Source organism: Streptomyces chisholmiae (genome assembly GCF_031845445.1).
Lineage (GTDB): Bacteria > Actinomycetota > Actinomycetes > Streptomycetales > Streptomycetaceae > Streptomyces > Streptomyces chisholmiae.
The window spans coordinates 396,119-452,693 of the sequence record NZ_JAVREO010000003.1 but is presented as its reverse complement, the minus strand read 5'-3'; the positions used below and the strand labels follow the sequence as shown (position 1 = coordinate 452,693).

Below are 56,575 nucleotides of genomic sequence, written 5' to 3'. Positions count from 1 at the left end.
CGGTTGGCCGAGCTGGCCGAGGGGCTCGGCTACTGGGCCGCCCGGCACCAGCCGCTGCCGGCCGGGATCGAGCCGGTGGCCGCCGAGCCCGCGCCGGCCGCGGCGCTGCGCGCGGTGGCGCCGGTGCCGGACCGCTCGCTCGGCATCAACCACCGGCTGGGGCAGTTGACCACGCTGCCGGACTGGGGGGCGACCCTGCCGCCCGAGCCGGCGGCGGTCCGGGCCCGGCTGGCCGGGCTGGTGCGGGCGGCGGCCGGCCACTACGTGGCGCACGCGCCCGCCGGGCCGGTGATGCTGGTGCACGCGGTGACCGCGCCCAACGCGGTGCTGCGCACGCTGCCGGCGCTCCCCGAGCGGCTGTGGCGGCCGAGCGCGGCGGCGGCGTGGGCGGCGAGCGCCGCCGTGGTCGCCGCGTACGCGCCGGGGGGCGCGGGGGCGGCGCCGGCCGACGATGAGCCGGCCGCGCCGGCGCCCGACGAGGTCTTCGCGCGGGCCGCCGAGCACGGCGACGAGCACGCCATCAAGCTGGCCGACACCGTCGCCGACCTGCTGGCGGCCAGCCCCGACGACCCGCTGCCGGGCCGGGCGGTGCTCCGGGCGGTGACGCTGATCGAGCCCGACTGACCACCGGCCGCCGGCCGCCCGCGACCGGCCGGCTGCCCGCCGCAGGGGGGAGCCGCTGCCGGGCCGGGGCGTCGGGGGCGCGCCGGCCCGGGAGCGGACCACGCGCGGGAGCGGCGCGGCGTCGCCCGGGCCCCGGCCCCGGACGGTTCAGCCGCCCGGCCGGTCGCCCTCCGGTGGCACGCCGCCGGCCGCCGCCGCGCGGGCCGCCATCGCCCGCAGGGTGGCGCGCAGCTCGGGCGGGTCGAGCACGGTGAAGGGGAGGTCCAGGCTGAGGAGGAAGGCGGCGAGTTCGGGGAGGGAGGGACCGCCGGTCTCCAGCGTCCCGTCGTCGTGGAGCAGCCCGGCGGCGGGCGGCAGCAGTTCGGCCAGCCGTGCCAGCGGGGCGTGCAGGCGCACCCGGGCGGGGTGCCGCCAGGCGCGCGAGCCGGCCCCGCGCACCACCTCGGTGACGGCGTCCTCCGGGGGACGACGCGGGGTGAACCGGGGTCCGTTCGGCGTCCGCGGCCGGACCCGGTCGACGCGGAAGGTCCGCCAGTCGGCGCGGGCGGTGTCGAAGGCGAGCAGGTACCAGCGGTGTCCGGTGTGGACCAGCCGGTGTAGTTCGACGGTGCGGGTGTGGTGCGCCCCCTCGTGGTCGCGGTAGTCGAAGCGGAGGCCCTCGTGGTCGCGGATCGCCGCGGCGATGGCGGTCAGGGTGCCGGGGGCGACGGTGGGGCCGCGGCCGGTGACCGAGAGCGTGGCGGTGTCCAGGGCCTCGATCCGGCGGGCGAGCTGGGGCGGCAGCGTCCGCCGGAGCTTGGCGAGCGCGCGCGGTGCCGTCTCCTCGATGCCGGCGACCGTCCCGTTGGCGGCGGCGTGCAGGCTGACCGCCACGGCGACCGCCTCGTCGTCGTCGAGGAGCAGCGGCGGCACGGCCGTGCCGGCGCCGAGCCGGTAGCCGCCGGCCGTGCCGGAGGAGGAGTGGATCCGGTAGCCGAGGGTGCGCAGCCGCTCGATGTCGTTGCGGATGGTCCTGGTGGTCACCGACAGGCGGCCGGCGAGTTCGGGGCCCGACCACTCGGGGCGGGCCTGGAGCAGGGACAGCAGGCGGAGCAGCCGCACCGAGGTTTCCCACATCCCCGAAGTCTCGCAGCCTCGCGGAAAGCCACGTTCCGCGAGGGGTCCTAGCTTTTGACCGGGACGGACCGCGCCGACCGGAGCGCGGCGGACGAGAGGGCGTGCGGGGCATGCTGCGAGGGTTCACCACGATCAGCTACTGGGCGGACGACGTGCCGGCGGCCCGCGCCTGGTACACCGAACTGCTGGGCGTGGAGCCGTACTTCGAGCGTTCGGGGGCGGACGGGCGGCTCGCCTACGTGGAGTTCCGGGTCGGGGCCCGGCAGGACGAGCTGGGCCTCATCGACCGCGGCTACGCGCCGCGGGGCGCGGCGAACGGCCCCGGCGGGGTCGTCATGTACTGGCACGTGGACGACGTGCGGGCGGCCCTGGAGCGGGTGGTGTCCCTGGGCGCCACGCCCTACCAGGAGCTGGTCGAGCGCGAGGCGGGGTTCGTCACCGCGTCGGTGGTCGACCCCTTCGGCAACGTGCTCGGCCTCATGTACAGCCCCCACCACCTCGCGCTGGCGGCGGGGGCCGCGTGAGGGCGCCGCCGGCCGGCGGCGTCGGTCAGCCGGCCGGTGGCGCGTCGGGGGCCGTGGGCTGGGCCGGGTCGAAGGCCCGGTAGGCGCGGTCGTCGAAGAGTACGAACCGCAGCTCGGTGAAGGCCCCGCTGGCCGCCGCCGCGCGGCTGGCGGCGAGCGCGATCCGGGCGGCGTCGGCCAGCGGCCAGCGGTAGACGCCGGTGGAGATCGCGGGCAATGCCACGGTGCGGGCGCCGAGTTCGGCGGCGATCCGGAGCGACTCGCGGTAGCAGGAGGCGAGCAGCGCCGAGCGGTCCTCGGTGGTGGAGTGGACCGGGCCGACCGTGTGGATGACCCAGCGGGCCGGCAGCCGGCCGGCGGTGGTGGCGACGGCCTGGCCGGTGGGCAGCCCGCCGCCGAGGTGGGCGGCGCGCAGCTCGCGGCAGGCGGCGAGGATCTCCGGGCCGCCCCGGCGGTGGATCGCGCCGTCCACTCCCCCGCCGCCCAGCAGGCTGGAGTTGGCGGCGTTGACCACCGCGTCGACGTGCTGTTCGGTGATGTCGCCCCGCACCCGGGTGATGACCGTCATCGCCCCATCATGGCAGTCGGGCGTCCCGCCCGGACCGGCCGTCGTGGGCCGGTCCGGGCGGGACGCCCGTCAGGAGGCCACCGCCAGGGCGGTCCTGCCCGGGAGGCTGCTGGCGACCGCCTCGGCGGGTGCGGCGGGTCGGGACACCGTCCACGCTGAGCCGGATCGAGAACGGCCGACGGCGCCGCAACGCCTCGGGCCACCTTCTTGCCCCTTTGGCAACTGTTCGTGCGATCGGCGCATGACCAGCCCTACGGTGCGGAGATGACCCCAGCGCACCAGCACCCTCCCCAGCAGGGCAAAAGCCCCCACCACCGCGACCACGGCCTGGGCGGCCACCCGGAACACGACGACGCCGGCCAGGCGGAGATCCTCGACCTCGATGCCGAGGTGCTCGCCGAACACCTCGCCTCCCTCACCGCCTGGCTGCCGCTGCGGAACGCCCCGGGCCGGATCGTGGACCTGGGCTGCGGCACGGGGGCGGGCACCTTCGCGCTCCTCGACCGCTTCCCCGAGGCGCGCGTCACCGCCGTCGACACCTCGGCCGGACACCTGCGGCTGCTGCGCGAGAAGGCCCGCGCCCGCGGTGTCGAGGAGCGGGTGCGGACCGTGCGGGCCGACCTCGACACCCACCCCTGGCCCGCGTTGGGCACCCCGGACCTGGTGTGGGCGTCGGCCTCGATGCACCACCTGGCCCACCCCGACCGTGCCCTGGCCGCCGTCCACGAACTGCTCGCGCCCGGCGGCCTGTTCGCCGTCGTCGAGCTCGCGGGCTTCCCCCGCTTCCTGCCGCCGGACGCGCCCGGGGGCCGGCCGGGGCTCGAAGAGCGCGCCCACGCCGCGACGGACCGCTTCCACGCCGAACACGTCCCGCACCGCGGCGCCGACTGGGGCCCGATGCTCACCGCGGCCGGGTTCGCCGTCGAGGGCGAGCGCACCCTCACCGTGCGCGTCGAGGGTGACCGCGACCCGGCGATCGCTCGCTACGCCCACGGCAGCCTGCGGCGGATCCGTGGCGTGGCGGCACCCGCGCTCAGCCCGGAGGACCTCGCCGCACTCGACGCGCTTCTCGACCCCGACGGCCCGCACAGCGTCCTGCGCCGCGCGGACCTCGCCGTACGCACCGAGCGCAGCGTCTGGGCCGCCCGCCGCGCCTGAGGCCGGGCCGCGTCGGCGAGCCGGCGACGGGGCGGCACCGGGGAGAGCGGCCGGCGGTCAGGCGGCGCCGGTCGCCCACCGCAGGCCCCCGAGCAGGTGAGCGCGGAAGGCCGGGTCGGCGAAGGACTCCTCAGTGTGGCCGAGGGCGGTGTAGAAGGAGCGTCCGCCGGCCAGCTCGTGGCACCACACCAGCGGGTGGTCCGCGCCCATCCGGCCGCCCTCGTAGCTGGTCTCGTCGGCGCTGGCCAGCACCCGGACCCGGGGGCGCGGGTTGGTGGTGAAGTCGTACCACTCGTCGGTGAAGTCCCAGCGCGCCGGGAGGTGGGCGGTGGCCGGGTGCTGGTGGTCCTCGACGACGACGACGCCGGGCTGGAGCGCCGGGTGGCCGTCGAAGACCGCGCCGACCACGTGCTCGCCGAACCAGGGCCAGTCGTACTCGGTGGTGGAGGCGCCGTGCACTCCGACGAAGCCGCCGCCGGCGGCGAGGAACTCACGGAGCGTCCGGCGGCCGTCGTCGGTGAGCACCTCGCCGCTGGTGGAGAGGAAGACGACGGCCCGGGCGCCGGGCAGCGCGGCGGCGAGCTCGTCGGGGTCCTCGGTGGCCAGCGCGGTGAAGCCGGCCTCGGCGGCCAGCTCCTGGCAGGCGGCGACGCCGGTCGGGATCGACTCATGCCGGAACCCGGTGGTGCGGCTGTACACGATGATCCGCTCAACACTCATGTCGCCATCGTAGAAGGCGCTTACCACCCGGTCCGCCCGGTGCTCGGGGATCGGGACTGGTCTGCCCGGGAGCGCCATGATCGCCCGTTATCGGGGCACAGGAGTACGAGTGGGCCCTGGTCCGGGGGCTCTTGGCCCGATGCCTCTTCCCTTCGGCACCTGTGGGGCCCATGATCTTGGGCGACCCCCCAGTGAGGAGTACCGATGCCCCGTGAACATGTTGCCCGGGTCTTCCGACAGCAGGCGGGGGCCTGCGGTCGGCTCGGCTCCCCGCTCTACGCCGCGCTGCTGGAGCGGGCCGCACGGGACATCGAGTTGGGCGGGCCGTGTGCCGACACGGTCACCGACTACCACGCGGTGGCCGTGGACGACGCGCTGCCGCTGCGTTTCCTCGGCGGCGCGCACGCGCTGGCGCTGAGCGGGCGGGCGCCGGAGCTGGCCGCGCACCTGCCCAGCGCCGGCGGCGCGCTGACGCCCGACCGGCCGGACGCGGCCTGGCCGGCGCTGCGGGCGGTGATCACCGAGGAGCGGGACTGGATCCGCCGGTGGCTGACCAGGCCGCCGCAGACCAACGAGGTGGGCCGGTCCAACCTGCTGGTCGCGGCGCTGCTGCACACCGTCCCTACGCCGCAGCTGCCGGTGCGGCTCTTCGAACTGGGCTCCAGCGGCGGGCTGAACCTGCGGGCCGAGCAGTTCCGCTACGAGGCGGACCGGTACGCCTGGGGGCCGCTGGACTCGGCGGTGCGGCTGACCGACAGCTGGGCGCCCGAGGTGCCGCGCTGGCTGCGCGCCGGCGCCACCCGGCACCAGGCGCTGCGCGTCGTGGAGCGGCGCGGCTGCGACCCGGCGCCGATCGACCCGCTGTCGGCCGAGGGGTCGCTGGCGCTGCGCGCCTACGTCTGGCCGGACCAGCGGGAGCGGATGGCCCGGCTGGAGGGCGCGCTGCGGATAGCGGCCAAGGTGCCGGCGACGGTGCAGACCGCGGGGGCCGCCGAGTTCCTCTCCACGGTGGACGTGGAGCCGGGCACGCTGACGGTGGTCTGGCACTCGGTGATGCGCCAGTACGTGCCGGCCGACGAGTGGGTGGCGGTGGAGGCCGAGCTGGCCCGGCTCGCGGCCTCGGCGACGCCGGACGCGGGCTTCGCGCACCTGGCGTTCGAGCCGGGGCGGACCGACGACGGCGCGGCGTTCTGGCTGTCGGCCCGGGTGGGCACCGGCCCGGAGCGGCTGCTGGCCAGCGCTCACCCACATGGCCTGCCGGCCGATGGCCGGGTGGCGGCGCGGGGCGCACGATGAGCACATGACACACACGATGGAACGGGACGAGTGGCGGGCCTTCCTGGCCCACGGCACCAGAACCGGCAAGCTGTCCACGGTGCGCGCGAACGGCGGTCCGCATGTCGCGCCGGTGTGGTTCGTGCTGGACGGGGACGACGTGGTGCTGACCACGGGTCGGGAGACGGTGAAGGGGCACAACCTGGCACGGGACGGGCGGGTCGCCTTCTGTGTGGACCTCCAGGAGCCGCCGTTCGCCTTCGTGCTGGTCCAGGGGCGCGCCGAACTCTCGGACGACCCGGACGAGTTGCTCGCCTGGGCGACCCGGATCGGGGCACGCTACATGGGGCAGGAGCGGGGCGCGGAGTTCGGTCAGCGGAACGCCGTGCCGGGTGAGGTGCTGGTGCGGGTCCGGCCGGAGCACGTGGTGGCGCAGGCGGACCTGACCGGCTGACCCGCCGCCCGGCACGTCCACGGGGATCGCCCGACCAGGACCTACGCTCGGGGCATGGCTCCCGCGCGATTCAAGGATCTGGCGCTCGACGCCGTCGATCACCTGGCCCTCGCCGACTGGTGGTGTGCCGCCCTGGGCTACCAGCGCCGGCACCAGGAGGGGAACGGGCACTGGCCGGCGGACTGGCCGGTGCCGATCCACGACCCGCTGGGCGAGGGCCCGCTGATCTGGATCAACCCGGTGCCGGAGGCCAAGGCGGGCAAGAACCGGATGCATCTCGACGTCTGGGGCGACACCGCTGAGCTGCTGGCCCTGGGCGCCACCCTGTTGCGGCGCAGCGGCGGCGCCACCGAGTCCTGGGACGTGCTGGCCGATCCGGAGGGCAACGAGTTCTGCGTCTTCCCGCCGGAGCCGCCGCCGGTGGTGCGTACCTCGGTCCGGTGATCCCCCGCCCCGCCCGGCCGGCCGCCGCCGGGCGCGTGACACCATCGTCCGGCGCGTGGCCGAGCGGGACACGACCGGGAGCAGTGGGAGGCGGGAGCGGTGACAGCGTTGATCGACACCGTGGCATGGGTGCACCTTGAGGACGCGAAGATCCTGGGTGCGCGTTCGAAGGGGAAAGACGTTTTCTATATTCCGGGCGGCAAGCGTGCCCCCGGGGAGAGCGATCTGGAGACCCTGACGCGGGAGGTCCGCGAGGAGCTGACCGTGGAGATCGACCCGGCGACGGCGCGGCACGTGGGCACCTACACGGCGGCGGCGCACGGGCATCCGGCGGGCACCCTGGTCCGGATGGCCTGCTACACCGCCGACTACCGGGGCACCCTGACGGCCAGCAGCGAGATCGAGGAGATCGCCTGGTTGGCGCTGGCCGACCGGGAGCGCACCGCCCCGGTGGACCACGCGGTCTTCGACGACCTGGCGCGCGCGGGCCGGCTGCGCTGAGGCACCCCGCCCCCGGTCGGGCAAAAGACCCTCCCGCGCGGCGGAAATGGGGGGCGGCGGCCCGGCGGGGCCGGTTATCTTCGCCAAGTGGACGATCCTGACGGTTACTTCGGTGCGGCGGTCGCCGCGGGTTATGACGAGGCGTCGGCCGCGGAGTTCCAGCCCGAGACGCTGACCCCGACGGTGGAGCTGCTGGCCGGGCTGGCCGGCGGCGGGCGGGTGCTGGAGCTGGGGGTGGGCACCGGGCGGGTCGCGCTGCCGCTGGTGGCGCGCGGGGTGCCGGTGGCCGGCATCGACCTGTCGCGGGCGATGGTCGCCCGGCTCCGGGCCAAGCCGGGCGGCGCGGCGGTGGACGTCACCATCGGGGACTTCGCGACGGTCCGGGCCGGGAGCGACTTCACCCTCGCCTACCTGGTCTTCAACACGATCATGAACCTGACCACCCAGGAGGCGCAGGTCGACTGCTTCCGCACGGTGGCCGCCCAGCTGGCACCCGGGGGGCGGTTCCTCGTCGAGGTGATGGTTCCCGATCTGCGGCGGCTCCCGCCCGGGCAGACGGCGGTGCCGTTCCGGACCGGGCCGGGGCGGTGGGCGTACGACCACTACGACGTGGCGACCCAGCGGATGAGTTCGAACTACCTGGACGTGGCCGCCGGGCAGTCCGCGTTCCGCTCGATCCCGTTCCGGTACGTGTGGCCGGCGGAGCTGGACCTGATGGCCCGGCTGGCCGGGCTGCGGCTGGCGGACCGCTGGGCGGGCTGGCGGCGGGAGCCGTTCACCCACGAGAGCACCCGGCACGTCTCGGTCTGGGAGAAGCCGGCCTGACCACCGGGCCACGACCGGCCCGGCCCGGGCGCGAGTACCATGAGGGCCGGTTGGCGAAGGGCGGCGAGGTGGCCGGGGCACGGATCGACGGGCGGGTCGAGCGGGGGAACCAGTCCCGCCGGCTGGTGCTCGGGCGGACGATGGAGATCGCCTCGGTGGAGGGGCTCGACGGGCTCTCGATCGGCCGGATCGCCACCGAGCTGGGGCTGAGCAAGAGTGGCGTCTTCGCCCTCTTCGGCTCCAAGGAGGAGTTGCAGCTGGCCACCGTCCGCGCGGCCCGGGCGGTCTTCGTCCAGCGGATCGCGCGGCCGGCCGAGGAGGCGCCGCCCGGGCTGGGCCGGGTGTGGCGGGTCTGCGCCGGCTATCTCTCCTACTCGCGGGAGCGGGTCTTCCCCGGCGGCTGCTTCTTCACCACGGTGGCCGCCGAGTTCAGCTCGCGCACCGGGCCGGTGCGGGACGCGGTGGCGGGGGCCCGGGAGGAGTGGATCGGCTATGTGCGCGGGGTGCTGGCCGGCGCGCAGGCGGCGGGCGAGCTGGCGCCGGACTGCGAAGTACCGCAGCTGGCCTTCGAGTTGGTGGCGCTGTTGGAGATGGCCAACGGAGACTCGGTGCTGCACCGGGACCACGGGGGCTACCGGCGGGCGGCCCGGGCCATCCACGCCCGGCTGACCGCGGCCGCCGGCGCCGGCCCGGTCACCCTGCCCGCGCTGGGCCCGGAGTTCGCCTGACCACGTGCCGGCCCGGGGCGGCGGCCCGCCCTCCCGGGGCGGGCCGGGCGCGGGTCAGTGGGCCGGCTGGGTGGACCGCTGGTCGACGTCGCCGCCGACCAGGGCGAAGGCGGTGACGGCCGCGACCACCTCCGGGTCGGCGAGGATCCGGTTGTGGCCCAGGCCGCGGGTGAGCAGCCCGTCGGCGCGGCCGGCGAAGGTGGCCAGCAGCAGCCGCGCCTGATCCACATTGACCACCCGGTCCTCCTCGTCGTGCACCACCATCAGCGGCAGGGTGAGCCGCTCGGGCCGGTGGGTGGCGGAGAGGGTGCGCAGCGCGTCCGGCACGTCGGGCAGGACACGGCGCTCCAGCCGGCTCCGCAGCGCGCGCCTGGCCCGGGTGCCCAGCCGGAGCAGGGCGCAGAAGTCGTTCAGGACGCGCTCGAACTCGGCGGGCGCCGCGATGGTGACCAGCCGGTCGGCGAGCCGCCGGCCGTCCGCGCCGGCCTCGGCCAGCGTGTAGCTGGCGGCCAGGCCGCCGAGCGAGTGGCCGACGACGGCCTGGAACGGCCCGTGGTCGTGGGCCAACCGCTCGATGACGGCCCGGAGTTCGAGCAGGTCGGTGCCGGTGCCGGCGGATTCGCCGTGGCCCGGCGCGTCGAAGGCGAGCACCGACTCGCCGCGGGCGAGCAGCGCCTCGACCAGCGGGGCGAACCGGGCGGCCCGGAACCGCCAGCCGTGCACCAGCAGCACCGGGCGGGGCCCGGTGCCCCAGCGGTAGACGGCCACCTCGGTGCCGGCCACCGCCAGCCGGCCGGCCGTGGCCTTGGCCATGGTCGACCGCTCGGCCGGCCGCACCGGGAGCCGGCTGGTGGCGCGCCGGAAGACGGCGAACGCGGCGCGCCCGGCGAGGCCGGGGGCGAGGTGCGCGGTGGTGTTGAGTGTCGCGCTGATCAGCGCGGGCCCTGGCCGCATGGTGTGGTCTCCCGAGAACGGTGGTGGGGTCTGCCGGCGATGCTCGACGGCGAGATTTTAGCACGACCGTTCGCACAGTTTTATGGTCGGACCACCGCCCGCCGGTCAGCCGGCGGGCGGTGGTCAGGGGGTCAACTCGGCGGCCGGCGTGCCGTCCTGAGACACCGAACGGTCGGCCCCCGCCCCGTTCCTCCTACCGCGCCGCGCCGGCTCGGCGTGGGAGGAGTCGGCGTGGGAGGAGTCGGCGGGCGCGGTGTCGGGGTGCGTCGACTCCCGGCGCACCAGGGCCGCGTACCGGCCGCCGAGGGCCAGCAGCTCCGCGTGGGTGCCGCGCTCGGCGATCCGGCCGGCGTCCAGCAGCACGATCTGGTCGGCGTCCCTGACGGTGGAGAGCCGGTGCGCGATGGTGATCACCGTGCGGCCGGCGGCCAGCGCGTCGACGGCCCGCTGCACGGCCAGCTCGGTGCGGGTGTCCAGCGCGCTGGTCGCCTCGTCGAGCACCAGCACCGGCGGGTCCCGCAGGATGGTGCGGGCCAGCGCGAGGCGCTGCTTCTCGCCCCCGGAGAAGCGGTAGCCGCGCTCCCCCACCACGGTCTCGTAGCCGTCGGGCAGCGCCGCGATGTGCTCGTGGATCTGCGCGGCGCGGGCGGCGTCCTCCAACTCCCGCTGGGTGGCGTCCGGTTTGGCGAAGCGCAGGTTCTCGGCGATCGAGGCGTGGAAGAGGTAGGTCTCCTGGGAGACCACGCCCACCGAGGCGGCCAGCGAGGCGAAGTCGAGGTCCCGCACGTCCACCCCGTCGACGGTGACCCGGCCCTCGGTCACGTCGTAGAGCCGCGGCACCAGGTACCCCAGGGTGGACTTGCCGGCCCCGGTGGCCCCGACCACCGCCAGCGAGCTGCCGGCCGGGACGGTCAACTCAATCCCGTCCAGGGTGGGTTGGGCAGCCGGGTCGTACCGGAAGGAGACCCGGTCGAAGACCACCTCGCCCCGGGCGCGCCCCAGCCGCACCGGGTCGGGCCGCTCCGTGATGTCCACCGGCAGGTCCAGGTACTCGAAGACGCGCTGGAAGAGGGCGAGCGAGGCCTGGATGTCGACGCCGGTGGAGAGCAGCGAGGTGGCCGGCCGCAGCAGCCCCTGCTGGAGGCCGACGAAGGCGACCAGGGTGCCGATCGACGGCGGGGAGCCGCCCAGCTGCGCGAGCGCGCCGGCCGACCAGTAGAGCAGCGGCGGGATGGCGCCCATGATCATGCCGATGGTGGCCATCCGCCAGCGGCCGGCCATGCTGGCCCGCACCTCCAGCGCGACCAGCTTCTCCGACTCGTCGGCGAACCGCCCGGTGAGCGTCTCGGCCCGGCCCATGGTGCGGCCCAGCAGGATGCCGCTGACCGACAGGGACTCGGTGACCAGCGCCGCCATCTGCGCCATCTGGCGCTGCCGCTGGGCGGTGATCCGCTTCCGCTCGCGGCCCACCCGGCGGGCGATCCAGACGAAGAACGGCAGCAGCGCCACGGAGATCAGGGTCAGCCGCCAGTCCAGCGCCAGCATGGCGACCAGGGTCGCGGTCACCGCGGTGACGTTGGAGACCAGCGAGGTGGCCGTGGAGGTGACGGTGGCCTGCATGCCGCCGATGTCGCCGGCGATCCGGGACTGCACCTCCCCGGTGCGGGTGCGGGTGAAGAAGGCCAGCGGCATCAGCTGGAGCTTGGCGTAGACGGCGGTCCGCAGGTCGTGCATGACGCGCTGGCCGACGGTGGTGGAGATCAGCGTCTGGAGGACCCCGAAGACGCTGCTGACCACGGTCGCGGCGACCATGCCGAGGGCCAGCAGGGTGAGCAGTCCGGTGTCGCGCCCGGGCAGCGCCACGTCGATGATCTCGCGCAGCAGGAACGGGGAGGCGACGGCGACCAGCGAGGAGGCGGCGACCAGCAGGCCCACCACGCCGAGCCGCCCCCGGTAGGGCCGGAAGAGACGGAGGATGCGACGGATCTCGTGCGGCTGCCCCGGCTCGGCGGTGGCCGGCTGGGGAGCGTGGGGTTCGTGGTGGGGCATGGCTCCTTCGGTGGTGCGGCGGGTTTCGGTGGTTCGGTGGGCCAGGGATCGCTTCGGCGGGGTGGCGGATTCCGGTGGTCCGGGTGGTCCGCTGGTGCGGGTGGGTGTGACGACCCTCCAGCGTACGACCGGGCGACGGACCGGCGCGGGGTATGGCGGGGATCGGGCGGCCCGCTGGTCGAAAGGCGGTCTCCGTGTTACCAAGAGCCATGCCCACAAGCGCGCGCTACGACGTGGTGATCGTGGGCGGTGGCCACAACGGGCTGGTCGCCGCCGCCTATCTGGCCCAGGCCGGCCGCCGGGTGGTGGTGCTGGAGCGGCTGGCCGACACCGGCGGCGCCGCCGTCTCCTCGACGCCGTTCCCCGGGGTGGCCGCCCGGCTGTCGCGGTTCGCCTACCTGGTCAGCCTGCTGCCCCAGCACATCGTGCGGGACCTGGGGCTACGGCTGGAGCTGCGGCGGCGGTCCGTCGCCTCCTACACCCCGACCGTGCGCCGGGGCGCGCCGACCGGCCTGCTGGTCGGGGACGGCGAGAGCCGGGTGCGGGAGTCCTTCGCCCGGCTCACCGGGGACGACCGGGAGTACACGGCCTGGCGCGACTTCTACGCCGGCACCACGCGGCTGGCCGGCCGGGTCTTCCCGACGCTGACCGAGCCGCTGCCCAGCCGTGCCGAGCTGCGGGCCAGGGTCGGGGACGACGCCCTGTGGTCGGCGGTCTTCGAGCGTCCGCTGGGCGAGACGATCGAGGCGACCTTCACCGACGACCTGGTCCGCGGCGTGGTCCTCACCGACGCGCTGATCGGCACCTTCGCGGACGCGCACGACCGCTCGCTGCTACAGAACCGCTGCTTCCTCTACCACGTGATCGGGCAGGGCACCGGGGACTGGGACGTGCCGGTGGGCGGCATGGGCGCGGTGACCCGGGCGCTCGCCGACGCGGCGCGGGCGGCCGGCGCCGAGCTCGCCACCGGGCACGAGGTCACCGGCCTGGCGACGGACGGCCGCGCGGCCGAGGTGGCCTACCGGGCCGGCGAGGAGGAGGGGGTGCTGGGCGCCGGGACGGTGCTGGTCAACGCCTCGCCCACGGAGCTGGCCCGGCTGCTGGACGAGCCGGCCCCGACACCGCCCGAGGGCGCGCAGTTCAAGGTGAACATGCTGCTCAAGCGGCTGCCGAGGCTGCGTGACCCGGCGGTCGACCCGCGGGAGGCGTTCGCCGGCACCTTCCATGTGGCGGAGGGCTACGCCGAGTTGACCACCGCCTACCGGGAGGCGGCGGCGGGCCGGCTGCCGGCGGCACCGCCGAGCGAGGTGTACTGCCACTCGCTGACCGATCCGACGATCCTCTCCCCCGAGCTGGCCGCCGCCGGCTACCAGACGCTGACTCTGTTCGGGCTGCACACCCCGGCGCGGCTCTTCGCGGGCGACACGGAGCACCAGCGCCGGACCCGGGAGAAGCTGCTCACGGACACCCTGGCGACGCTGGACCGGCAGCTGGCGGAGCCGATCGCCGACTGCCTGGCGCTGGACGCGGCGGGCCGGCCGTGCCTGGAGGCGAAGACCCCGCTGGACCTGGAGCGTGAGCTGCGGCTGCCCGGCGGTCACATCTTCCACGGCGACCTGGCCTTCCCCTACCGTGACCCGGCGGCCGACCCGGCCGACCCGGCCGCCCGCTGGGGCGTGGCCACCGGCCACCGGAACGTGCTGCTGTGCGGCGCGGGCGCGGTCCGCGGCGGCGGAGTCAGCGGCGTCGGCGGCCACAACGCGGCGATGGCGGTGCTGGGGCGGTAGCGGACGCGGGCTGGTGGGCGCGGCGGGGGCGGACGACCGGGGGGACGGCCGGCCGTCCCCCCGGGACGGTGCCCTGGGCGGCACCGTCCCGGGGGGCCGCTGACCTCCCGGGCGGACGGCGCGTTACTTGACGGCCCCCGCGGTCAGGCCGGCGATGACCTGGCGTTGCAGCACGAGGAACAGCGCGATGGGGACCAGCATGATGATGGTGGCTCCGGCCATCGCCCCGGTGATGTTGAAGCCGAACTGCGACTTGAAGCCCGCCAGGGCCAGTTGGACGTTCTGGTTGTCCTGCGTCGCGATCAGCAGGTTCGCGAAGAAGAACTCGTTCCAGATCTTGACGAACGCCACGACGGACACGGTGGCGACGGCTGGTCGGGCGAGGGGCAGGATGATGCGCCGCAGCGTGGTGAAGTATCCGGCGCCGTCGATGAGGGCGGCCTCCTCGACCTCCGGGGGGAGGGACAGCAGGAAGGAACGCAGCACGATGAAGGAGAACGGGAACTCCAGCGCCGTGTAGAGGATCACCATCCCGATGCGGGAGTCGAACATGCCCAGCTCGCGCACGACGAAGAACACCGGGGTGGCGAGCCCGACCAGGGGGACGGCCAGCGCCAGGGAGAACATGGCGACCAGGAAGTGCTTGCCGAAGAACGAGTAGCGGGCGAGTGGATAGGCGGCCAGGAAAGCCACGGAGACCGCGCCGACCGTGCCGCCGACGGCGTACAGCAGGGTGTTGAACACGTAGGTGTGCAGCCGGATCTCGGTGAACACGTCGAGGTAACCCTGGAGGGTCACCGGTGCGGGGAGGACCCCCTCGCCGGAGTAGATCTGTGGGCCGGTCTTGATGGAGGACAGCATCACCCACGCCGTGGGCAGCAGCGACAGCAGCGTGACCAGGGCGAGGAAGCCGTAGATGAGCACCAGGGCCCGTGGGCGTGGCAGGGTGCGCCGCCGGCCGCTGCGCCGGGGGTGGACGGGCGCCGCCCCGGCGTCGGTCGGGGCCTTGGTGGACGGGGTGGCGGTCACAGGGCTCGCTCTCCGATCCGGAAGACGCGTCGCACCGTGACGATGAGCGTGGCGCCCAGGAGCAGGATCACGGAGCCGACGGCGTTGGCGTATCCCCACTGTCCGTGGAGGTAGGAGCGGTAGGCGTACAGAGCGAGGGTGGTGGTGGCGTCGTTCGGGCCACCGGCGGTCAGGATGTAGACGAGGTCGAACATGCCGATGTCGACCAGGAGCCGCACCAGGATGACGGTGCCGATGATGTTGCGCAGCAGCGGAAGCACGATGAACAGCTGCCGCTGGACCAGGCTCGCGCCGTCCGCCTCGGCGGCCTCCAGCAGCTCGGCGGGGATGGCGGCCACCTCCGCCATGACGGCCACCACGACGAATCCGATGATGAAGACGAAGGTGCCGGCCACGGCCCAGCGCGCGGTCCCGCTGTCGAACAGCCAGTCGCGGGTGCCGCCCGTGACGGGGCCGAGCAGGTTGTTCAGCAGTCCGTAGGACGGGTTGTAGAACATCGAGAAGACCAGCGCGTACGCGGCCCCGGAGATCACGAACGGGATGAAGATCACCGTGCGGAAGACCGTCCAGCCGGGCATCCGCAGGGCGAGGGTCATGCCGACGGCCACGCCGAGCGGCACCTGGATGAGCATGGACGCGGCGCAGTAGAAGAGCGTGTTGCGGACGGACTTCCAGAACACCGGGTCGGAGAGCAGCCGGTCGTAGTTGTCCCAGCCGGTGAACGCGAAGTCCACTCCGTCCCAGCGGGCGAACGTCGTGACGGCCAGCACGCCGAGCGGCACCAGGAAGAACAGGGCGAACAGGACGAGGGCGGGCAGGATCGAGAGGGCGACGGGGCCCCGCATGGCGGGGGGAACGCGGGCCTCGGCGGACCGCTGGAGCGTCCGCCGCCGTTCCTGGCGGGTGGTTCGCACGGCGCTATCCCCCCACCGCGGAGTCCGCGGCCAGGCGGGAGAGGAAGGCGGCCGTGTCGATCTCGCCGTTGACGTAGGCGGGCCACAGGTTCTTCCACGCGGCGTCGATACCGCCCGGTGCGTGGACGCGGGCGTGCGGGTAGGTCAGGGCGACCTCGGGCAGTCGGCCGACCAGGCCCGAGCTGAGCGGTTCGAGCTCCGCCGCCGCCAGGGTGGCCGCGGGAACCGTGACGGGTGGGTTGGAGCCCGTCGACCTGGCCTGTTCGACGACCTCGTCCGTCGAGGACATGAACCGAACGAACGCCTCCACCGCCTCCAGCCTGGTCGGGTCGGCCGTGCCGGACACCCAGCCAGCGCCGGAGACGACGATCAGCCCCTGTTCCGACGCCCCCCACCCCGGGGACGGCACGTACTCCGTGTCCTCGTAGAGTCCGGGCGCGGCCTGGGACGTCCGCAGGTTGGTCTTGACGAACCACGGGCCGTTCGGGATGGCCACGGCGGTGCCGGCCAGGTACTTCGACGCGGCGTTCTGGAAGTCGCCGGAGAAGGCGTCGGCGTTCACATACCCCTCGGTGTGCCAGCTCCGGAGCCGCTCGGTGGCCGCGACGACGGCCGCGTTGGCCGACCAGTCGTCGCTGGTGGCGATCTCGTCGGCGAGGAAGGCGGCGCCCTCCGGGTGGGTGCCGATGAGGTTGGACCACATCAGGATCGTCGCCCAGTCCCCGTCGAGCGCGATCGGCGTGGTCCCCGTCGCCCGCACGTCGGCGGCCATGGACTCGAACTCGTCCCAGGTCGTGGGGAACGCGTCGTGCCCGGCGTGGGCCAGCAGCTCCCTGTTGTAGAAGATCCCCACGGGGTCCTGCTGCTGGGGAATGGCCCAGCGCTGCCCCTCCGGCCCCGACAGGCCGTCGAAGGCGCGTGGCTGGAACGAGGCGGACCACTCCGCGTCCGCGGCGAGCTCTGGGGCGAAGTCGTGGAGCCTGCCGGTGCTCGACAACGACTCGATCTCGGCGCTGTTCAGTTGGAAGACGTCGGGCAGGTCGTTCGCCATGGCGAGGCGCTGGTAGTAGGGAAGCCTGGCCTCCCCCGAGCCGGCGTTCGCGTGTCGCAGCGTCACGACGCGGTACCTGCCGCGGTGCGCCTCGTTGAAGCGCTGCGCGGCCTCGTAGTTGAACTGGAGGAACGGATCGGTCGTGGACTCCTGGCAGGTCGCGCAGGTGATCTCGATCTCCCCGGCCGCGTTGACCGGCGAGCCGCCGTCCTGGGCCGAGCAGGCGGTCAGGGCTCCCGTCAGGATGAGCGGGGTCGTCGCGGCGACGACGGTTCTGATGACACGCAAGGTCGTCACACTCCTTCGTGTGGGTGTCGGTTCGGGGCGCGGCGCCCTCGGCGCGGGTCGGCCCGGGACGGCTGGGCGTGGTCAGTAGCCGGTGATCCGCGGCCAGCTCCGCTCGACGCCCACGGAGTCCAGTTCCTCCTGGAACTCGGCCAGCAGCCCGTCGTCGGCGCGCACCTGGGACGGGGTGACGTCATGGGCCGCGCAGAAGCCGACGAGGTGGCCGTCGACCTCGCCGATGTTCCACTCGACCAGCGGCATCCGGTAGGCGCCGTTGGTGATGTGGGTGGTGCCGATGTTCTTCGCGCCGGCCAGCAGGTTGGTGACCCGTACCGGGATCAGGGCTCCCAACGGCAGTTCGAAGGGGCAGCAGCCGATGTCGATGTAGGAGTCGCCGCCGGTGGAGGGATGCAGGTCGATGCGGTACATGCCCACGCCGACGCTGTCGCGGTGCCGCACGGCGCCGCGCTCGCCGCGGACCGCCAGGGAGATCTCCTGCTCGACGATGGTGTGTTCGGCCACGATCCGGCGCGACTCGCGGATGTACGGCGCCTTGGCCAACCCGTCCGGGGTGTCGCCGAGGAGGTCGCCACGCAGCCGTAGTCCCGGCCAGCCGGTGCCGCCGTCGGGACGCGGAGCGGCGGTCTGGAGCCAGTAGAGCAGGCTCAGCGACAACGCGCGGGCCCGCCTGGTGTGCCACTCGGCCTGCTCGGCCGGGACCTCGAAGACGGGACCGTCCCAGTAGTCCATCTGGGGCCAGTTGACCAGCGTGATGTCCGACGGGTAGGCGCCGGGCAGGAAGTTGGCGGCCGCCGCGACCCGGCGGAACGTCCACAGGTTCCGGTCCATCCGGCCCACCCGCTGGTCCGCGTAGTCCGGGCGGACGAGGGTGTGGTCCTCGCCGGGGTTGGGGAAGAAGGCGTGGTGCGAGGGGGCGAGCGTCTTGGGGTGGGGGGCGGTCAGCGACAGCCGGCCGTCGGGCCAGTCGGTGGCGGTCGAGGTCAGGAAGTAGTCGTAGCTCTCGGGGCGGTCGATCGTGAGGTCCTCGCCCGCCAGGTGATCGAGGGCGAAGCAGACCGAGACCGGCTGCATGTTGAGCGGGTCGGCCAGCTCGGGTGCGTGGGGTTCCCCCGTCGCGTTCCGCGACTCGGCGCCGGTGACGTACTCGACGCCGGCCAGCGGCAGGAGGTCACCGGTCTCGGTCGCGTCGACGAACCAGGTGGCGCGCACCGTCGTCAGGTCGCCGGTGCCCTGTTGGCGCAGGGTGACGGAGCCCAGCGTGTCGGGGTCCTTGGTCTGCACCGAGACCGGCTCGTGCTCCAGCAGGACCCGGATGCGTCCGGCGGCCCGGTGCGGGGCGAGGAGAGCCTCGATCACGGCGAGCGACACCCGAGGTTCGTGGCTCAGGCCGGAGACCTTGGCGGCGCCCGGGTTGAGGTCCGCGGTCCCGCGGGCCGCCTCGGTCAGGGGGTAGTGCTGCCGGTAGTAGGAGCGGATGGCCGCGCGGAACGCGCGGTAGGTGGCCGTGCTGCCGAAGCGTTCAATCCACACGTGCTCGTCCGGCGGGACGCCCTGGGTGGTGAGGACACCGCCGAGCCAGTCGGTCGGTTCGCTCAGGACCACCCGCACGCCCCTGCGTGCCGCGGCGAGTGCCGCCGAGACGCCGCCCAGGCCACCGCCGACGATCAGAAGCTGTGTCTCAATCTCGGTCATGGCCGAATCTCAACACCCGCAACGGCGGCGTAACATGGCCGAGGTGAGCGTTCCTGTGTCTGGGATTGATGCCGCCTCCCGGCGGCTGCGGATCGTGGACGCCGTGATCCGCAGCGTCGTACACACGCCAGGGTCGCGGATCGGGCCGCGCACCCAGGGCGGCGTCCAGCTGATGTTGATCCACGCCGGCGCCATGGTGGTGCGTGTGGACGACGGCGAGCCCCACACCGTCCCCGCCGGGCACATCTGCGTTCTGCTGCCCGGCCACACCGAGGTGATCGACTTCACCGGGGACTCCGAGACCCGGCAGACGCTCGTCCGGGGCCGGCTCGACGAGCTCACCCCCCGGATGCGGGGGTGGCTTGAGCGGGTACGGCCGAGCAGACCGCTGTCCTCCGCCCTGACGTATCTGGCGCGGGAGGGCCTGATCACCGAGCAGACCCGGCTGACCGCCCAGGGCGCGCTGACCGACGCGCTGGCCACGGCGCTGCTGTGGCGGTTCATCGCCGAGTTCGAGAACCTGCCGGCGGCGCTGCCCGCTCCCATCGAGGACGCCCGGCTGTTCATCCATCGCAACGTGCGGTACGACATCGACCTGACCGCCATCGCCGAGGCGGCCGCGGTCAGCCCCGAACACCTGGTGCGCCTGTTCCGCGAGCACATGGACACCACGCCGATGCGCTACCTGTGGGACCGGCGGGTGACCCGCGGCATCGAGCTGCTGACCAGCTCCGGGCTGCCGGTCGGCACGATCGCGGCGAGCTCGGGTTTCAAGACGAGCTTCCATTTCGCCCGCAAGATCAAGCAGGCGACCGGCCAGTCGCCCACCGCGCTGCGCGCGTCCAACTGGGCCCGGCCCGCCCCCGGCCCCGAGGGCGGCCAGGAGAGTGGGGCCCCCGCACCGTTCGGCTAGCCGCTCCGGCACCGGCGCGGCCGGGAGCACGCCTCCCGGCCCGCTGGCCGGGCACCACCTGCACGTGATTGATCCGCGTGGTGGCCAACGACGCGGCAGGTGATGGGCCGGCCGGAAAGGGCGGTCGGGAGGCACACCCAGCGAACGGACCCCGGGCGGGCGGCCTCGTCGGGGTCAGGCCGGGGGTGGTGGGGCGGTGGAGTGCCGGGGGACGAGGTGGGTCGGGAGTACGGCGTGGCGGCCGGTGGCCGCCGGCTCGCGGGCCAGGGCCAACCGCACGGCGGCGCGGCCGAGTTCGGTGTAGGGGACGTGCACGGTGCTGAGTTGGGGCAGCAGGTCGGTGGCGCGGTCGCTGTCGCCGTAGCCGACCAGCGAGATGTCGTCCGGCACGCTCAGCCCGGCGGCGCGCAGCGCGGTCAGCGCGCCGGCGGCGGCCTGGTCGGTGACCGCGAAGACGGCCGAGAAGCCCGTCCCGGCGGGGTCGGCGCGGTCGGCGCGGCGCGTGGCCAGCAGGCGGGCGAGGCGGTCGTGCGCCTCGGCCCGGCCGAGGCCGCCGCCGGCCAGCAGTGCGGGCCGGACCGGCAGGCCGTGGTCGGTCAGCGCGCGGCGGTAGCCGGCGAGGCGGCCGGCCGCGGTGCCGCCGCCCGTGGTCGGGCCGAGGAAGAGCACCTGCCGGTGCCCGCGCGCCAGCAGGTCGCTGACCAGTGCGTACGCGCCGCCCTCGTTGTCGTAGTCGACGACGGTCGCGGAGGTCGCCCCGGTGGGGGCCGGCCGGCCGCAGAGCACCAGCCGGGAGCCGGCGGCGGCCAACGAACCGGCGATGCCGGCCAACTCCGCCTGGTGGGCCGGGCCCTGGTCACCGTCGCCGATCAACACGACCGCGCCGGCGCCCTGTTGGCGCATGGAGCGGAGCACGGCGCGTTCCCGCCGCGGGTCGCCCCCGGTGGTGCCGATCAGGCAGCCACGGCCGTGCTCGGCGGCCTCCTCCTCCACGCCCTGGGCGATCCGGGCGGTGGCCTCGTCGCGCAGGTCGGCCAGGACCAGTGCGACGGTGGGGGTGGCGTGGCCGCGGAGGGCGCGGGCGTGCGCGTTGGCGACGTAGTCCAGCTCGCGGACGGCGCGCAGCACCCGCTGGCGGGTGGGCGGGGCGACCGGGTAGTTGCCGGCCAGCACCCGGGAGACGGTGGCCATCGACACCTCGGCGGCCCGGGCCACCTGGCGCAGCGTGGTGGGTCCCGCCGTGGCCGACGCGGTGGGACCGGCCGCGCGGACCGGGCCGCCGGGCCCCGGGCGGCCTACCGGCGGGACGGATGTGACGGACCTGACGGATGCGTTGGACATGGCCACCCCTCACCCTCCATTGGTCTGGACATGACGAAAATGCGGCAGTAACGTCAGTGTTGGTCTAGACCGCGACACTCCCCCCGAGGAGCGCTCCTCCCCCACGACTTCCGGGAGCGAAGTATGCGAAGGACAATCCTCACCGCCGCGGCCGGCGCCGGGCTGGCCGTGGCGACCGTGTTCGCCACCGGCACCCCGGCGGCGGGCCACGGACACACCACGGCCCCCGCCAGCCGCCAACAGGTCTGCGCCCAGGGCGCGGTCAGCGACTGCGGCGCGATCGTCTGGGAACCGCAGAGCGTCGAGGGCCCCAAGGGGTTCCCGGCCGCGGGCCCGGCGGACGGCACCATCTGCGCCGGCGGCAACGCGCGGTTCGCCGAGCTCGACGACCCACGCGGCGGGAGCTGGCCGGCGACCGACCTGACGGCCGGCCAGAGCGTCACCTTCACCTGGGACTTCACCGTGCAGCACAGCACGGCCGACTTCCAGTACTACATCACCAGGGACGGCTACGACCCCGCCAGCCCGCTGACCCGGGCCGACCTGGAGCCCCAGCCGTTCCTGACCGTGCCGATGGACGGGCGCCAGCCCGCCGAGATCGAGAACCACCAGGGCACCGCGCCCCAGAAGTCCGGACGCCACCTGGTGCTGGCCGTGTGGAACATCGCCGACACCGGCAACGCCTTCTACGCGTGCTCCGACGTGGATTTCTGATCCCTCCCACCAAGCCGAACACCGACCCGAACACCGACCCCGACGCCGATCCGAGCACCGACCCACACCCCGACGGGTGTTGACGCGGGTGCGTGGGGAGGGCCATCCCGCCCCCACGCACCCGCCGTTCACGGGCGGCCCCGGCCGCCGGCCCGCGCCCCCGGGCCGGTCGGCGCGACCGCGGTACCGGTCAGCGCAGCCACGGGAAGTTCCGGACCAGCTGGTTGCGCTCCCACCAGGCACCCAGGCCGTAGACCCGGCCGGCCGAGAAGAGCGCCACCACGATCATCACTCCCGCGTAGACCACGTGCGCGTCCACCAGCGGGTTGGGCGACATGGTGGGGCTGCCGTCGGAGGCGTGCCGGGCCGGCGGGAACTCGCTCAGCCAGAGCATCGCCATCATCAGCGTGCCCGCGACCGCGGTGACCCGCAGCCCGATCCCCAGCACCAGGGACAGGCCCAGCCCGCCCATGCCGGCCATGTACAGCCAGTCGATGACCACCGCGCCGGCCCAGGAGTTGAACGTGGACTCCAGCGGACCCGAGGTGACCGAGGACAGGTAGCCCCGCGCGGGCGAGCCGCCCTGGAGCCAGGCGTTCTCCGACGGGGTGGCGTAGCCCAGCCCGAAGGCCTTGTCGAAGAAGGCCCACAGGAAGATCGCACCGGTGGCGATCCGTAACACCGCGAGCGCCCGGAGCCCCGCGGTCACCTCGCCCAGGCCGCCCGGGGTCTCGTCGACGCCGGCTCTCTTGGGGGGTGCGGAAGGATGCACAGCCATGGGTCATCTCCTTGTGTGGGTAGCCGCGAACGGGGGCTTGCTCACGGCGCAACCACCGCCGTGGGCTCCGTGCCCCAGACCAGTTCGCCGTCCTCGTAGACCGTCAGGTAGGGGGTGCGCGCCGGCGTCTGGGCCAGCTCCTGCTGGGACCAGTCATTGCTCGGGTCCCAGGCCGGCCCGCCGTCGATCCGGAACTGCACCTCGGCCCGGTGCGCCGACTGGCCACCGGGATAGATCTCCCGGCCCGTGCACCGCAGTTCGGCGTAGTAGAGGTCGCCGGCCGCCTGGTGGACGCCGCTCTCGAACACCGGGCACTCGCGGTAGCCGGACGTCAGGGTGATCGCCGCCGGGTCCACGCCCTCGTCGAGGGTGAACCAGTAGCGGATGCTGGCGTCCCGCAGCGACCTGGCGGGGAAGGCCGAGATGTTCCGCAGCGTGGCCTTGATCTCGGTGAAGGTGGCGCCGGTCGCGTTGGGCGAGGCCTCCACGAAGATCTCGTCGTCGTCCGGCTCCTCGACCGGCGGGAAGTCCGCCAGCGGGGTGCCGCCGTGACGAGCCGTCAGGTAGGCCAGCGCGCCGGAGAAGGCCGCGTTGTAGTCGGTGGCCACCTCGTTGGCGACGTAGTCCTGCCGGTCGTCCCGGTAGGCGTCGTTCGGCGCCGACGGGCCGCCGACCAGCGCGCCGTAGAGCACGTGCCGGCTGGCCGCCGGCTGGGTCAGCTGGTCGGTCCAGGAGCCGTGCGCCGTGCGGTGGTGCGGATCGCGCGGCGAGCCCTCGCCGAAGCCCACCACATAGCTGGCCTCCCTGGGGTTGTCCCCCAGCGCGTAGTTGATCTGCCGCTCACCGAACTCCCGGTAACGGTCGGCACGTTCGGGGTCCCGTTCGGCCAGCCAGTCGGCGTAGACGAGCGCGACGAACGAGGTGTTGGCCGCGTAGCGCAGCGAGCCCCAGGTGTCCAGCACCGCCTGCCCACCGGGCGAGTGCGGCACCCGCTGACCGTTCACCCCCACCGTCCAGTAGTCCAACCAGCGGTTGGCGTCCTCGACATAGCGGGGATCGCCGGTCTCCATCGCCAACAGGGCGTAGGCGCCGTAGGACTTGTCGTCCCAGGCGATGGTCCACCGGTAGCTGCGGACGTCCGACTGCGGCTCGGTGGAGAGCAGTTCGTACTCCGCCTCGGCCTTCGCCAGGTAGCTCGCGTCCCCGGTCGCCTTGTACAACCAGTAGGCGCCCCAGACCAGTTCGTCCTGATAGCCGGACCACGACCGGTAGAAGTCACCCGCCGGGACGCAGTCCGAGTAGGCGCCGCGGTGCTCGTCGGCGAAGGCGTACAACTGCTCCGCGTGACCGACGAGTTCGGCGGCGTAGGCCGGGTCGCCCTCGGCGAAGATCAACGAGGAGGCGGCCATCGCCGCGGCGGTCTCACCCGCCACGTCCGAGCCGGGGCACTCGGCGTCCACCCGGTAGGCGGGCCGCTCCATCTGCATCACCTCGGCCGGGCCCCACCAACGGTGGTCCTCGTGACCGTCGCCGACCTGGGCGTAGAACACGTCCGGCTCCGGATGCGCCCGGATGAAGTAGTCGTTCACCCAGCGGAGGTTGCTCGCCAGCTCGTCCGACTGGCCGGCCGCCGCGTACCCGTCGCCGGCGGCCAGCCCGCCCCAGGCCAGCAGCGTGGCCGAGGCCGCCATCGGCAGCCCGAACTTCACGTGGTCCCCGGCGTCGTACCAGCCGCCGGTCAGGTCCAGGCCGACGTCCGCGCCGTCCGCCAGGGCCGAATCCCCACGCCAGCTGACCCGGTTGTCGTCCGGCAGCGGACCCGAGCGCTGCGCCTCGTAGAAGTACATCGACTTCTGGAGCGCCTCGGCGTAGTTGAACCGCGGCGCCGCCGGCGCCGGTTCGGCACTGGCCTCGGGGCCGGTGAGCGGCACCACCAGCCCGCCGGCCAGCGCCGCCACGGCGAGCAGGCCGCCGGCCAGCCGGCCGCGGCGGCGGCGCCGCCGCGGCCCGGACGAGGTCCGGTCGGAGTGAGGTGACATCAGTGACTCGTTCCTGGAGGTCCGAAGGGAAGTCCTGAATCCGAAGGGAAAACCGCCGCCGGGTGGTGACCTTCGGTCGCCCGGAGGCGACCGACGGTCGGGTTTGGGAGCGCTCCCACCCGGCGGCGGCAGCTCAATGGTGCAAACATGGCATGGTCTCGTCAAGCCTGCGGTCGCCACCCGTCGGCCCGAGGTCGCGGCGGACGCCCGCGCGAGCCGGCCGGACCGGCCGGCGACACCCGGGACACGGCGGTCGTTTCGCCCCCGCCCGTCCCCGACAGGGGCGAAACGACCGACTCCCGCCCTCCGCGGGACACCCCCTCCCGCAGGGGGCCCGGAGCGGCATCACCACAACGGAGAGCGGGTGTTGACATCACCGCCGAGCGGGCGGCGGAGATGTGGTCCGGGCTCGGCCGACCAGCGGCTAAGGTCGCCGGCTAGCCGCCGGCGGCCCGGCTCCGCCGGCTGAAGTCGTGCCTGCGATTGACCTCAAGGACCCGCGCCCGCAGGGCCGGTCGGCGGTCCTGACCCCGCGCCGGGACGCCGGCCAGGCACGGCTCGGCATCGGCCGGGGCCGCCCTGTCGGCACCCACCGTCGGGCTCGGGGACTCGTCACAGCTGCTGGAAACCTGGCACGCGCAAAGACCTTGGGGGGGTGGCATGGTGGCGGCCCTCTCGATCGTTGGTCGATGATCCGAGAAACCACGCCGAATGCGGATGGGAACCAATGGGAGCGCTCCCACCTCGGCGGTTGCCCCTCATACTGGAAGCCCACCATGAACTCGTCAACAGTTGGCGCAGCCTTTTGTTCAAACAAAAAGCACCGCCCCCGGGGTTACGGGGGCGTTCGTCGCCAACTGGTGAACGTCCGGGAGCCCCCGACGGGCGGTAACGGTCGTCGCGGCGGCCTTCGCGTTCGGGGCTTGTGGTCACCGCCCCGGACGGCGTGGTCTGCCGGGGCGGCCGACGGCGCCTCCGGTCAGCCGACCCGGGTGGGCGCGTGCGGCGGCCCCGGCCACCCGGCGGGGACGGGGCGGGGGCGGGCGTTGCGCATCCGGATGGCGCTGTGGCCCAGGCTGCTGCCGACGGCGGCGTCCCAGAACGGCCAGAGGTTGTCGTAGACCCGCAGTTGGATGCCGGCCTCGCGGTGCAGCGCCAGCAGGTTGCCGACCTCCATGGGCGGGCCGAGCGGCTCCACCCGCTGCCGGGCGACCAGCGCGTGGCTGTCCCGGCCGCCGAGGGGGTGGAAGAGCGAGGCCGGCAGCCGGTAGGCGAAGAGCCGGACCTCCATCAGCCGGGCGAGCCACCCGTACTCGATGGCGTGCACCCGCTCACCCCCGCCGTCCCCGATCAGGCGCTGCCGGTCGGCCCCGGAGCTGCTGGGCTTGGCCCAGACCATGGCGCGCGGGCACTGCCGGGGGAACCAGTAGTCGGGCGCGCGGGCCGCGTCCACGGCCCACACCAACGCCTCCGACTGGAGGGCGCGGGCGGCGACATGGGGTTGGAAGACCCGTATCCCGGGGTCCTCGGAGAAGTGCAGGACCTCGCCTGGAGCTGGACGCATGCGGTTCATGATCGCATCGCGGCCGGGGCCGGCCGGCCCGGCTGGACCGCCCCGGGTGACGCATGGGACAAACCACAAGACCGCCCGGCGATTTTCGGCCACCGGCGTCCCGGTCGGCCGGTGGACGCGACGCGCCGGCGGGCCGCGCGGCGCACCGGCCCGAGGGGGCGCCGGAGGGCGCGCGCCGGCGGTCGGACGGGGCGGGCGCCGGGGGAAAAACGGGTTGATTTTCGGCAGCTCGGGCCGGGATTCTTGCAAGGTTGCCCAGTTCCCACACGCACTGACTCTGGGATGTCATGCAGATTCGCGATCTTCCGTACTCCGACCCCGGCCAACCGGACGTCAGGTCGGGTTTCCGTTTTCTGGTCTGGTTGTTCCGCCGCCAGCTCGGCGGCCAGGCCAAGGCCCTGGGCTGGGGCACACTCCACATGGCGACCATCGCCGCACTTCCCGTCGCCATGGGATCGGCCGTCGCCGCGGTGGTCGACGAGTCGGGCCGGCGGCTGTTCCTCACCGGGTTGCTGCTGGTCGTCCTCGCGGTGGTGATGGCCTTCGCCGACGCCATGCTGCACCGCGCCGCGGTCACCAACTGGATCACCGCGGCGGCCCGGGTCCAGCAGCTGCTGGCCCGCCAGACCTCCCGGCTGGGAGGCGTGCTCACCCGCCGGGTCGCGGCCGGCGAGGTCGTCAAGGTCTCCACCGGCGACGTGGAGAAAATTGGCTGGTTTGTTGAGTCGTTCTCGCGGTTCGTGGCGGCGGTGGTGGTCACGGTCTCGGTGTGCGCCGGGTTGATCGTGTACGAGCCCCGGCTGGGGCTGCTGGTCACCGGCGGGGTGGCCGCCGTGGTGCTGAGCATCTTCCCGTTGCTGCCGGCGGCGACCCGGCGGGCCGACGCCGAGCGGGGGAAGGCCGGCCGGGCCACCGAGTTGGCCTCGGACACCGTGGCCGGGCTGCGGGTGCTGCGCGGCATCGGCGGCGAGGAGCTGTTCCTGGAGCGTTACCGCCGGGCCTCGCAGGAGGTGCGGGCGGCCTCGGTGCACAACGCCAGGATGTGGTCGCTGATCGACGCGGTGCAGGTCGTCATGCCGGGCCTGCTGCTGATCGCCGTGGTGTGGCAGGGCGCGACCCTGGCCCGGGAGGGCCGGCTGAGCCCGGGTGAGCTGGTGAGCGTCTACGGGGCGGTGAGCTTCCTGATGTTCCCGCTGCGGCTGTTCTCGGAGGCGGCGATGGCCTTCACCTTCTCCCGGCCGTCCGCCCGCCGCGCGGTGCGGGTGCTCGGGCTGCGCCGGGACGACGGCGGGGAGACGGACGGGCCGGTGCGGCAGCGTGCGGTGGCGGACGGCACCCGCCTGGCGGGCGACCTGACCGATCCGGCCACCGGGCTGCGCGCGGCCAGGGGCCGGCTGACGGCGGTGGTCTGCGGCTCGCCGGACTTCGCCGAGCGGCTGGCCGAGCGGCTGGGCGGCCACCCGGCGGAGCCGGGGGACGAGGAGTCGGCGCGGCTGGGCGGGGTCGCCCTGGACGCGGTGCCGCTGGTCGAGGCGCGGGCGGCGGTGCTGGTGCAGGACAAGGACCCGGTGCTGCTCTCCGGCACGCTGGCCAAGCTGTTGGACGTGCCGGCCTCGGGGCGGGTCAGCGCCGAGCGGGCGCTGCGCGCGGCGCACTGCCACGACGTGCTGGACGCGCTGTCCCGGGCCACCACGGACGGCAGCCGGGACCCGATGCGCGGGATGATCACCGAGCGGGCCCGGTCGCTCTCCGGCGGTCAGCGGCAACGACTGGCGCTGGCCAGGTCGTTGCTGACCGACCCGGAGGTGCTGGTGCTGGACGAGCCGACCTCGGCGGTGGACGCGCACACCGAGGCGGGCATCGCCTCGGGGCTGCGGGCGCTGCGCGCGGGGCGGACGACGGTGGTCTTCACCTCCAGCCCGCTGATGCTGGACCAGGCCGACGAGGTGGTCTTCGTCCAGGACGGCGCGGTGGCCGCCGTGGGGCCGCACCGTGACCTGCTGCGGGACACGCCGGCCTACCGGGCCGTGGTCACCCGCGACACAGAAATCGTTCACCTGGCCGAGGAGTCCGCATGATCGGCGTCAAGCCACCCGAGTACGACCCGGCCGGCAACGAGCACACGACCACGCTGCCGGTGGCCGGGGCGGAGACGGTGCGCGGCTATGTGCGCTCGTTGCTGCGCCGGCACCGCGCGGCGTTCGTCCTGCTGATAGTCGTGAACGCGCTGGCCGTGCTGGCCTCCATGGTGGGGCCGATCCTGCTGGGCGGGGTGGTGCAGGATCTCGCCGACGGGGAGCGGGAGTTGCACCTGGGGCGGAACATCTCGCTGTTCGCCGTGGCACTGGCGGTGCAGGCGTTCTTCGTCCGGCTGGTGCGGCTGCGCGGCGCGGTGTTGGGCGAGCGGATGCTGGCCGACCTGCGGGAGGACTTCCTGGTCCGCTCGGTGGGGCTGCCGCCGGGCGTGTTGGAGCGGGCCGGCACGGGCGATCTGCTGGCCCGGATCAACACGGACGTGGACCGGCTGTCCACGGCGATGCGGGAGGCGTTGCCGCAGATGTCCGTGGCCGTAGTGTGGGTCGGGCTGCTGCTGGGCGGGCTGGTGGTGACCGCGCCGCCGCTCGCGCTGGCGATCCTGGTGGCGTTGCCGCTGCTGCTGGCCGTGTGTGTCTGGTACTTCCGGCGGGCGCCGGCCGGCTACCGCTCGGAGGCCGCCGGGTACGCGGCGGTGGCGGCGGCGCTGGCCGAGACGGTGGACGCGGGGCGCACCATCGAGGCGCACCGGCTGGCGGACCGTCGGGTCGCGCTCTCGGACCAGCGGGTCGCTGAGTGGACCCGCTGGGAGCGGTACACGCTGTGGCTGCGGTCGATCCTGATCCCGGCGATCAACTTCTACCACGCCACGCTGCTGGCCGGGGTGTTGATGATCGGTGGCTGGTTCGTGCTGGAGGGCTGGGTGTCGGTGGGGCAGCTGACCACGGGTGCGCTGCTGACCCAGCTGATGGTCGAGCCGGTGGGGATGATCCTGCGGTGGCTGGACGAGCTCCAGGTGGCGCGGGTCTCGCTGGCCCGGCTGGTCGGGGTGCGGGAGGTCGAGGAGGACCACGGGGACGCCTCGCTGGCGCCGGGGGGCCGGGAGCTGCTGGCCGAGCGGGTGCGGTTCGGCTATCTGCCGGAGGTCGACGTGCTGCACGGGGTGAGCCTGGACATCGCGCCGGGCACCCGGCTGGCGCTGGTCGGGCCCTCGGGGGCGGGCAAGTCCACGCTGGGCCGACTGCTGGCCGGGATCTACGGGCCGCGGACCGGTTCGGTGACGCTGGGCGGTACCGAGCTGTCCGAGATGTCGGCGGAGCGGGTCCGGGAGCGGGTGGCCCTGGTCAACCAGGAACACCACGTGTTCGTCGGCCCGTTGCGGGACAACCTGCTGCTGGCCAGGACGGATGCCACGGACGCCGAGCTGTGGGCGGCGCTGGGCGCGGTGGACGCGGCCGACTGGGTGCGGGAGCTGCCCGAGGGGCTGGACACCGAGGTGGGCTCGGGCGCCATGGCGGTGACCCCGGCGCGGGCCCAGCAGGTCGCGCTGGCGCGGCTGGTGCTGGCCGATCCGCACACCCTGGTGCTGGACGAGGCGACCTCGCTGCTGGACCCGCGGGCGGCGCGGAACCTGGAGCGTTCGCTGGGCCGGGTGTTGGACGGGCGGACGGTGATCGCGATCGCGCACCGGCTGCACACGGCGCACGACGCGGACGTGATCGCGGTGGTCGAGGACGGCCGGATCACGGAGCTGGGCAGCCATGACGAGCTGGTGGCGGCGGACGGCGCGTACGCCGCGCTCTGGCGCTCCTGGCACGGCTGAGGCGGCTGCGGCTACTGCGGCCGCTTGGTCGGCGCCAGACGCGGCCCGGCGCCGACCGCTCCCCCGGGGGTGGTCGGCGCCGGGCCGCTCCGCGTGGGCCGGGGTGGGGGGTCGGGGACCCGGGGGTCAGGGGGTGAGGACGCCGGCGGCGACGCCGCTGACCGTGCCGATCACCACGAAGGCCGGCATCAGCACCTTGTTCTCCACCCAGGCGCCGGCCCGGAAGCGCATGAAGCTGGGGGTGCCCAGCGGGTACCAGCGGCGGCCGGCGATGGGCAGCGGCCAGAGCATCGGGCAGCCGGAGATGGTGATCGAGTCGCCGAGGGTGTGCACGATGGCGCCCAGCACGATGGGCAGGCCGATCCAGGCGTAGGGCTCGTCGGTGAAGAGCCAGTTGGCGCCGTTGCCCGGCTGGTCGAGGACGCCGGCGACGATCCAGGCGCTGGCCGCGCCGAGCAGCCAGACCAGCACGTCGCTGGAGACCCGGGCCATCCGCCAGAGCAGGCCCTCGACGGCCAGCACGAGGTGGATGAAGAGGGTGACCAGCACGGCCCAGCGGCCGAAGGCGATGGCGGCGCCGGAGAAACCGGCGCCCAGCATGACGGCCCAGAGCCAGGTGTGGGTGAGGGTGCGGTGGCCGCCGCTGCGGCGGCGGTCCCTGCGGCCCCTGGTCGCGTTGTAGACGGCGGCGGAGAGCTTGTCGATGAAGCCGGCGAGGATCCGGGAGATCGGGCCGAAGGCGCGGGATATCGTCGCGTTCTTGTGGTCGAGGTCGGGGGCGAGCGCGGCGCCGGCGCAGATCAGCGTGCCGGCCACCAGGACGGGCCAGGGCATGGGGTGGTCGGCCGCCGCCGCGGCGGCGCCCACTCCCAGCCAGGCCATCGCGCCGGACAGCGAGTGCGCAGGTCCCATCATGGTTGAACTCCCCCGCCTTTTCTTCACCGTTGGGTCTTCCCCCAGCGGGACAGCGTAGCGCCATGTGATCTTCCGACGGACGGTCGGTTCTCGTTTGGGGGCCGGGGAGGGGCAGTATGGGGCGGTGACCCTAATCGATCAGATGCCACAGAACAGTGATCCCGACGCCCTCTTCGACGCGTTCTCGTCATGGGCGATGGAGCGGGGGATCAGTCTCTACCCCGCCCAGGAGGAGGCGCTGATCGAGGTGGTCTCGGGGTCCAACGTGATCCTGTCCACGCCGACCGGCTCGGGGAAGTCCCTGGTGGCGGCGGGGGCGCACTTCGCCGCGCTGGCCCGGGACCAGGTGACCTTCTACACGGCGCCGATCAAGGCCCTGGTCTCGGAGAAGTTCTTCGAGCTGTGCAAGCTGTTCGGCACCGAGAACGTCGGGATGCTGACCGGTGACGCCTCGGTGAACGCGGACGCGCCGGTGATCTGCTGCACCGCCGAGGTGCTGGCCTCGATCGCGCTGCGGGACGGGGCGCAGGCGGACGTCGGCCAGGTGGTGATGGACGAGTTCCACTTCTACGCGGAGCCGGACCGGGGGTGGGCGTGGCAGATCCCGCTGCTGGAGCTGCCGCAGGCGCAGTTCGTCCTGATGTCGGCGACGCTCGGCGACATGACGCGGTTCGAGGAGGACCTGACCCGGCGTACCGGGCGGGCGACCGCGGTGGTGCGCTCGGCGACCAGGCCGGTGCCGCTCAGCTACGAGTACCGGACGACGGGGCTGACGGAGACGCTGACGGAGCTGCTGGAGACCCATCAGGCGCCGGTCTACATCGTGCACTTCACCCAGGCGCAGGCGGTGGAGCGGGCGCAGGCGCTGATGAGCATCAACATGTGCAGCCGGGCGGAGAAGGACGAGATCGCCTCGCTGATCGGGAACTTCCGGTTCACCACGCGCTTCGGCCGGAACCTCTCCCGCTATGTGCGGCACGGGATCGGGGTGCACCACGCGGGGATGCTGCCCAAGTACCGGCGGCTGGTGGAGAAGCTGGCGCAGGCCGGGCTGTTGAAGGTGATCTGCGGCACCGACACGCTGGGCGTCGGCGTCAACGTCCCGATCCGGACGGTGTTGTTCACCGCGCTCACCAAGTACGACGGCAGTCGGGTGCGGGTGCTGCGGGCGCGGGAGTTCCACCAGATCGCGGGCCGGGCCGGCCGGGCCGGCTTCGACACCTCGGGGCTGGTGGTGGCGCAGGCCCCGGAGCACGTGGTGGAGAACGAGAAGGCGTTGGCCAAGGCCGGCGACGATCCGAAGAAGCGCCGCAAGGTGGTGCGGAAGAAGGCGCCGGAGGGCTTCGTCAACTGGAGCGAGCAGACCTTCGAGCGGCTGATCTCGGCCGATCCGGAGCCGCTGACCTCGCGGTTCCGGGTGACCCACGCGATGCTGCTGTCGGTGATCGCCCGGCCGGGCGATCCGTTCGCGGCGATGCGGCACCTGCTGGAGGACAACCACGAGCCCCGGCGGCAGCAGCTGCGGCTGATCCGGCGGGCCATCGCGATCTTCCGCTCGCTGCTCGACGGTGGGGTGGTGGAGCGGCTGCCGGAGCCGGACGCGCAGGGACGCACGGTGCGGCTGACGGTGGATCTGCAGGCCGACTTCGCCCTCAACCAGCCGCTGTCGACCTTCGCCCTGGCGGCGTTCGAGCTGCTTGATCCCGAGTCTCCCTCCTACGCGCTGGACATGGTCTCGGTGGTGGAGGCCACGCTGGACGACCCCCGGCAGATTCTGGCGGCCCAGCAGAACAAGGCCAGGGGCGAGGCGGTGGCCGAGATGAAGGCCGAGGGCGTCGAGTACGAGGAGCGGATGGAGCGGCTGATGGACATCAGCTATCCGCGCCCGCTGGACGAGCTGCTCTTCCACGCCTTCGGGCTGTACCGCAGGAGCCATCCGTGGGTGGGCGACCACCCGCTCTCCCCGAAGTCGGTCGTCCGCGACATGTACGAACGGGCGCTGACCTTCTCGGAGTTCGTCTCGTTGTACGAGCTGGCCAGGACCGAGGGCATCGTGCTGCGGTATCTGGCCGGCGCGTACAAGGCGCTGGAGCACACCGTGCCGGAGGATCTGAAGTCGGAGGACTTCCAGGACATCACGGCCTGGCTGGGCGAGTTGGTGCGGCAGGTGGACTCCAGTCTGTTGGACGAGTGGGAGCAGTTGGCGAACCCGGCGACGGAGGACGCGGAGGAGGCGCGGGAGCGCGCGGACCAGGTGCGGCCGGTGACGGCGAACGCCCGGGCGTTCCGGGTGCTGGTGCGGAACGCGATGTTCCGGCGGGTGGAGCTGGCGGCCCTTGACCGCTATCACGAGTTGGGCGAGCTGGATGGCGAGGACGGTTGGGACGCCGAGGCGTGGCGCACGGCGCTGGACGGTTACTGGGCCGAGTACGAGGAGCTGGGTACGGGGCCGGACGCCCGCGGGCCGCGGCTGCTGCGGATCGAGGAACGGCCGGAGGACGGGCTGTGGCGGGTGCGGCAGACGTTCGCCGATCCGGAGGGCGACCACGACTGGGGGATCTCCGCCGAGGTGGACCTGACCGCGTCGGACGCGGAGGGCCGGGCGGTGCTCAAGGTGACGGACGTGGGCCAGCTGTGAGCGCGGGGGGCGGCTGCTCCCTGGCGACCCGGAGGGTGGCCGCCAACTGCTCGCGGTACCAGCCGGTCTCGTCCGGCTCGCACGCCTCCAGCAGGCGGCGGACCGAGCGCCAGGGCCCGGCGGCCAGCCGCGCGGCCACCAGCGCGGGCCGTAGCCGGCCCAGAGTGGCGCGCTCCGCCGGGTTGGGCACCGTGGTGGCCAGCACGGCCGGCGGCAGGACGGCGGCTGGCACGGCCGCCGCCTCCCAGGGGCCGGGGGCCCGCCCGACCAGCACCCCCGTGCGCTGGGCCCGCCAGCGGCGGGGCCGCCAGTCCTGCCCCTGACCCAGGGCCTGCCGCAGCCCTTCGGGCAGCCGGCCGGCCAGCAGCCCTGGCCGGCGGCCGGCGAAGAGCAGCAGCTCGGCCGGAGGATAGCGCCAGGCGATCACGCCGTGCTCGGTGAGCAGGAACTCGCAGGGGCTGAAGCAACCGCCCCTGGCCAGGCGGGAGAAGCGGGCGGCGCTGATGCCGAGCAACTGGGCGCCGGCGCAGGCCCCGACCGGCTGGCTGGGGCGCCGCCCACCGCCGCGCGCCCGGCCGGCGCCGGGGCGGGGCGGGCGCTCCCAGCGGCCGGGCCGCTGGGCGTGGCGCTCGACGCCGCGCGGCCCGCGCCGGGCCCGGCCGGGCGCCGGCCGGCCCGGCGGCCAGGCCCGCCGGGCGGGCTGGTCCGGGAGGTGGGCCGGCGCGGGGGCGGCGCGGCCGGTGGGCACCCGGGTGACGTTGGGATGGCGGCCGAGGCGGGCCAGCCGCGCGCATCCGGCGCAGGCGCCCGGGCCGCGGGCGGGCGGGTGCGCGCACCCGGGGTGGTCTTCCTGGCCGGTGGGCACCCCCGGGTCGGCGTGGTCGGCGTGGTCGGCATCGACACGGCCGGTGTGGTGGGAACGGTCGGCCCGACCGGGCGGGCCAGGACGGTCGGACCGAGGAGAGCGGTCGGACCGAGGAGAGAGCTGCGTGGACATGGGGAACCTCCAGCACCCGAAAAACTACTGTCAGTAACCACAGTAGCCATGGGGGGACCCCCACCGCAACCCTGAGTCACCGATCGACGTCTTTCCGTGTCCGGGTCCGAAGAGCCTCCGCCTACCTCAGAGCGCCTCCCGCGCCGCCAACCCCATGTGCTCACCGACCTTGTTCACCAGCAGGGTCATCTCGTAGCCGACCTGACCCACGTCGGCGTCCGGCCCGGTCAGCACGCACAGACAGCTGCCGTCGCCGGCGGCGGTCACGAAGAGCACCCCGTCGTCGAACTCGATCATCGTCTGCCGGACGTCGCCACAGCGGAAGTGCTCCCCCACCCCCTTGGCGAGGCTGTGCAACCCGGAGGCGACGGCGGCCAGATGCTCCGCGCTGCTCCGCCGAAGACCCCGGCTCACCGAGGTGACCAGCCCGTCGCTTGAGAGCAACAGGACATGCCTGACCCGCGGTAGCCGCTGCGCCAGATCGTCCAACAGCCAGTCGAGAGTGGCGCTCAGTGCCATCCCAGCTCCCCCTTCTCGTAAGGCGACTGCTGTGTCAGCCTTCCCCAGCAAACGGTCGTCGGCAACCGTTTGGGCCGTACCGCTATCCGGAAGGGACCGTACCGGTTGGCGTCACGGGCCGCGGCGGCGGGCCGTGCGCCGCCGTCCAGCGGCCCAGCGGGCAGCCCGAAGGGCCCCGGTCGGTCGACCGGGGCCCTTCGAAGAACGGCGGAAAAACGTCGGACGGAGGCCGCCCGACCCGCGGGCTCAGCGACCCAGCTCCTTGCGGCCGACCCGCCGCAGCCGCGTGCGCTGCGAGGAGTCCAGCAGGAAGTAGGCACCCACCGGGACGCCCACGATCACCAGCAGGGCGATCCAGAAGTTGGTCAGAATCCAGAGCACCACCCCGGCGCCCAGCGCGCCGAGCGCGATCTTCGCTCCCCGTGACATGGTCCGCACCTCCTCGCCCGCGGCGGGACCGCCACGGCACTACGTCAACGTCTCTCCGGTGTCCACCGTTCCCCACCGAACCGGGATCGGCGGCCGGGCCCCGTCCGGAGCCCGCCCGGAAGCGGGCCCCGCGGCGCCCCGGCCCGGGGCGACGTCCCGCTCAGGCGGTGCCGCGCCGCTTGGCGCGGTGCTCGGCCCGGGCCTCGGCGCCGACGCCGTGCATGTGGCCGAGGGCCTGCCGGTAGGAGTCGACCAGCGAGGTGTCGGCGTAGGAGACGCCGATCGACCGGCAGTAGTCGCGGACCAGTGGCTGCGCCTTGCGCAGGTTCATCCGGGGCATGCTCGGGAAGAGGTGGTGCTCGATCTGGTAGTTGAGGCCCCCCATCATCCAGTCGGTGACCGGCCCGCCGTGGACGTTCCGCGAGGTGAGCACCTGCTTGCGGAGGTGGCCCCAGCGGACGTCCGGGTCGGGCATCTCCATGCCCTTGTGGTTCGGGGCGAAGACCGAGCCGAGGTGCAGACCGAAGAGCATGTGGTGCACGGCCACGAAGAGGAGCGCCTTGCCCCAGCCAAGGGTGCCGAAGACCAGCGCCACGTAGGCGATCACGTGGACGACCAGCAGCACCGACTCCAGCACCCGGGCGCCGCGCTGGCGCTCCCAGCCCTCGCCGCTCAGCAGCATCCGGACGCCGGAGACCTTGAGGTTGACGCCTTCGAGCAGCAGCAGCGGGAAGAAGAGCCGGGCCTGGTGCCGGGTGAGCCAGTTGGCCAGGCCCGCGCGGTTCTCCGCCTGCTTCTCGGTCCACACCAGGACGCCCTCGCCGACGTCGGGGTCCTTGCCGACGTGGTTGGGGTTGGCGTGGTGCCGGTTGTGCTTGTCGTTCCACCAGGCCGAGCTCATGCCCAGCAGCAGGTTGCCGTGGACGTAGCCGAGCCACCGGTTGACCTTGCGGCTGGACGCTATCTGGGAGTGGCCCGCGTCATGGCCGTAGAACGCGGTGCGGGTGGAGAAGAGCGCGAACGGGACGGCCAGCGCCACGCTCCACCAGGAGTCCCCGAGCACCAGCACGCCGGCGACCACCGCGGCGAACGCCAGGGCGTTGACCGTCAGCCCCACCACGTAGGCGCCGTGGCGCCGGTCCAGCAGCCCCTCCGCCTTGATCTGCCGCATCAGCGGTGTGAACTCTCCCGCGTCGGGCGTCGCGGACGCGCGCGACGCGGGAGAGATGACGGTGGCCTCTGGCATGGGAACTCCGGTGCTGGGAATGACGTTTTCGAAATCCTATGAACCGCTCACGGTGCGTTGCCAGGGCCGCAACCCCCCGAGGGGGGTGTACCCAGCTCCACCATAGGCGGGCGATTGGCCCCACTTTGTCCCGCTGTCGGCATTTCGACTTCCGTCGCTCCTCGGGTACGCTCGGCCCCCGCCACGCCGGCTAGTCAAATTTGAGGAGACGCGTGTCAGCGAGCCCGCCCTCCCCCGCACAGATCGCCGTCCTGCACGGCTGCGCCGCCACCGTGCTGCCCGCCGACCCCCCGAGGATGAGCCGGGTCGCCTTCTGGCGTCCCGACGGCGCGCCGCCCGGAGCGCCGGGGCTGCCCGAGGAGGAGCTGACGGTGGCGCTGCCCGCGCCCGACGGGACGATCGCCCTGGTCACCGTACCGGCCGTCCTGCTGTCGGTCCGGGTGGCCCTGCCGGTGCTGACCCGGGCGCGCGCCACGGCCCGGGCGACGGCGGCCGCCGCCTACTGGGGCGGCGCCGCCGTGCTGGCCCTGCAACTGGCCGCCCAGGGCCGGCTGTTGCCGGGGGTCACCGCGGGCGACCACGACGCCTGGCGGCTGGGGCCGCTGACCGCCGCGGACGGCGAGCGGCTGCGCGAGCTGGCGGCCGCGATGCCGCCGCACGCGCACGCCGTGCCGCTGCCCGCCGACGGCCCGACCGACGGCGCCGGTGGGGAGCCGGCGGAGCCGGCCGGGCCGCTGCTGCCGCGCCCGGCCGAGCTGCTGCGCGCCTTCCTGGACGCGGTGGCCGACGGCCTGCCGCGCAGCCCGGCCGCCGCCCTGGCCACCGGCTCCGCCGCGTACGCCGCGCCGGAGCCGGTCCGGGTCCCGGAGCGCCGGGCCTGGGCCACCGAGGTGGCCGCCGGCCACGACGCCGGGGTGCGGCTCTCGCTGCGGGTGGAACTGCTGGCGCCGCTCGGCGCCGCGCCCGAGGACGCCGACCGGGAGCCGGCCCCCCGGTTCCGCGCGGTGCTCCAGGCGCACAGCCTGGCCGACCCGGCGGTGGTGGTGGACGCCGCCGCGCTCTGGGCCGAACCCGGCCCGTCCGGAGCGCACTTCGGGCCGGCGGCCCGGCGCGCCGCGCTGCTCGCGCTGCGCCGGGCGGCGGCCGCCTGGGAGCCGCTCTCGCCGCTGCTGACCGGGGCGGTGCCGGACGCGGTGGAGCTGGCCGACGAGGAGGTCGGCGAGCTGCTGGCCGAGTCGACCCACCGGGCGCTGACCGCCGCCGGGCTGGCGGTGCACTGGCCGCGGAAGTTGGTGCGCACGCTCACCGCGCACGCCGAGATCGGCCCGACCGGGCCGTCCGACGAGCCCCGCGAGCCGTCCGCCGGGCTGCTCTCGCCCGGCGCGCTGCTGGCCTTCGACTGGCGCTTCGCGGTCGGTGACATCCCGCTCAGCCGTGCCGAGTTGGACCGGCTGGCCGAGGACGGCCGGCCGCTGGTGCGGCTGCGCGACCAGTGGGTGCTGCTGGCCCCCGACGAGCTGCGCCGGGCCAGGGCGCGGCAGGACGGCAAGGTCACCGTGGGGCAGGCGCTGAACGCGGTGCTGACCGGTGACACCGAGGCGGACGGCCGGCTGGTCCCGGTCCGGGCCACCGGCTGGCTGGCCACCCTGCGGGAGCGGCTGGCCGACCCGGAACGGGCCGACGCCGAGCCGGTCGAGCCGCCGCCGGCGCTGCGCGCCACGCTCCGCGCCTACCAGCGGCGCGGCCTGGACTGGCTGCACCGGATGACCTCGCTGGGCCTGGGCGCCTGCCTGGCCGACGACATGGGGCTCGGGAAGACCGTCACGCTGATCGCGCTGCACCTGCACCGGCAGCGGACGGCGGCGACGGCCGGGCCGACGCTGGTGGTGGCGCCCGCCTCGCTGCTGGGCAACTGGCAGCGGGAGATCGGCACGTTCGCACCGGGCACGCCGGTGCGCCGCTTCCACGGCCAGCAGCGGGAGCTGTCCGAGCTGGCGCCCGACGCGTTCGTGCTGACCACCTACGGCACCATGCGGCGGGACGCGGACCGGCTGGCCGAGGTCGGCTGGTCGCTGCTGGTCGCCGACGAGGCGCAGCAGGTGAAGAACGCGTTCTCGGCGACGGCCGGGCGGCTGCGCACCATCCCGGCGGGCGCCCGGGTGGCGTTGACCGGCACGCCGGTGGAGAACAACCTCTCCGAGCTGTGGGCGATCCTGGACTGGACGACGCCCGGGCTGCTCGGCCCGCTGGCCGCGTTCCGCCGGCGGTTCGCCGACGCGGCCGAGGACGGGGCCGACCCGGCGGCGACCGAGCGGCTGGCCCGGCTGGTCCGGCCGTTCCTGCTGCGGCGGCGGAAGTCCGACCCGGGGATCGCGCCGGAGCTGCCGCCGAAGACCGAGACCGACCGGTCCGTGACGCTCACCGCCGAACAGGCCGGCCTCTACGAGGCGGTGGTCCGCGAGGGACTGGCCGAGGTGGCCGAGAGCGCCGGGGTCGAGCGGCGCGGACTGGTCGTCAAGCTGCTCACCTCCCTCAAGCAGATCTGCAACCACCCGGCGCAGTTCCTCAAGGAGGAGCGGCCGCGGCTGGCCGGCCGGTCGGGGAAGCTGGCGGTCTTCGACGAGCTGATCGACGCCATCGTGGCGGGCGGCGCGAGCGTGCTGGTCTTCACCCAGTACGTGCGGATGGCGCGGCTGCTGGAGGCCCGGCTGGCGGAGCGCGGGGTGGGCAGCCTGCTGCTGCACGGCGGGACGCCGGTGGCCCGCCGGGAGGAGCTGGTGCGCCGGTTCACCGCGGGCGAGGCGCCGGTCTTCCTGCTCTCGCTGCGGGCCGCCGGCACCGGACTCAACCTCACCAGGGCGGAGCACGTGGTGCACTTCGACCGCTGGTGGAACCCGGCGGTGGAGGCGCAGGCCACCGACCGGGCCTACCGGATCGGGCAGGACCGGCCGGTGCGGGTCCACCGGCTGGTCACGGAGGGCACCATCGAGGAGCGGATCGCCGCCCTGCTGCGGCGCAAGCAGGCGCTGGCGGACGCGGTGCTCGGCGGCGGCGAGGCGGCGTTGACCGAGCTGAGCGACGCCGAGCTGGCGGAGCTGGTGACGCTGCGCCGGGACCACGCCCGTCCGGCACCTGACCAACGGGACGTCACCACCACGCGAAGGAGCGTCCGATGACTGACGAGGTGGTGCTGGCGCCGCTGCCGCCGGCCCGGGGCCGCGGGTTCGCTGGCACCTGGTGGGGCCTGGCCTGGCTGCGCGCGCTGGAGGACGGCGCGCTGGACACGGAGCGGCTGCGGCAGGGGCGGCGGCACGCCAGGGCCGGCGCGGTGGGCGCGGTGTCGGTGCGGCCCGGCCGGCTCACCTCGGTGGTGCGGACCGCCGGGGAGGACGCGCGGCGCGCGGACGTGCTGCTGCGCCCGCTGGACGCGGCGGAGTGGGACCGGCTGCTGGAGACGGCCGCGCGGGAGGCGGGCCATCTGGCGGCCCTGCTGGACGCGGAGCTGCCGCCCGCGCTGGTCGCGGACGCGGCCGCCGCCGGCGTCGAACTGCTGCCGGGAATCGGGGACCTGGAGCCGACCTGCGAGTGCGGCGAGTGGGACCACTGCGCGCACACGGCGGCGCTGTGCTACCAGACGGCCCGGCTGCTGGACGCTGACCCCTTCCTGCTGCTGCGGCTGCGCGGGCTCGGGCAGCCGCAGCTGCTGGCCGAGCTGCGGCGGCGGAGCACCGCGCGGGCGGCGGCGGCCGGGCCGGCCGAACCGGCCGGGGTGCCGGCGGCCGAGGCGTACGCCAGGCCGGTGCCGGCGCTGCCGGCGCCGCCGGCGGTTGCCGGGCCGCCCGGGCCGGTGCCCGGGCTGGCCACGCCGGGGGTGGCGGGCGAACCGGACGTCGCCGCGCTGGAGTTCCTGGCCGGCGACGCGGCGCGGCGGGCCGGCCGGCTGCTGGCCCAGGCGCTGGCCGCCGGCCATGCCGAGCGGGCGCAGGAGCCGGAGCTGGAGCGCTGGCCGGACGCGGTGCGGATGGCGGCGGACGGCGCGCCGCCGCCGGGGGTGGCCCGCCGGCTGGCGGCCGGCTGTGGGCGCGGCGGGGTGGAGCTGGCGTTGGCGGTGGCCGCCTGGCGGGTCGGCGGGGCGCGGGCGCTCGCGGTGCTGGAGGCGGCGGACGAGGGGCCGGATCCGCGCGCGGCCGAGCAGTTGGCGCTGGCCTTCGCCGACGTGGAGCCGCGCCCGGTGCTGCGCGGCACCGGCAACCGCTGGACGGTGCGCGGGGCGGACGTGCAGCTGCGCTACGGGGCGGGCCGGTGGTGGCCCTACCGCCGGCGGCGGGGGCGGTGGTGGCCGGCCGGGCCGGCCGAGCCGGACCCGGTGACGGCGCTGGCCGCCGCCCGGGACGGGGAGTCCTGGGCGACGGCCGGGCCGCTCGCTGACGCCGGTCAGGCCAGCGACTCGAAGACGGCGTAGTAGCCGCCGGACTGGCCCTCGGCCGTCGGGTGGTAGGAGTCCCCGATCGGCACGGTGACGCTGTGCAGCCACTCGTCGGCCGAGCAGATCTCGTGGCCGGTGAAGACCTGCCGGACGTCGCCGTAGGTGAAGCCGTGGCTGGCGGCGCGGTCGCTGATCACGGCGCTGAGCTGGTCGGCGGCGTCGTTGATGGCGGCCCGGGACTCCTCGCTGATGCCGAGCACGCAGGAGCCGTCCAGCTCGTAGAAGCGCGGGTAGCCGAGCACCACCACCTCGGCGTTGGGGGCGGCTCCGGTGATGGCCTGGTAGGCGTCGTCCAGCCGGCCGGGCAGGGTGGCCTGGGCGAACTCGTTGGCCTCGGCGACGGCCGCCAGGCAGGCCTCGGTGCCCTGGAGGACGCAGGTCTGCATGGTGTCGGCGAAGCCCGCGTCGTTGCCGCCGATGCTGACGCTGACCAGGGTGGTGGCGGCGCTCAGGGCGCCGACCTGCTCGTTGATCAGGTCGCTGGTCACCGCGCCGGAACAGGCCGCGAACGCGAAGGAGTCGGGGGCGTTGGCGTCCGCCCACAGCTCCGGGTAGGCGACGGTGGAGCGCTTGCAGTCGCCGCTGGCGTCGTCGTAGGAGCCGGCGCCCACGCCGGAGGAGTAGGAGTCGCCCAGGGCCACGTAGTCGACGGCCGCGGTGGGGGACGCGGTCGCCTGGGCGGCGGTGGGGGTGAGGGCGGTGACGCCGAGGACGGCGGCCGTGGTGACGGCCACCGTCAGGCAGCGGCGTGCGTTCATGGAACCTCCCGAGGGATTCGTGGGGGGACGGGTGGTGCCCCGCCCTTACCCCGTGCAAATCGTGTCCATGCCAGGCGGGTTGGGTCGCCCCCTGTTCAACGAGCGGGCCGCCGCCGGGCAATGGGCTGTTCGGGGAGCGGCGCTGGCCGGGGGGCCGGCGGCGCGCTTTCCTGGAGGTCTTGTCGAAGAGCCGGTCGCCGTTCTAGCGTCTTCCAACACCACGCAACACTTCTCAACATGCGGCCGGCTGGGTGGTCGCTATCCAAGGAGACTCATGCAGACTCGGCCCGAGGATGCCCAACTCCCTTACTACGAGGACTTCTCGCCCGGGACCGGCAGCCTCCCGCCCCGTGCCTGGTACCCGTCGTCCGACGCGGCCCGGCTCTCCCTCAACGGCACCTGGGACTTCCGTCTCTCCCCCACCGCCGAGGGCGCCGACACCGCGTTCAGCGGCGACGACCCGGCCGCCACCGCCGGCTGGGACCAGTTGGCCGTGCCGGGGCACTGGGTGCTCCAGGGCCACGGCGAGCCGGCCTACACCAACGTCCGCTACCCGTTCCCCGTCGACCCGCCGCACGTCCCGACGGAGAACCCGACCGGCGACCACCGCCGGGTGTTCGACCTGCCCGAGGGCTGGCCGACCGACGGCGAGACGGTGCTGCGCTTCGACGGCGTGGAGTCCTGCGCCCGGGTCTGGCTCAACGGGCAGGAGCTGGGCACCTTCCAGGGCAGCCGGCTGCCGCACGAGTTCGCCGTCGGCCACCTGCTGCGCCCCGCCGGCAACGTGCTCGCCGTCCGGGTCCACCAGTGGTCGGCCGGGTCCTACCTGGAGGACCAGGACATGTGGTGGCTGCCCGGCATCTTCCGCGACGTCACCCTGCTGCACCGCCCGGTGGGCTCGGCCGCCGACTTCTTCACCCACGCCGGCTACGACCACACCACAGGCGAGGGCGTGCTGCGCGTCGACTCCGAGGTGCCGGGCCGGGTCCTGGTCCCCGAACTCGGCCTCGACCTGGCCACCGGCGAGGAGGCCAGGCTCCCCGTCGAGCCGTGGACGGCCGAGACCCCCCGGCTCTACGCCGGCGAGCTGGTCACCGCCGGCGAACGGGTGGCGCTGCGGATCGGCTTCCGCACCGTCCGGATCGAGGACGGCGTGCTGAAGGTCAACGGCCGCCGGATCCTCTTCCGGGGCGTCAACCGGCACGAGTTCCACCCCGAGCGCGGCCGGGCCCTGACCTCGGAGACCATGCGCGAGGACGTGCTGCTGATGAAGCGGAACAACGTCAACGCCGTCCGCACCAGCCACTACCCGCCGCACCCGGCGTTCCTCCAGCTCTGCGACGAGCTGGGCCTGTGGGTCATCGACGAGTGCGACCTGGAGACCCACGGCTTCGTCGACTTCGAGGACTGGCGCGGCAACCCGGTGGCCGACGAGCGGTTCACGCCCGCGCTGCTGGACCGCGCCGAGCGGATGGTGGAGCGGGACAAGAACCACCCCTCGGTGGTCATCTGGTCGCTGGGCAACGAGTGCGGCGCCGGCGACGGGCTGACCGCCATGGCCGACTGGATACGCGCCCGCGACCCGGAGCGCCCGATCCACTACGAGAACGACCGCACCTCACGGGACAGCGACATCTACTCCCGGATGTACGCCTCGCACGCCGAGGTGGAGCTGATCGGCCAGCGGGCCGAGGAGGCGCTGGACGACCCGGAGCTGGACGCGCACCGCCGCGCCTCGCCATTCCTGCTCTGCGAGTACGCGCACGCGATGGGCAACGGGCCCGGCGGACTGACCGAGTACCAGCGGCTGTTCCGGGAGTACGAACGCTGCCAGGGCGGGTTCGTCTGGGAGTGGATCGACCACGGCCTGCCCAAGGTCACCGCCGACGGCGTCCCCTACTTCGGCTACGGCGGCGACTTCGGCGAGGAGCTGCACGACGGCAACTTCGTCTGCGACGGGCTGCTCTTCCCCGACCGCACGCCGTCGCCGGGGATGACCGAGTTCCGCAAGGTCATCGAGCCGGTGCTGCTGACCGCCGACCCGGAGACCGGGCTGGTCACCGTCACCAACGACCAGGACTTCGCCGACCTGTCGGCGCTGGCCTTCGAGTGGGCCTACGAGGTGGACGGCGAGAGCGTGGCCGGCGGGCCGCTGACCGTGCCGCCGCTGGGCCCCGGCGAGAGCGCCCGGGTGCCGCTGCCCGGCCGGCCCGGCACCGACCGGCCCGGCACCGCGGTGTGGACCTTCCGCGCGGTGCTGGCCGACGACACCGCCTGGGCGCCGCGCGGGCACCTGGTCGCCTGGGGCCAGCTGGTCGCCGCCGAGGCCGCGGCGCCGCCCGCCGTCGCCGGCCCGGCGCCCCGCCGGGCCGGCGACGTGATCGAGCTGGGCGCGGCCGTCTTCGACGGCACGACCGGCGCGCTGCTGCGGCTGGGCGACCTGGCGCTGCCGCACGCGCCCCGGCTGGACGTCTGGCGCGCCCCCACCGACAACGACCTGGGCGCCGCCTGGCAGACCGAGGACCGGCACGGCGAGCTGTGGCGGGCGCTGGGGCTGCACCGGATGCGGCACCGGCTGGCCGGCGTCGAACTCGGCGAGCGCGCGCTGACGGTGCGGACCCGGGTGGCGCCGGCCGCCGCCGAGGTGGGGCTGGCCACCAGCTACACGTGGCAGGCCGAGGGGGACGCGCTGGTGCTGCGGGTGAGCGTGCTCCCCGACGGCCCCTGGCGGACCACCCTGCCGAAGGTGGGTCTGCGGCTGGGGCTGCCGGCCGAGTTCGGCTCGGTCACCTGGTTCGGCGGCGGACCGGGCGAGGCCTACCCCGACACCCGGCGGGCCTCGGTCCTGGGCCGCTACCGGTCGTCCGTCGACGCGCTCCAGACGCCGTACGTGCGGCCGCAGGAGAACGGCGCGCGGGCCGACGTCCGGTGGGTCGAGCTGCGGGCCGACTCGGGGCCGGCGCTGCGGGTGGACGCGGTGGACGAGCCGTTCTACCTGACCGCGCGGCGCTGGACCAGCGAGCACCTGGACGCCGCCGAGCACACCAGCGACCTGGTCCCGTCGGACACCGTCTGGGTCAACCTGGACCACGCCCAGCACGGCATCGGCAGCCAGTCCTGCGGCCCGGGCCCGCTGCCGGAGTACCACCTGCGGCCCCGCGCGTTCCACTTCGCGCTGCGGCTGAGCGCCGCCTGACCGACCGGGCCCCGGGCGGTCACGCGCCGCCCGGGGCCCGGCGGTCACGCCGAGGTCGGGGTCACGGCTTGACGCCGACCCCCGCGTAGAAGCCGAGGCCGCGCAGCTCGGCGGAGTCCGGCACCGGACTGTCCGGGTTCCAGAACGGCGGCTGCACCAGGCCCGGCTCCAGCAGCTCGAAGCCCTCGAAGTAGGACTCCACCACCGAGCGGGTGCGCAGCGTCAGCGAGGCGGTGGCGTTGTCGTAGACGCCCCGCACCGCCCGCAGCCGCTCCGCGTCGTGGAAGTCGAGGGTGGCGTGGCTGAGCACCAGGCAACTGCCGGGCGCCAGCGCCGAGGTCAGCTCGCGCACCAGCTCGCCCGGGTGCTCGTCGTCGTCCACGAAGTGCAGGATGGCCACCAGCAGCAGCGCCACCGGCTGGTCGAAGTCGATCAGCTCCCGCACCATCGGGTGCGCCAGGACCGAGGCGGGCTCCCGCAGGTCGGCGAGGGCGAAGGCGGCGTTCCCCTCGTTGGTCAGCTTGGCGCCCGCGTAGGTGCTGACGATCGGGTCGTTGTCCACGTAGGCGACCCGGACGCCGTCGTCGACCTCCCGGGCCACCTGGTGGGTGTTGGGGGCGGTCGGTATGCCGGTGCCGATGTCCAGCACCTGCCGCACGCCGCGGCGGACCACCGCCCGGGTGGCCCGGTGCAGGAAGGCGCGGTTCTCCCGGGCGGCCGGCCGGATGTCCGGCAGCAGGGCGATCACCCGCTCCGCCGCGGTCCGGTCCACCTCGTAGTTGTCCTGGCCACCCAGGTAGTAGTCGTACATCCGGGCCGGATGCGGCCGACTGGTGTCGATCTCCTCCGGCCCGAAGCCCACCACGCTCATGCTCACCCGCCCCTTTCCTCGACTGCCGTGCCGAACACCGTCGTTGACCATCGCGGGGCCCGCGCCCCCGGTACGCGGGCCCCGCGACGACTGACCCCCCACCCGGTGGGATCACACCAGGAGGTAGTCGGCCTCGCCCGACTTCACTCCCTCGATGAAGGTCGCCATCTCGTGCAGCGAGCAGATCAGCGCCGGCCCCTCCGGGTCGGTCGACTGCCGCAACGCCACCCGGCCGTCGGTGAGGCGCATGGCCTCCACGCAACTGCCTCCGTTGCCGCCACTCCAGGGCTTCACCCAGCCCTCCGTCCCCAGATGGGCGGCCGGCATACCGTTGTAAATGCGATCCATGGTTCAGATCTCCTTGCGAATACCACTGAGGATGGCCTCAGTGCGGTGCACTGGCGCGGCTTGCGCGCACATCCGGTCCAGGGCCTCCCGGAACGTCGAGACATCGTCGCGCTGGTCGAAGTACGCGGCTCCGACCAGGTTCTCCGCGCAGGCGATGTCGGACAGCTCGGGGATGGGGAACCGGAAGAGGTGGAACGGCCCGTACATGGCCGGATGCGGCCCGGCCGCGAACGGCATGACCTGGAGCCGGACGTACGGCAGGGCGGAGGCCTCGATCAGCCGGGTGAGCTGGCCGCGCAGCACGTTGGGGTGGCCCACCGGGCGGCGCAGCACCGTCTCGTCCATGACGATCCACAGCAGCGGCGGATGCGGCCGGTTGAGCAGCTCCTGCCGGTCCAGCCGCAGCGACACCAGCCGCTCGATCTCCTCGGCCGGGGCGTACGGCATCCCGGCCCGCAGCACGGTGGTGGCGTACGCCTCGGTCTGCAACAGGCCGGGCACGTAGTGCGGCTCGTAGGCCCGGATCTGGTCCGCCTCCGCCTCCAGGCTGACGAAGGCGCTGAACCACTCGGGCAGCACGTCGCGGTAACGGTGCCACCAGCCGGGCCGGTTGGCCTCCCGGACCAGGGCGAGGAAGGCGTCGATCTCCGCCTGGTCGGCGAGGCCGTAGCTGCGCAGCAGCTTCTCGACATAGGGGACCTTGAGGCCGACCTGGGCCTTCTCCATCCGTCTGATGGTGGCGTGGGTGACGTCCAGCGCCCGCCCCGCCTCCTCGAAGGAGAGCCCGGCCGCCTCCCGCAGGTCCTGGAGGCGACGGCCGAGCACCACCCGCAACGCGGTGGCGGCCCCGCCACCCTGCCCACCGGCCACTACCTCACCCCGCCAACTGCCGTCATGGGCAAGGAGTCTGCCATGCCGTCAGCCCCGGCAACAGACTGGAAGCAGCGATTCTGAAAATTGCAGGATGGCTCTTGCCGGATGCGAGGGACAGCCCGCACAGTAGTCCCGTGGCTTCCTCTTCGCGCGTCGACCCCGTGGTGTGGCAGAACGGCTCCACACCGCCGAGCGGCTGTCTGCGGTTCCGGCTGCCGGCCATCCCGACCTCGGCGGCCGAGGCCCGCCGGCTCACCCGTGAGCAGCTGCGGGAGTGGCGCATGCCCGGCGAGGCCAGCGACAGCGCCCAGTTGGTGATCTCGGAGTTGGTGACCAACGCGCTGCGGCACACCGAGAGCGACACCGTGGGGTGCGAAGTGCGGCTGCTGGGCTCGTTGTTGCGGGTGGCGGTGGCCAGCGAGGGGTCCGGGCCGCGCGGCGCGCCGCGGACGGCGGGCACGGAGGACGAGGGCGGCCGGGGGCTGCTGCTGGTCTGCTCGCTGGCCCAGGTCTGGGGCGTCCGCCCGCACGACGCCGGCGCCGGACACGTGGTCTGGGCCGACCTGCCGCTCGACACCGCGGCCTGACGGCGGCCGGCCGCCGACCGCCGACCGCCGAGCGAACACCCGACCGGCCCGCGTTGCCCCGTCCGGTGCACCACGGGACCCCGACCAGGGGCACCGGTGGGCGCCCGGCCAGCGCGCCGACCACGGATACCGCGCCCGCCGTGCCATAACTGACGGTGACAAGCATCACCAGGAACCCCCGCGGGCTCGGCCCCGCCCGCGGCGGCCGGCCCGCCGGACCGGTGGCGGCGCCGGGGCCGACGGGAGCGAAACCGCAGGACCACGGGGTGGCCGGCCGCCCGCCGGCGGCCCCCGGGGCCGTGCGCCACCGGGAAGAATGCTCCCCGGCCGTCGAATTACCCACGGCCCGCCCGGATTTCGAACCGGCTTCGCCGGCGTCGGGGAGCGGGCGACTTTACCGTTCCATTACCATTACCCCAGCCGCGACGGACCGCCGCGCGGAGAACAGCCATGCCGCGCTGAGACCGGAGGAAAAGTGGACGTCTCGTTGACCATGTGGGTGCTCACCGTGGTGGTGTTGTGCGCCTTCATCGCAGTGGACTTCTTCTTTGGCCGCAAACCCCACGAGGTGACCCTGAAGGAGGCCGGCACCTGGACCATCTTCTGGGTGGTGCTGGCCGTGCTCTTCGGAATCGGGTTGGCGGTATTCGAGGGCGGCACCCCGTCCAGCGAGTTCTTCGCCGGATATGTCACCGAGAAGTCGCTCAGCGTGGACAACCTCTTCGTCTTCGTGTTGATCATGACGAAGTTCGCCGTGCCGGCCGAGTACCAGGCCCGGGTCCTGATGGTCGGCGTCCTGATCGCGCTGGTACTGCGGGCCGCGTTCATCGCCGCCGGTGCCGCGATGATCGCCAACTTCTCATGGGTCTTCTACATCTTCGGCGCCTTCCTGATCTGGACCGCCTGGAAGCTGATCAAGGAGGCCAGGTCCAACGACGAGGACGAGGAGTACGAGGAGAACCGTTTCCTGAAGATGGTGGAGAAGCGCTTCCCCGCCACCGACCAGTACCACGGCACCAAGCTCTGGATCCATGAGAACGGCCGCCGGCTGATCACCCCGATGCTGATCGTCATGCTGGCCATCGGCAGCACCGACATCCTCTTCGCGCTGGACTCCATCCCCGCCATCTTCGGCCTGACGGAGGACGCCTACATCGTCTTCACCGCCAACGCCTTCGCGCTGATGGGCCTGCGCCAGCTGTACTTCCTGATCGGCGGCCTGCTGGAGAAGCTGGTCCACCTCTCCTACGGCCTCTCCGTGATCCTCGGCTTCATCGGCGTCAAGCTGGTGCTGCACGCGCTGCACGAGTCCGGCGTGGACACCCCGGAGATCAGCATCGCCGTCTCGCTGACCGTGATCTGCGGTGTGCTGATCGTCACCACCATCACCAGCCTCTACGCCACCCGCGGTGAGCGGGCCGCGGCGAAGGCCGCGAAGGCGTCCGAGGGGTCGGGCACCGAGGAGTCCGCGGACCACCGTTCCTGACCGCCCTCCGGTACCGTGTCCCGAGGCCGCCGCCGGAACACGGCGGCGGCCTCGGGCGTTGACCTGTACACGGGCGTTGACCTGTACACGGGCGTTGACCTGACAGGGGAGACCGCGCGCCAACGGCGGACGGGAGGCAGCTCATGGGGACGGAGCCCACAGGACAGGACGAGCCGCGCGGCGACGACGAGACCCCGCGCGATGAGGACTGGGACAACCTGGTCCTCGACGAGAGCTTCATCCGTGACGCGGAGGTGCGGGAGCCGACAGCGCGTACCCGGATGCTCCGCGAGCGCTGGAAGGACGGCGGCCCGGCCCCCCAGCCGTGGCGTTCCGACGAGCCGCCCGCGGGCTGGGTGCACGGCTCGGCTCCCGGCAAAAAGAAGAAGAAGTCCCGCAAGGACCGCGACAAGCCGAAGAAGCGCCGCTGGTTTCGCCGCAAGGGCAAGGACGGCGACGCGTAGCGGCGGCCGCGGCCGCCGATCGTGAGCAGGGGCCGTGGTGGTGGCCCGGCGCAAGCCGGGCCCGCCGCGGCCCTTCGCGCTGTGCGGGGGTCGGCGGCGGGCGGCTTCGGGGTATCGTCACCGGCCGGTCGGCGGCCCGCCCCGGTCCTCGGCCACCGCCCCGTTCCCGCCCGCTCCGGAGGTCGCCGTGTCCGTTGGTTCCCCAGCCCCGCGGGCCCTCCCGTTCGCCGTCACCGACAGCGGCGCCTCGGGCGCCGGCGGGCCGGTGCTGTTGCTGGTGCACGGCTGGGGCGGCGACCGTCGGGAGTGGGCCGGGGTGACCGCGGGGCTGGCCGGGCGGCACCGGACGCTGGCGCCCGACCTGCCGGGGCACGGCGACACCGCGCCCCGCCCCGGCCGGCACGCGCCCCGGCTGGTCGCCGACGATCTCGCGGGGTGGCTGCGGGCGACCGGCACCGGCCCGGTGGTGGCGGTGGGGCACTCGATGGGCGGCCAGGTGGTCGCGGCGCTGGCCGTGGACCATCCGGAGCTGGTGCTGGCCACGGTCACCGTGGCCACCGGCTTCGGCGGCGGCGCCGGCCTGGACCGGCTGCGGGCCGAGCAGGCCGCGCTGCGGCGGGAGGGCGCGGCCTGGGTGGCCCGGTTCGCCGGCCGGGCGGCCGGCCCGGCGACCCCGGCCGCGGTGACCGAGCGGGTGCGGCGGCGGCTGGTGGCGGCCGACCCCGCCGTGCTGGCCGCCTACCGGGAGGCGATGTACCTGGCGCCCGGTGCCTTCGGCCGCCGTCCGGCCGCCGCGGCGCTGCTGGCCCGGCGCCGCTGCCCGGCGCTCGCCCTGCACACCAGCGCCGAGGCGGCGGCCTGGGAGGCGGGCCTGCCGGCCCACCCGCTCTCCCGCCAGGTGGTGTGGCCGGAGTGCGGCCACTACCCGCACGAGGAGCGGCCGGTCGAGGTGGCGGCGCTGCTCGCGGACTGGTGCCGCCGGGTGACGGCGGTCGGGTAGCCTGCTGTTCATGCGATCGCTCTGCCGACACCGGGTCATCTCGCCGCCAGTCGCCCGCTGAGGGCACCGGCTCACCCGATCTCGTAGCCGCCCACGGCCTGCCGGCCGTCGGGCCCGCCGCCTGTGCCCTCCGCTGAGCCCCTCGTCGGACCATCACCGGAGCAGGACACCAGATCGCCATGACTTCCCTCTCGGGCTCCACGGGCCCCGGGCGCCTGCCGCGCCCCACCACCTCCCCCGCCTCGCCACTCCCCCAGGGCGCCGCCGGCACCCCCGACCGCACCGGGGCCTGGCTGGTGCTCGCCGCCGCCGCGCTCTGGGGCACCACCGGGACGGCCGCCAGCCTGGCCCCGGACGGCGCCTCCGCGCTGGCCATCGGCGCCGCCACCATGGGCCTGGGCGGGCTGTTCACCCTGCTGCTGGCCGGCCGCGCCGCCTGGGCGGTGGTCCGGCGCGGCGCGCCCCGCTGGCTGCTGTGCGGCGCGGCGGCCATCGTCGGCTACCCGCTGGCCTTCTACACCTCGATGAGCTGGGCCGGGGTGGCGGTCGGCACGGTGGTGAGCATCGGCTCGGCGCCGGTCTTCGCCGCCCTGCTGGAACGCTGCTGCGAGGGCCTGCGGCTCAGCCGCCGCTGGTGGCTGGCGACCGGCGCGGCCGGCGTCGGCTGCGCCGCCCTCGTCTTCGCTGGCGACGGCTCGGCCGGCGGCCAACGGCCGGCCGCCGGCGTCGCGTTGGGGCTGCTCGCCGGCGCCGGCTACGCCGGGTACAGCTACTGCGCGGCACGGCTGATCGGCGACGGCCACGGCTCGCGCGCCACCATGGGGGCGCTCTTCGGGCTGGGCGCGGTGGTGTTGCTGCCGCTGCTGGCGCTGACCGGCGGCGGCCTGCTGGGCTCGGCCCGCGGGCTGGCCGTGGTCGGCTATCTGGCGGTGGTCCCGATGTGCCTGGCCTACCTGCTCTTCGGGGCCGGGCTGGCTCGGGTGCGGACCAGCGCCGCGACCACCCTGAGCCTGCTCGAACCGCTGGTGGCCGCGCTGTTGGCGGTGCTGGTCGTGGGTGAGCGGCTGGGGGTGCTGGGCTGGCTCGGGGTACTGCTGGTCGGCGCCGGGCTGACGGCGCTCACCACCCGGCGGGCGGCCCGCGCCGGCTGAGGCCGGGGCTTGGGCCGGCGGTTTTGGCGTCTCGAAGTATCGGGTGGCGCCGGGGCCTTCGGCCTTCCAGGATGGCCCGATGGCGCGACTTCACGACATCGTCTTCGACGCGGCCCGCCCCTCGGCCGTGGCCCGCTTCTGGGCCGCGGCGTTGGACGGGTACGCGGTGGCCCCGTACGACGAGGCCGAGTTGGCCCGGCTGCGGACGCTGGGCGTCCTCGACCCGGCGGACGACCCGACCGTGCTGGTGGAGCCGGTCGGGGCGGCGGGCCCCCGGGTGTGGTTCCAGCTGGTGCCGGAGGGCCGGCGGGGCAAGAACCGGGTGCACCTGGACCTGAGGGCGGCCGACCCGGCGGCCGAGACCGCGCGGCTGACCGCCCTCGGGGCCCGGGTGGTGGCCCGGCACGAGGGCCACCTGGTGCTGGCCGACCCGGAGGGCAACGAGTTCTGCCTCTTCCCCGAGGCCGGCTGACGGCTCCCCGGGACGAGGAGCACACCGGCCGGCCGGAGGTCAGCCCCGGACGCCCAGCAGGTGGTCCATCGCCAGCTGGTCGAGCGCCTCGAAGGCCATGCCCCTGGCCGCCGCGGCGTCCGCGTCGAACTCCTCGAACGCCGAGGTGTCGGCGAGCAGTTGCTCGAAGCCCTCGCCCTCGGCCAGGGTCGGCCGGGCCAGTTCGTCGACCCGGGCGGCGCGCAGCGCCTCCTGGACGGCGGGGTCGGCCCGGAAGGCGGCGGCGCGCTCCTTGAGGATCAGGTAGTTGCGCATGCAGCCGGCGGCCGAGGCCCAGACGCCGTCGATGTCCTCGGTGCGCGGCGGCTTGAAGTCGAAGTGCCGCGGACCCGCGTAGCCGGCGTTCTCCAGCAGGTCGACCAGCCAGAAGGCGGACCGCAGGTCGCCGGCGCCGAAGCGCAGGTCCTGGTCGTACTTGATGCCGGTCTGGCCGTTGAGGTCGATGTGGAAGAGTTTGTCCGCCCACAGTGCCTGGGCGATGCCGTGCGGAAAGTTCAGGCCGGCCATCTGCTCGTGGCCCACCTCGGGGTTGACGCCGAACAGCTCGGGGCGCTCCAGCCGCTCGATGAAGGCCAGCGCGTGGCCGACGGTCGGCAGCAGGATGTCGCCGCGCGGCTCGTTGGGCTTGGGCTCGATGGCGAACCGCAGGTCGTAGCCCTTGCTGACCACGTAGTCGGCCAGCAGGTCGAAGCCCTCCTTGAAGCGGTCGAGGGCGGACCTGACGTCCTTGGCCCCGCCGCTCTCGGCGCCCTCCCGGCCGCCCCAGGCGACGAAGGTCTGGGCGCCCAGCTCGGCCGCGAGGTCGATGTTGCGCAGCACCTTGCGGAGCGCGAAGCGGCGCACCTCGCGGTCGTTGGAGGTGAAGCCGCCGTCCTTGAAGACGGGGTGGGTGAAGAGGTTGGTGGTGACCATCGGCACCACCACACCGGTGGCGTCCAGCGCCTGCCGGAAGCGCTTGATGTGCCCGTCGCGCTCGGTGGCCGAGGCGCCGAACGGGATCAGGTCGTCGTCGTGGAAGGTGACGCCCCAGGCGCCCAGCTCGGCCAGCCGGTTGACCGACTCGACGGGGTCGAGCACGGGCCGGGTGGCGTCGCCGAACGGGTCGTTCCCGCGCCAGCCGACGGTCCACAGACCGAAGCTGAACTTGTCCTCGGGGGTGGGCTGGAATGACATGGCGGCTCCTCGGCTCCCCAGTATTTCGTCATGGCCGTTAACAAATTAGTATGCGAGGACCCGACTGTGGAACCCCCCTCGCCCCGGGCTCAGAGAGGATCGGCGCATGACCGCAGCAGAAGGCCCCCTGGTTGTCGGTGTGGACAGCTCGACCCAGTCCACCAAGGTGGTGGTGGTGGATTCGGCCACCGGCGCCGTGGTGGCCAGGGGCCAGGCGCCGCACCAGGTGACCGCCGAGCACGACAGCGACCCCGAGGTGTGGTGGGCGGCACTGACCGCGGCGCTCGCCCAGTGCGGCGAGCCGGCCACCCGGGCGGCCGCGGTGGCCGTCGCCGGGCAGCAGCACGGGCTGGTGACGCTGGACGCGGCCGGCCGCCCGGTGCGCAACGCGCTGCTCTGGAACGACACCCGCTCCGCGCCCCAACGGGACCGGCTGCTGGACGAGTTGGGCGGCCCGGGAGCCTGGGCCGAGCGGGTCGGCAGCGTGCCGGCTGCCTCCTTCTCGGTCACCAAGTGGGCCTGGCTGCGGGAGCACGAGCCGGCCGCCGCCGAGGCGACCCGCGCGGTGCGGCTGCCGCACGACTACCTGACCGGCCGGCTCACCGGTCAGGGCCTGGCCGACGGCACCACGGACCGGGGCGACGCCTCGGGCAGCGGCTGGTGGTCCACCGCGACCGGCGACTACGACGCGGAGATCCTGGCCCACGTCGGCCTGGACCCGGCGCTGTTGCCCCGGGTCGTGGCGCCGGGCGAGGCGGCCGGCACGGTCGCCGCCGGCCTGCCGCTGCCGGCCGGCATCCCGGTGGCCGCCGGCACCGGCGACAACATGGCCGGTGCGCTGGGCCTGGGACTGGAGCCCGGCCGCCCGGTGCTCAGCCTGGGCACCTCGGGCACGGTCTACGCGGTCAGCGAGCGCCGGCCGGCCGACCCGAGCGGCACGGTGGCCGGCTTCGCCGACGCCGGCACCGCGTTCCTGCCGCTGGCCTGCACCCTCAACTGCACGCTCGCGGTGGACCGGTTCGCGGCCCTGCTCAGCCGGGACCGGGAGGCGGTGGAGGCCGGCGGCACGGCCGTGGTGCTGCCGTTCCTGGACGGGGAACGCACCCCCGACCTGCCGTACGCGACCGGCCTGGTGCACGGGCTGCGGCACGACACCTCGGCCGGGCAGCTGCTGCAGGCCGCCTACGACGGGGCGGTGTTCGCGCTGCTCAAGGCGCTGGACCTGGTGCTGGACCCGGGCGCCAGCCGGGACGAGCCGATCCTGCTGATCGGCGGCGGGGCCCGGGGCACGGCCTGGCGGGAGACGGTGCGCCGGCTGTCCGGGCGCCCGGTCCAGGTGCCGGTGGCCGAGGAGCTGGTGGCGCTGGGCGCCGCCGCCCAGGCCGCCGGGGTGCTGCTCGGCCGGGACGCGGCGGCGGTGGCCCGCGGCTGGGACACCGCGCGTGGCCCGGCGCTGCCGGCGGTGGCCAGGGACGAGGCGGCGCTGGCCCGGCTCGGCGAGACCCTGACCGACGCGGACGCCCTGCTGCGCCGACCGTGATCCGGCACCGGTCCGGCGCCCGGCCGGCCGTGCGCCCCGTCCCCCACAGGTCGGAGACCCCGTGACCCAGCCCGTGTCGCCGAGCCGGCCGGACGGCCCAGCGGCCCAGCAGGCCACCACCCCGCAGTTCGCGATGCGGCAGCAGAACCTCGCCCGGGTGCTGCACACCCTGGCCGCCGAGGGTTCGCTCTCCCGCGCCGCCGTGGCCACCCGGATCGGGCTGACCAGGGCCGCCGTCTCCACCCTGGTGGAGGAGCTGCTGCGCGGCGGGCTGCTGGTCGAGGAGGGCCCGGGGCGCTCAGGGTCGGTGGGCCGGCCCGGCACCCAGCTGCGGCTGACCGACCGGGGCCCCTGCGGCTTCGGCGCCGAGGTCGGGGTGGACCGGCTGGCGGTGTGCGCCGCCGACCTGCGCGGTGAGATCCGGGTCCGGGTGGAGCGGGAGGTCCGCAACCAGCAGCGCGAGCCGGCCGCCGTGCTCGCCGAGCTGCGGGCGCTGGCCGGCCGGGCGCGGGCCGAGGCGGTCCGGGTCGGGCTGCGGCCGGCGGGGCTGGCCGTGGCCGTGCCCGGGCTGGTCACCCGGGCCGGCTCCACCGTGCTGCGGGCACCCAACCTGGGATGGCGGGACGTGGAGTTGGCCGGCCTGCTGCCCACGGACCTGGGGCCGGTCACCGTGCACAACGAGGCCAGCCTCGGCGGGCTGGCCGAGCTGTGGTCACGCACCGAGCCGGCGGCGGACAGCTTCGTCTATGTCTCGGCCCAGATCGGCATCGGCGCCTCGATCGTGGTGGACGGCCATCTGCTGGCCGGCGCCCACGGGTTCGGCGGCGAGCTGGGGCATGTCCCGGTCCGCCCGGAGGGCCCGGTCTGCGGCTGCGGCGGGCGGGGCTGCCTGGAGACCTACGCGGGCGAGGAGGCGGTGCTGCGCGCGGCCGGGATCGAGCCGGGCCCGGGGGTGCGGCTGGGCGCGCTGACCGCACGCTGCGAGGCGGACGAGGCCACCGCGCTGCGCGCCGTGCGGCGGGCCGGCACCGCGTTGGGCATCGCGCTCTCCGGCGCGGTGAACCTGCTCGACCCGCGCCAGGTGGTGATCGGCGGCACGCTCAGCCGGCTGGCGCCCTGGCTGCTGCCGCCGCTGCGGCGGGAGTTGGCTCGCCGCACCACGGTGGCGGCGGGCGGCCGGCCCACGCCGCTGCCGGTGACCGCCTCGCCGCTCGGCCCGGACGGGCCGCTGCGCGGCGCGGCCGGGCTCGCGGTCCGCACCGCCCTGGACCAGCCGGCGACCCTGCTGGCCCCGGCCCTCCCCCACTGACGGCGGGGCCGGGGCCGGGCCAGCGGCGATGTCGCCGCGCAACGGGCCGCGTCGGGTGGGCGAACGTCGCCCACTCCGCCGGCCGGTCGGGTCGGTCGCCTCCGTGTGCCGAGCCCGCCGACACCTTCGCCGACCGGCGGTCATG

Annotated in this window: 49 protein-coding genes (1 of these 49 only partly in view); 26 read left to right on the top strand and 23 right to left on the bottom strand. The window is 74.4% G+C overall.

Annotated features, from left to right (window positions below):
* On the top strand, positions 1–624 hold the 3' portion of the coding sequence (locus RM844_RS07125) for a questin oxidase family protein (protein WP_311666032.1). 432 nt of this gene lie to the left of the window's left edge; 624 of the gene's 1,056 nt are visible here — the last part of the coding sequence; the start codon falls outside the window, past its left edge; its stop codon occupies positions 622–624.
* Positions 625–771: 147 nt separating this feature from the next.
* Here the strand turns inward: RM844_RS07125 and RM844_RS07120 are convergent, their stop codons facing one another.
* The gene (locus tag RM844_RS07120; protein WP_311666030.1) at positions 772–1,740 is read right to left on the bottom strand and encodes a helix-turn-helix transcriptional regulator; all 969 of its coding nucleotides are present in this window, start codon (positions 1,738–1,740) and stop codon (positions 772–774) included.
* 110 nt (positions 1,741–1,850) lie between these two features.
* On the opposite strand from RM844_RS07120, the gene RM844_RS07115 reads away from it, so the two are divergent.
* Positions 1,851–2,264 carry a VOC family protein gene (locus RM844_RS07115; protein WP_311666028.1) on the top strand — a complete coding sequence of 138 codons (414 nt, stop codon included), beginning with the start codon at positions 1,851–1,853 and terminating at the stop codon, positions 2,262–2,264.
* 25 nt (positions 2,265–2,289) lie between these two features.
* On the opposite strand, the gene RM844_RS07110 is transcribed toward RM844_RS07115, so the two are convergent.
* On the bottom strand, positions 2,290–2,832 hold the full coding sequence (locus RM844_RS07110) for an O-acetyl-ADP-ribose deacetylase (RefSeq protein ID WP_311666026.1): 543 nt from the start codon (positions 2,830–2,832) through the stop codon (positions 2,290–2,292).
* 264 nt (positions 2,833–3,096) lie between these two features.
* Here RM844_RS07110 and RM844_RS07105 point away from each other — a divergent pair, with 264 nt between their 5' ends.
* Positions 3,097–3,990 (top strand): class I SAM-dependent methyltransferase, encoded by an 894-nt coding sequence (locus RM844_RS07105; protein WP_311666024.1) that lies wholly within the window; start codon positions 3,097–3,099, stop codon positions 3,988–3,990.
* 57 nt (positions 3,991–4,047) lie between these two features.
* Here RM844_RS07105 and RM844_RS07100 read toward each other — a convergent pair whose 3' ends face one another.
* Positions 4,048–4,710: a ThuA domain-containing protein gene (locus RM844_RS07100; protein WP_311666022.1), complete on the bottom strand. Its 663-nt coding sequence runs from the start codon at positions 4,708–4,710 to the stop codon at positions 4,048–4,050.
* A gap of 204 nt (positions 4,711–4,914) precedes the next feature.
* Here RM844_RS07100 and RM844_RS07095 point away from each other — a divergent pair, with 204 nt between their 5' ends.
* From RM844_RS07095 to RM844_RS07070, 6 genes are all read left to right on the top strand, one after another.
* On the top strand, positions 4,915–6,006 hold the full coding sequence (locus tag RM844_RS07095; protein WP_311666020.1) for a DUF2332 domain-containing protein: 1,092 nt from the start codon (positions 4,915–4,917) through the stop codon (positions 6,004–6,006).
* A 4-nt stretch (positions 6,007–6,010) separates the two neighbouring features.
* Positions 6,011–6,439, top strand: coding sequence for a PPOX class F420-dependent oxidoreductase (locus RM844_RS07090; RefSeq protein ID WP_311666019.1), 429 nt, complete (start codon positions 6,011–6,013; stop codon positions 6,437–6,439).
* A 54-nt stretch (positions 6,440–6,493) separates the two neighbouring features.
* Positions 6,494–6,883 (top strand): VOC family protein, encoded by a 390-nt coding sequence (locus RM844_RS07085; RefSeq protein WP_311666017.1) that lies wholly within the window; start codon positions 6,494–6,496, stop codon positions 6,881–6,883.
* Between the two features lie 99 nt (positions 6,884–6,982).
* Entirely contained in the window at positions 6,983–7,384 is a 402-nt protein-coding gene (locus tag RM844_RS07080) for an NUDIX hydrolase (RefSeq protein ID WP_311666015.1), read from the top strand.
* 87 nt (positions 7,385–7,471) lie between these two features.
* Complete coding sequence (locus RM844_RS07075; RefSeq protein WP_311666013.1) at positions 7,472–8,209, top strand: class I SAM-dependent DNA methyltransferase; 738 nt, start codon at positions 7,472–7,474, stop codon at positions 8,207–8,209.
* Positions 8,210–8,277: 68 nt separating this feature from the next.
* Positions 8,278–8,937: a TetR/AcrR family transcriptional regulator gene (locus RM844_RS07070; protein WP_311666158.1), complete on the top strand. Its 660-nt coding sequence runs from the start codon at positions 8,278–8,280 to the stop codon at positions 8,935–8,937.
* A 54-nt stretch (positions 8,938–8,991) separates the two neighbouring features.
* On the opposite strand, the gene RM844_RS07065 is transcribed toward RM844_RS07070, so the two are convergent.
* Positions 8,992–9,891: an alpha/beta hydrolase gene (locus tag RM844_RS07065; protein ID WP_311666011.1), complete on the bottom strand. Its 900-nt coding sequence runs from the start codon at positions 9,889–9,891 to the stop codon at positions 8,992–8,994.
* Positions 9,892–10,014: 123 nt separating this feature from the next.
* Positions 10,015–11,940, bottom strand: a complete 1,926-nt coding sequence (locus RM844_RS07060) for an ABC transporter ATP-binding protein (RefSeq protein WP_311666009.1) — start codon at positions 11,938–11,940, stop codon at positions 10,015–10,017.
* Positions 11,941–12,149: 209 nt separating this feature from the next.
* Here RM844_RS07060 and RM844_RS07055 point away from each other — a divergent pair, with 209 nt between their 5' ends.
* Entirely contained in the window at positions 12,150–13,727 is a 1,578-nt protein-coding gene (locus RM844_RS07055; protein WP_311666007.1) for a phytoene desaturase family protein, read from the top strand.
* Between the two features lie 123 nt (positions 13,728–13,850).
* Here the strand turns inward: RM844_RS07055 and RM844_RS07050 are convergent, their stop codons facing one another.
* The 4 genes from RM844_RS07050 to RM844_RS07035 all read right to left on the bottom strand — a co-directional run bounded on the left by RM844_RS07050 (position 13,851) and on the right by RM844_RS07035 (position 18,719).
* The gene (locus RM844_RS07050; protein ID WP_311666005.1) at positions 13,851–14,756 is read right to left on the bottom strand and encodes a carbohydrate ABC transporter permease; all 906 of its coding nucleotides are present in this window, start codon (positions 14,754–14,756) and stop codon (positions 13,851–13,853) included.
* Complete coding sequence (locus tag RM844_RS07045; protein WP_311666003.1) at positions 14,753–15,670, bottom strand: carbohydrate ABC transporter permease; 918 nt, start codon at positions 15,668–15,670, stop codon at positions 14,753–14,755. The genes RM844_RS07050 and RM844_RS07045 overlap by 4 nt, the downstream gene beginning before the upstream one ends.
* 4 nt (positions 15,671–15,674) lie before the next feature.
* Positions 15,675–17,009 (bottom strand): ABC transporter substrate-binding protein, encoded by a 1,335-nt coding sequence (locus RM844_RS07040; protein ID WP_311666000.1) that lies wholly within the window; start codon positions 17,007–17,009, stop codon positions 15,675–15,677.
* Positions 17,010–17,090: 81 nt separating this feature from the next.
* Entirely contained in the window at positions 17,091–18,719 is a 1,629-nt protein-coding gene (locus RM844_RS07035; protein ID WP_311665998.1) for an FAD-dependent oxidoreductase, read from the bottom strand.
* 55 nt (positions 18,720–18,774) lie between these two features.
* On the opposite strand from RM844_RS07035, the gene RM844_RS07030 reads away from it, so the two are divergent.
* Positions 18,775–19,632, top strand: a complete 858-nt coding sequence (locus tag RM844_RS07030) for a helix-turn-helix transcriptional regulator (RefSeq protein ID WP_311665996.1) — start codon at positions 18,775–18,777, stop codon at positions 19,630–19,632.
* A 174-nt stretch (positions 19,633–19,806) separates the two neighbouring features.
* Here the strand turns inward: RM844_RS07030 and RM844_RS07025 are convergent, their stop codons facing one another.
* Positions 19,807–20,973: a LacI family DNA-binding transcriptional regulator gene (locus RM844_RS07025; RefSeq protein ID WP_311665994.1), complete on the bottom strand. Its 1,167-nt coding sequence runs from the start codon at positions 20,971–20,973 to the stop codon at positions 19,807–19,809.
* Positions 20,974–21,096: 123 nt separating this feature from the next.
* On the opposite strand from RM844_RS07025, the gene RM844_RS07020 reads away from it, so the two are divergent.
* Positions 21,097–21,687, top strand: a complete 591-nt coding sequence (locus RM844_RS07020) for a lytic polysaccharide monooxygenase auxiliary activity family 9 protein (RefSeq protein ID WP_311665992.1) — start codon at positions 21,097–21,099, stop codon at positions 21,685–21,687.
* Between the two features lie 190 nt (positions 21,688–21,877).
* Here the strand turns inward: RM844_RS07020 and RM844_RS07015 are convergent, their stop codons facing one another.
* The 3 genes from RM844_RS07015 to RM844_RS07005 all read right to left on the bottom strand — a co-directional run bounded on the left by RM844_RS07015 (position 21,878) and on the right by RM844_RS07005 (position 26,068).
* Positions 21,878–22,465, bottom strand: a complete 588-nt coding sequence (locus tag RM844_RS07015) for a hypothetical protein (RefSeq protein ID WP_311665990.1) — start codon at positions 22,463–22,465, stop codon at positions 21,878–21,880.
* Between the two features lie 41 nt (positions 22,466–22,506).
* Positions 22,507–24,504, bottom strand: coding sequence for a glycoside hydrolase family 9 protein (locus RM844_RS07010; RefSeq protein WP_311665988.1), 1,998 nt, complete (start codon positions 24,502–24,504; stop codon positions 22,507–22,509).
* A gap of 979 nt (positions 24,505–25,483) precedes the next feature.
* Positions 25,484–26,068 carry a DUF6886 family protein gene (locus RM844_RS07005; RefSeq protein WP_311665986.1) on the bottom strand — a complete coding sequence of 195 codons (585 nt, stop codon included), beginning with the start codon at positions 26,066–26,068 and terminating at the stop codon, positions 25,484–25,486.
* A gap of 296 nt (positions 26,069–26,364) precedes the next feature.
* Between RM844_RS07005 and RM844_RS07000 the strand changes: the two genes are divergently transcribed.
* Positions 26,365–28,155 (top strand): ABC transporter ATP-binding protein, encoded by a 1,791-nt coding sequence (locus RM844_RS07000; protein WP_311665984.1) that lies wholly within the window; start codon positions 26,365–26,367, stop codon positions 28,153–28,155.
* Positions 28,152–29,933, top strand: a complete 1,782-nt coding sequence (locus tag RM844_RS06995; protein WP_311665983.1) for an ABC transporter ATP-binding protein — start codon at positions 28,152–28,154, stop codon at positions 29,931–29,933. Before RM844_RS07000 ends, RM844_RS06995 begins: the two co-directional genes overlap by 4 nt.
* Positions 29,934–30,059: 126 nt before the next feature.
* On the opposite strand, the gene RM844_RS06990 is transcribed toward RM844_RS06995, so the two are convergent.
* Complete coding sequence (locus RM844_RS06990; RefSeq protein ID WP_311665981.1) at positions 30,060–30,848, bottom strand: metal-dependent hydrolase; 789 nt, start codon at positions 30,846–30,848, stop codon at positions 30,060–30,062.
* A 124-nt stretch (positions 30,849–30,972) separates the two neighbouring features.
* On the opposite strand from RM844_RS06990, the gene RM844_RS06985 reads away from it, so the two are divergent.
* Positions 30,973–33,486: a DEAD/DEAH box helicase gene (locus RM844_RS06985; RefSeq protein ID WP_311665979.1), complete on the top strand. Its 2,514-nt coding sequence runs from the start codon at positions 30,973–30,975 to the stop codon at positions 33,484–33,486.
* Here the strand turns inward: RM844_RS06985 and RM844_RS06980 are convergent.
* The 4 genes from RM844_RS06980 to RM844_RS06965 form a co-directional block, all read right to left on the bottom strand.
* Positions 33,458–34,483 (bottom strand): DUF6397 family protein, encoded by a 1,026-nt coding sequence (locus tag RM844_RS06980; protein WP_311665976.1) that lies wholly within the window; start codon positions 34,481–34,483, stop codon positions 33,458–33,460. The genes RM844_RS06985 and RM844_RS06980 overlap by 29 nt on opposite strands.
* A gap of 126 nt (positions 34,484–34,609) precedes the next feature.
* Positions 34,610–35,002, bottom strand: coding sequence for a roadblock/LC7 domain-containing protein (locus tag RM844_RS06975; protein ID WP_311665974.1), 393 nt, complete (start codon positions 35,000–35,002; stop codon positions 34,610–34,612).
* A gap of 246 nt (positions 35,003–35,248) precedes the next feature.
* Complete coding sequence (locus RM844_RS06970) at positions 35,249–35,431, bottom strand: hypothetical protein (RefSeq protein WP_311665972.1); 183 nt, start codon at positions 35,429–35,431, stop codon at positions 35,249–35,251.
* A gap of 160 nt (positions 35,432–35,591) precedes the next feature.
* Positions 35,592–36,677: a fatty acid desaturase family protein gene (locus tag RM844_RS06965; protein ID WP_311665970.1), complete on the bottom strand. Its 1,086-nt coding sequence runs from the start codon at positions 36,675–36,677 to the stop codon at positions 35,592–35,594.
* 296 nt (positions 36,678–36,973) lie between these two features.
* On the opposite strand from RM844_RS06965, the gene RM844_RS06960 reads away from it, so the two are divergent.
* Both RM844_RS06960 and RM844_RS06955 read left to right on the top strand, forming a co-directional pair.
* A complete protein-coding gene (locus RM844_RS06960) occupies positions 36,974–39,853 on the top strand; it encodes a DEAD/DEAH box helicase (RefSeq protein ID WP_311666157.1) in 2,880 nt (959 codons plus the stop codon).
* Positions 39,850–41,139 carry an SWF or SNF family helicase gene (locus tag RM844_RS06955; protein WP_311665968.1) on the top strand — a complete coding sequence of 430 codons (1,290 nt, stop codon included), beginning with the start codon at positions 39,850–39,852 and terminating at the stop codon, positions 41,137–41,139. Before RM844_RS06960 ends, RM844_RS06955 begins: the two co-directional genes overlap by 4 nt.
* Here the strand turns inward: RM844_RS06955 and RM844_RS06950 are convergent.
* Positions 41,112–41,921, bottom strand: a complete 810-nt coding sequence (locus RM844_RS06950; RefSeq protein ID WP_311665966.1) for an SGNH/GDSL hydrolase family protein — start codon at positions 41,919–41,921, stop codon at positions 41,112–41,114. The genes RM844_RS06955 and RM844_RS06950 overlap by 28 nt on opposite strands.
* Before the next feature lie 274 nt (positions 41,922–42,195).
* On the opposite strand from RM844_RS06950, the gene RM844_RS06945 reads away from it, so the two are divergent.
* On the top strand, positions 42,196–45,117 hold the full coding sequence (locus RM844_RS06945) for a glycoside hydrolase family 2 TIM barrel-domain containing protein (RefSeq protein WP_311665964.1): 2,922 nt from the start codon (positions 42,196–42,198) through the stop codon (positions 45,115–45,117).
* A 61-nt stretch (positions 45,118–45,178) separates the two neighbouring features.
* On the opposite strand, the gene RM844_RS06940 is transcribed toward RM844_RS06945, so the two are convergent.
* The 3 genes from RM844_RS06940 to RM844_RS06930 all read right to left on the bottom strand — a co-directional run bounded on the left by RM844_RS06940 (position 45,179) and on the right by RM844_RS06930 (position 47,206).
* Positions 45,179–45,988, bottom strand: a complete 810-nt coding sequence (locus RM844_RS06940) for an SAM-dependent methyltransferase (protein WP_311666156.1) — start codon at positions 45,986–45,988, stop codon at positions 45,179–45,181.
* Between the two features lie 111 nt (positions 45,989–46,099).
* Positions 46,100–46,336, bottom strand: a complete 237-nt coding sequence (locus RM844_RS06935; RefSeq protein WP_311665962.1) for a DUF397 domain-containing protein — start codon at positions 46,334–46,336, stop codon at positions 46,100–46,102.
* A 3-nt stretch (positions 46,337–46,339) separates the two neighbouring features.
* Complete coding sequence (locus RM844_RS06930; protein ID WP_311665960.1) at positions 46,340–47,206, bottom strand: helix-turn-helix domain-containing protein; 867 nt, start codon at positions 47,204–47,206, stop codon at positions 46,340–46,342.
* Between the two features lie 137 nt (positions 47,207–47,343).
* On the opposite strand from RM844_RS06930, the gene RM844_RS06925 reads away from it, so the two are divergent.
* The 6 genes from RM844_RS06925 (at position 47,344) to RM844_RS06900 (ending at position 52,369) form a co-directional block, all read left to right on the top strand.
* The gene (locus RM844_RS06925) at positions 47,344–47,796 is read left to right on the top strand and encodes an ATP-binding protein (RefSeq protein ID WP_311665958.1); all 453 of its coding nucleotides are present in this window, start codon (positions 47,344–47,346) and stop codon (positions 47,794–47,796) included.
* A gap of 475 nt (positions 47,797–48,271) precedes the next feature.
* Positions 48,272–49,282, top strand: coding sequence for a TerC family protein (locus RM844_RS06920; protein WP_311665956.1), 1,011 nt, complete (start codon positions 48,272–48,274; stop codon positions 49,280–49,282).
* Positions 49,283–49,425: 143 nt separating this feature from the next.
* Positions 49,426–49,746, top strand: a complete 321-nt coding sequence (locus tag RM844_RS06915) for an SGM_3592 family protein (RefSeq protein WP_311665954.1) — start codon at positions 49,426–49,428, stop codon at positions 49,744–49,746.
* Positions 49,747–49,933: 187 nt separating this feature from the next.
* Positions 49,934–50,746 (top strand): alpha/beta fold hydrolase, encoded by an 813-nt coding sequence (locus RM844_RS06910; protein WP_311665952.1) that lies wholly within the window; start codon positions 49,934–49,936, stop codon positions 50,744–50,746.
* A 179-nt stretch (positions 50,747–50,925) separates the two neighbouring features.
* The gene (locus RM844_RS06905; protein WP_311665950.1) at positions 50,926–51,897 is read left to right on the top strand and encodes a DMT family transporter; all 972 of its coding nucleotides are present in this window, start codon (positions 50,926–50,928) and stop codon (positions 51,895–51,897) included.
* A 79-nt stretch (positions 51,898–51,976) separates the two neighbouring features.
* Positions 51,977–52,369 (top strand): VOC family protein, encoded by a 393-nt coding sequence (locus tag RM844_RS06900; protein WP_311665948.1) that lies wholly within the window; start codon positions 51,977–51,979, stop codon positions 52,367–52,369.
* Positions 52,370–52,408: 39 nt separating this feature from the next.
* On the opposite strand, the gene xylA is transcribed toward RM844_RS06900, so the two are convergent.
* Positions 52,409–53,581 (bottom strand): xylose isomerase, encoded by a 1,173-nt coding sequence (gene xylA / locus RM844_RS06895; protein ID WP_311665946.1) that lies wholly within the window; start codon positions 53,579–53,581, stop codon positions 52,409–52,411.
* 106 nt (positions 53,582–53,687) lie between these two features.
* On the opposite strand from xylA, the gene xylB reads away from it, so the two are divergent.
* Together xylB and RM844_RS06885 are read left to right on the top strand one after the other, a co-directional pair.
* Positions 53,688–55,121 (top strand): xylulokinase, encoded by a 1,434-nt coding sequence (xylB, locus tag RM844_RS06890; protein WP_311665944.1) that lies wholly within the window; start codon positions 53,688–53,690, stop codon positions 55,119–55,121.
* A gap of 61 nt (positions 55,122–55,182) precedes the next feature.
* Positions 55,183–56,430, top strand: a complete 1,248-nt coding sequence (locus RM844_RS06885) for an ROK family protein (protein WP_394814450.1) — start codon at positions 55,183–55,185, stop codon at positions 56,428–56,430.
* The last annotated feature ends 145 nt before the right edge of the window (positions 56,431–56,575 follow it).

Excerpts from the sequence above, each read along its gene's own strand:
- RM844_RS07055 (WP_311666007.1), top strand. The coding sequence starts at position 12,150 with ATGCCCACAAGCGCGCGCTACGACGTGGTGATCGTGGGCGGTGGCCAC.
- RM844_RS07010 (WP_311665988.1), bottom strand. The coding sequence starts at position 24,504 with ATGTCACCTCACTCCGACCGGACCTCGTCCGGGCCGCGGCGGCGCCGC.
- RM844_RS06945 (WP_311665964.1), top strand. The coding sequence starts at position 42,196 with ATGCAGACTCGGCCCGAGGATGCCCAACTCCCTTACTACGAGGACTTC.
- RM844_RS06950 (WP_311665966.1), bottom strand. The coding sequence starts at position 41,921 with ATGAACGCACGCCGCTGCCTGACGGTGGCCGTCACCACGGCCGCCGTC.
- RM844_RS07105 (WP_311666024.1), top strand. The coding sequence starts at position 3,097 with ATGACCCCAGCGCACCAGCACCCTCCCCAGCAGGGCAAAAGCCCCCAC.
- RM844_RS07060 (WP_311666009.1), bottom strand. The coding sequence starts at position 11,940 with ATGCCCCACCACGAACCCCACGCTCCCCAGCCGGCCACCGCCGAGCCG.
- RM844_RS06960 (WP_311666157.1), top strand. The coding sequence starts at position 36,974 with ATGAGCCGGGTCGCCTTCTGGCGTCCCGACGGCGCGCCGCCCGGAGCG.
- RM844_RS06940 (WP_311666156.1), bottom strand. The coding sequence starts at position 45,988 with ATGAGCGTGGTGGGCTTCGGGCCGGAGGAGATCGACACCAGTCGGCCG.
- RM844_RS07035 (WP_311665998.1), bottom strand. The coding sequence starts at position 18,719 with ATGACCGAGATTGAGACACAGCTTCTGATCGTCGGCGGTGGCCTGGGC.
- RM844_RS06990 (WP_311665981.1), bottom strand. The coding sequence starts at position 30,848 with ATGATGGGACCTGCGCACTCGCTGTCCGGCGCGATGGCCTGGCTGGGA.
- RM844_RS07000 (WP_311665984.1), top strand. The coding sequence starts at position 26,365 with ATGCAGATTCGCGATCTTCCGTACTCCGACCCCGGCCAACCGGACGTC.
- RM844_RS07020 (WP_311665992.1), top strand. The coding sequence starts at position 21,097 with ATGCGAAGGACAATCCTCACCGCCGCGGCCGGCGCCGGGCTGGCCGTG.
- RM844_RS06975 (WP_311665974.1), bottom strand. The coding sequence starts at position 35,002 with ATGGCACTGAGCGCCACTCTCGACTGGCTGTTGGACGATCTGGCGCAG.
- xylA (WP_311665946.1), bottom strand. The coding sequence starts at position 53,581 with ATGTCATTCCAGCCCACCCCCGAGGACAAGTTCAGCTTCGGTCTGTGG.
- RM844_RS06905 (WP_311665950.1), top strand. The coding sequence starts at position 50,926 with ATGACTTCCCTCTCGGGCTCCACGGGCCCCGGGCGCCTGCCGCGCCCC.
- RM844_RS07015 (WP_311665990.1), bottom strand. The coding sequence starts at position 22,465 with ATGGCTGTGCATCCTTCCGCACCCCCCAAGAGAGCCGGCGTCGACGAG.
- RM844_RS07120 (WP_311666030.1), bottom strand. The coding sequence starts at position 1,740 with ATGTGGGAAACCTCGGTGCGGCTGCTCCGCCTGCTGTCCCTGCTCCAG.
- RM844_RS07085 (WP_311666017.1), top strand. The coding sequence starts at position 6,494 with ATGGCTCCCGCGCGATTCAAGGATCTGGCGCTCGACGCCGTCGATCAC.
- RM844_RS07025 (WP_311665994.1), bottom strand. The coding sequence starts at position 20,973 with ATGTCCAACGCATCCGTCAGGTCCGTCACATCCGTCCCGCCGGTAGGC.
- RM844_RS07065 (WP_311666011.1), bottom strand. The coding sequence starts at position 9,891 with ATGCGGCCAGGGCCCGCGCTGATCAGCGCGACACTCAACACCACCGCG.
- RM844_RS06915 (WP_311665954.1), top strand. The coding sequence starts at position 49,426 with ATGGGGACGGAGCCCACAGGACAGGACGAGCCGCGCGGCGACGACGAG.
- RM844_RS06935 (WP_311665962.1), bottom strand. The coding sequence starts at position 46,336 with ATGGATCGCATTTACAACGGTATGCCGGCCGCCCATCTGGGGACGGAG.
- RM844_RS07095 (WP_311666020.1), top strand. The coding sequence starts at position 4,915 with ATGCCCCGTGAACATGTTGCCCGGGTCTTCCGACAGCAGGCGGGGGCC.
- RM844_RS06980 (WP_311665976.1), bottom strand. The coding sequence starts at position 34,483 with ATGTCCACGCAGCTCTCTCCTCGGTCCGACCGCTCTCCTCGGTCCGAC.
- RM844_RS07110 (WP_311666026.1), bottom strand. The coding sequence starts at position 2,832 with ATGACGGTCATCACCCGGGTGCGGGGCGACATCACCGAACAGCACGTC.
- RM844_RS07100 (WP_311666022.1), bottom strand. The coding sequence starts at position 4,710 with ATGAGTGTTGAGCGGATCATCGTGTACAGCCGCACCACCGGGTTCCGG.
- xylB (WP_311665944.1), top strand. The coding sequence starts at position 53,688 with ATGACCGCAGCAGAAGGCCCCCTGGTTGTCGGTGTGGACAGCTCGACC.
- RM844_RS06965 (WP_311665970.1), bottom strand. The coding sequence starts at position 36,677 with ATGCCAGAGGCCACCGTCATCTCTCCCGCGTCGCGCGCGTCCGCGACG.
- RM844_RS06970 (WP_311665972.1), bottom strand. The coding sequence starts at position 35,431 with ATGTCACGGGGAGCGAAGATCGCGCTCGGCGCGCTGGGCGCCGGGGTG.
- RM844_RS06955 (WP_311665968.1), top strand. The coding sequence starts at position 39,850 with ATGACTGACGAGGTGGTGCTGGCGCCGCTGCCGCCGGCCCGGGGCCGC.
- RM844_RS07005 (WP_311665986.1), bottom strand. The coding sequence starts at position 26,068 with ATGCGTCCAGCTCCAGGCGAGGTCCTGCACTTCTCCGAGGACCCCGGG.
- RM844_RS07090 (WP_311666019.1), top strand. The coding sequence starts at position 6,011 with ATGACACACACGATGGAACGGGACGAGTGGCGGGCCTTCCTGGCCCAC.
- RM844_RS06995 (WP_311665983.1), top strand. The coding sequence starts at position 28,152 with ATGATCGGCGTCAAGCCACCCGAGTACGACCCGGCCGGCAACGAGCAC.
- RM844_RS07115 (WP_311666028.1), top strand. The coding sequence starts at position 1,851 with ATGCTGCGAGGGTTCACCACGATCAGCTACTGGGCGGACGACGTGCCG.
- RM844_RS06900 (WP_311665948.1), top strand. The coding sequence starts at position 51,977 with ATGGCGCGACTTCACGACATCGTCTTCGACGCGGCCCGCCCCTCGGCC.